This is a genomic window from Micromonospora psammae, from assembly GCF_036902725.1.
Lineage (GTDB): Bacteria > Actinomycetota > Actinomycetes > Mycobacteriales > Micromonosporaceae > Micromonospora.
Genome location: NZ_JBAKHM010000004.1, coordinates 229,746 through 285,092, shown reverse-complemented (window position 1 = coordinate 285,092; position 55,347 = coordinate 229,746). Strand labels below are relative to the sequence as shown.

The window sequence follows — 55,347 nt, the reverse complement described above, 5'->3', positions numbered from 1 at the left end:
GTGCTGCTGACCGGCACCTACCAACTGCCCGGCGAGGTCGACCGGCGACTGCTCGGCGCGTTGCCGCCGCTGCTGGCGGTCCGCGCCGACGAGTGGCACAGCCCCCTGGTCGGGCTGCTCGCCGACGAGATGGCGCGGGACCGTCCCGGCCAGGCGGCCGTCCTCGACCGGCTGCTCGACCTGCTGCTGATCGCCGTCCTGCGCAGCTGGTTCGACCGGCCGGGCGCCGCCCCCTCCTGGTACGCCGCGGCCGGCGACCCGGTGGTCGGCCCGGCCCTGCGGCTGCTCCAGGGCGATCCGGCCCGGTCGTGGACGGTGGCCTCCCTCGCCGCCGAGGTGGGGGTGTCCCGGGCGGCGCTGGCCCGGCGCTTCACCGAACTGGTCGGCGAACCACCGATGGCCTTCCTCACCGGCTGGCGGCTGAGCATCGCGGCGGACCTGCTGCGCGAACCGGACGTCACGCTCGGCGCGGTGGCCCGCCGGGTCGGCTACGGCAGCCCGTTCGCGCTGAGCACCGCCTTCCGCCGGGTCCGCGGGGTCAGTCCACGCGAGCACCGCGCCCGGGTCCTCGTCGGCTGACCGCGCCTGGGCCCTCAGCTGCCGGTGAAGGCGCGCAGCAGGGCGCGGACGGCGGCCCGCAGGTCCTCCCGGCTCTCCGGGGTGCCCGGGGTCGGGGCGCTCAACGCCCCGGCGCCGACCAGGCGGTCGAAGAGCAGGCCGTCGACGAACGCGACGAACTGGTCGCCCTGCCGGCGCGGGTCCGCGGCCCCGGCGCCGGCCAGCAGCGCGCGGGCCTGCTCCCGCAGCACGGTGCCGTGGGCGAGGATCCGCCGCAGCTCGGGGCGGTGCACGGCCTCCAGCAGGCAGGCGTAGCGGGCGAGGCTGCGGTCCCGGCCGGTGGTGAGCCAGCGGTCCAGCACCTCGGCGGTCCCGGCGGCGAGCCGGTCGAGGTCCGGCGCGGTGAGCCGGGGCGGCGGCCCCGGCGGCGGCGCCCCGGTGGGCAGCTCGCGCTCGGTCAGGTCGACCTGGTCCAGGTCGACCAGCCGCCGCACCACCGCCTCGATCAGCGCCTGCCGGGTACGCAGGTACGCCGAGGTGGTGCCGAGCGGCACGCCGGCACGGGCGTCCACGGCCCGGTGGGTCAGCGCCCGCATCCCGCCCTCGGCGAGCAGTGCGATCGCCGCGTCGGCCAGCGCGGTCACCCGGGCGGCCCGACCACTCATCCACGCCCCCTCGGTCCACCTTCTACGGATGTAGTATGAACTTCTACAGCTGTAGAAGGGCGGTCGGGATGGACGGACACGCGGTCGTGGTCGGCGGGGGGATCGGTGGGCTCGCCGCGGCGCTGGCCCTGCACCGGGCCGGTTGGCGCACCACCGTGCTGGAACAGGCCGCCGAGCCGCGCGAGCTGGGCACCGGCCTGACCCTGATGGCCAACGCGCTGCGCGGGCTCGACGCGCTCGGCGTCGGGGACGCCGTCCGGTCCCGCTCCGGGGCCGGGACCGCCGGCGGGCTCCGCGACCGCGGTGGACGCTGGCTGTCCCGGATCGACGCCGCCGAGCTGACCCGACAGCTCGGCACCGCCGCCTTCGGCGTACACCGGGCCACCCTGCACGGCATCCTCCGCAACGCCCTGCCGCCGGGCGCGCTGCGCACCGACGCCCGGGTGGTCGACGTGACGTCCGGCCCGGACGGCGCCCGGGTCCACCACCGGTGGCGCGGCGAGCCGAACGAGCTCACCGCCGACCTGGTGGTCGGCGCCGACGGCCTGCGCTCGGTGCTGCGCTCCCGGCTCTGGCCCGAGGTGCCGCCGCCGGTCTACGCCGGGGCGACCGCCTGGCGGGCGGCCATCCACTGGCCGGGCCCGCTGCCGGCCGCGGTGAGCTGGGGACCCGGCGCCGAGTTCGGCGTCGTCCCGCTCGACGAGGACCGGCTCTACTGGTACGCCGCGGTGGCCGCGCCGCCCGGCTGGCACGCCCGCGACGAGCTGGCCGCCGTCCGGGCGCGCTTCGGCGACTGGCACGACCCGATCCCGGCGCTGCTCGCCGCCACCCGACCCGAGGAGCTGCTGCGCCATGACCTCCACCACCTGGGCACACCGCTGCCGTCGTACGTGAAGGGGCGGGTGGCGCTGCTCGGCGACGCGGCGCACGCGATGACCCCGTACCTCGGCCAGGGGGCTGGCCAGGCCATCGAGGACGCGGTGACGCTCGGCGTGGCCTGCGCCGGCGGGCCGGCCCACCTCGACGCCGCGCTCGCCCGGTACGACCGGGAGCGCCGGCCCCGCAGCCAGCAGGTGGCCCGGGCGTCCGACCGCGTCGGCCGGTACGGCCAGCGGCTGCGCAACCCGGTCGCCGTCGCGCTCCGCGACACCCTGGTCCGGCTCACCCCGAGCCGCGCCGCGCTGCGCCAGGCCGCCCGGTACGCCGACTGGCACCCACCCCGCCACTGAGGTCGGGTGCCGGCTCGCAGGCGGCGGCGGATCACCTGGTAAGGGACGCAAGAGCCGCGTCGATGGCGTCGAGCAGCTTTTCTCGACGCTCGGGTTGGTCGACACCGTCCACATCGACACCGCACTCCAATTGCCGTGCACGGAGCAGATCCCGGTGGGAGTACTGCGAGAGGTCCACGGGGAAGGCGAAAGGGTCAAGGTCTCGTTCCAGGAGCACGCCGACTGGGTCGCGCTCCTCGTGCTCGCCGTCACCGACATGGAGCCCACTGTCGTACGGCGAGCGGACGTACACGTTTGCCGTGAACCCGTTGGTCCATTCGGTGGTCCCGGCCTCTGCGCGGACGGCGGCTGCACATGGGCCGGCTTCTGGCCGGGCTGGCGGCTGCGCGGCCTCGGCTGTCTCTCCCCACCCTTTGGAGCTGATGACGAAAACGAGTCGCCACCGCCGCCACCGCCGCCACCATCAGCCGGCCCGACAGCGGACCGTGGCGGGAACGAAGCCGTGATTCGTTTGTGCTATCAGCTCTAAAGGACTGCACCAGCAGGTGCGCTACCCGGGGCAGTCACCGGGCTCCGCCGACCGCGCCGGTCCCGAACGCGGGTAGCGCCGGGCAGCCTGATCAGACCGGGCCACGGCCGCGGTCGACCGAGGCGCGGCGGGCTCCGGGTGTCGACCTCGGCGACCTCGCCCGGTCGATCAGGGCCGCCCCGCCGTGCCGTACGCCCGGGCGCCCACGTCGGCCAACCACCGCCGGGGTCGCCGCATCGCAGAGCGCTCCCGCCAGTACGCCGCCGCCGGATCGACGCCGAGCCGGGACGCCAGCGCGTACTCGTCGGCCAGGGTGATGCCGAAGAGACCGATGCCGACCGCACCCCGACCGGCGAAGCGCGTCGCCACCCGGGCCGCCTCCTCGGCGCCGGCGACGTGCTGTCGGCCAACCTTCCAGAATATCGACCGCCCCTTTTTCCGGCGTCAGCCGAACGGAACGACGGCCGGTAAGATCGGTGACAGCGTTGTGACTGATCGCTGACTGCGGATGGTGAAGGCGATCACACACACTGTGCGCATGAATACGAGACTCAACCGCGGCAGGGCATTCCGCGTCGCGGTGTGTCTCTCCCTGGTGGCCATGCTCACCGGCTGCATGCAGCTCAACTTCGGTCTGACCGTCAACGCCGACGACACCGTCGACGGTCAACTGCTGCTCACCGCCCCGAAATCCCTGCTCACCTCCCGCAACCAGAACGTGGCGGTGGCCTTCGCCGAGCTCCGGCAGAACATCCCCACCCTGCCGCCGGGCGAGGAGACCGTCTATCAGGACGACCGCTTCTACGGCGCCCAGATCAGTTATCGGCGTACCCCGCTGAAGGATTTCACCAGTGAAAGTCTCAATCTGGTCCGGGACGGCGATCTCCACCGGTTCAGTCTGCCGCTCGACCCGTCGAAATACGGCGGAAAAGTGGCCGAGCAGAATCCGCGGAACCGGGAAGAGTTCATGCGGTTGATGTCGTTCGAGATTTCCGTGACCTTTCCCGGCCGGGTGATCGACAGCAACGGCACGGTCAACGGTCGTTCGGTCAGCTGGCAGGTAGCCGCCAACCGCACCAAGCCCGCCGAGCTGCGGGCGGTCGCCGAGGCGCCGGTGCGGCCCTCGCCCTCCGCGACCGCGGCGGCGCCGGACGAGGAGGGCTCATTCCCCTGGCTGGTGGTCGGCGCCGTCGTGGGCGTGCTGCTGCTCGCCGGCGTCGTACTCCTGGTCCTGTTGCTACGCCGTCGGGGACGGGCCACCGCCGCGGCCCCGGCGGGCCCCCCGGCGCCGCCGACGGACCGTGCGGAGCCGGTCTGACCCGCCGGGTCGGGCCACGTCACCACCTCACCACCACCACATCCCCGCCGACCACCACCCGAAGGGGGATCGCCGTGAACGATCTCTTCACCTGGGCCGCCCTCGGCAGCCTGACCGGGGCCAGCGCCGCCACGCTGCTCACCGCCAACGTCATCGGGGGGCTGATCGGCCCCGGCGGCGACAAGGCCCGCAAGTGGATCGCCCTGGGCATCGCCCTCGTGCTGTCCTACCTCACCGCGGCGTTCGCCACCGACGCCGGCGCCGAGAAGTGGGTCATCGCCTTCTTCAACGGGCTGGTCATCTTCTCCGCCGCGTTCGGCATCAACCAGCTGCCGCCCGGCAACCGGCAGGCGACCCAGGCGTCGCCGACCCAGCTCGCGCAGCAGCGCGAGCCCCGCTACATCCGCTCCTGGGTCTGAGAGGTGACCCCATGGTCCTCGCCATCATCAGCACGGTCGTCCACATCGCCTTCGGCGCCCTGCTCGGCGGCTTCTCGGGCGGCACCATCGGCCTGCTCGTCGGTGCCGTCGTCGGGCTGCTCGTCGGTGGGCCCTTCGGCTGGGCGATCGCCTCGGCCCGGGTGTACGGCCCGGACGCCCGCGGCATCCTGCTCTTCGTCGTCGACCACACGTGGAGCCTGCTGAACACGGTCGCCGGCGCGATCTACCTCACCGTGCACCTGATCTTCGGGCACCACCTCGACCGGCCCACCTCACAGCAGAGCTGCCGGGTCAACGTGGTCGAGGGCGTCTCCCCCCGGTACGCCACCACCATCGGCACGGTCTGCGCCGGCTCCAACAGCGGCATCCAGCGACACGAGGACGTGCACATCTTCCAGGCCCGGCTCCTCGGCCCGCTCTACCTCCCGCTGGTGGCGCTGAACTACGTGCTCTTCACCATCGCCCCGGTCTGGCTGCTCTGGCACGACCACACCAACGCGCCGATCAACCGCTTCACCCGGTACTTCGAGATCGGCGTCTACCCGCACGTCTGGAACGAGGCCATCGCGTACCGGATCCAGGGGACGCCGCCGCGATGACCGGCGACGGGCGAGGACCGATCGAGGCGGCCACCGCCGAGCTGACGGCGTGGCTGGCCGCGGCGGCGGGCGGGGACGTCCCGGTCGGCCCGCCCGTCGACCCGGGGTCGACCGGGCTGACCCTGTGGCCGCTGGAGCTGCGTCCGGCCCGGCAGACCCGGGGCACCGGCGCCCGCGAGCCGTACCGGTTCACGGTCCGCTACCTGCTCTGCGCCGCCGGTCCGGCCGGGCTGCCCCGGCTGGACCGGGTGCTCGCCACGGCCGCCGCGGAGGGCGAGCCGGAGGTGGTGCTGGAGGCCGGCGACCCGGGGCTGTGGCGGGCGTTCGGCGTGGCGCCCCGCCCGGCGCTGCTGATCGACGTGCCGGCGCAGGTGGCCCGCCCGGTGCCGGCGGCGCCGCCGGTGCTGCGCCCGCTGCGGCTGCGCCAACTGGCGATGCTCACCCTGGACGGCCGGGTGGTCGGCCCGGAGGAGCAGCCCCTCGCGGCGATGCGGGTCGAGCTGGTCGGCACGCCGTACGCGACGCACACCGACCCGGCCGGCCGGTTCCGGCTCACCGGCGTCCCGCACGACCCGGAGCAGCCCGGCCGGCCGGTCCGGCTGCGCCTGGTCGGCCGGGGACGCACGCTCACCGCCGACGTCGATCCCGCCGACGCCGACATCGTCATCGTCTGCGAAGCCCCGGCCCGCTGACCCGGACCGGCCCGCGCACCAGGAGGACCGATGCCCAACTACTTCTCCCCCGGCATCTACGTCGAGGAGGTGCCCAGCGGCGCCCGCCCGATCGGGCCGGTCGGCATGAGCACCGCCGGCTTCGTCGGGGTCGCCCCGGACCGCGGCGCGCACGTGGACCGGGCCGTGCCGGTGAACAGCTGGTCGGAGTTCCTGCGGCTCTACGCCTCGGGTGAGCGCCCGGAGAGCACTCCGCTGGCCCGGGCGGTTTTCGGCTTCCTGGACAACGGTGGCACCCGGTGCTGGGTGGTCAACGTCGGCGAGGGCGGCCAGATCACGGGGGGTGGTCAGCGCCGCGCCGGCCTGCAACTGCTGGAGGCGGTGGACGAGGTCTCCATCCTCGCCGCGCCCGGCTTCCACGACCCGGTCTCGCACGAGGCGCTGCTCAGCATGGCGGAGCGGATGCGCACCATGGTGGCCATCTGCGACCCGGCACCCGGCATCGAGGACGTGTCGGCGTTGACCCGGGTCGCCACGCCGGCCTCCGCCCGGACGTCCCGCACGAGCGACGGCAAGCCCCCCGAGGGTACGTCGAGACCGGCCGACGCCGACACCGACGCCGGGTCCGGCGCGACGGCGGCGTACCGCCCCCGGCAGTCGGAGTTCGGCACCTGCTACTTCCCCTGGCTGCGGGTGCGGGACCCGCTCAGCGGTGAGCTGGTGCTCACCCCGCCGAGTGGGCACATCGCCGGCATCTGGGCCCGCACCGACGCCCTGCGCGGGGTGCACAAGGCCCCCGCCAACGAGCCGGTACGCGGCGCCGTCGACCTGGAGTACCTGGTCACCCGCCCCGAGCACGACGTGCTGAATCCCAAGGGCGTCAACGTGATCCGGTACTTCGCCGGCGAGGGCATCCGGGTCTGGGGCGCCCGGACGCTCGCCGCGGAGGCCAGCGAGTGGCGTTACCTGAACGTGCGGCGGCTCTCCATTTCCATCGAGCAGGCGATCGCCAACGGCACGCGGTGGATGGTCTTCGAGCCGAACGACTTCTCGCTGTGGCGGTCGATCCGCCGGGACATCGGCGCCTTCCTCACCCGGGTGTGGCGGGACGGGGCGTTGCTGGGGCGGACGCCCGAGGAGGCGTTCTTCGTCAAGTGCGACGAGGAGACCAACCCGGCCGACGTCCGTGACGCCGGGATGGTGGTCGCGCACATCGGCATCGCGGTGGTCAAGCCCGCCGAGTTCGTGGTGTTCAAGCTGAGCCAGTGGGCCGGCGGCACCGAGACCGAGACGATTGGAGGCTGACATGCCGACCACGGCCACGCCGCAGCCGGGTGCCCCGGTCGACCCGTACCGGGCGTACAACTTCAAGCTGCTCATCAACGGCGTCACCAACGGCCACTTCACGGAGGTGAGCGGCCTGGAGATGAACATCGCCCGGCTGGCGTACCGGGAGGCGGGCAACGACCGGATCCGGGCCGTGCCGGGCCAGGTCGAGTACGAGCCGGTGACCCTCCACTTCGGCCTGACTCCGTCCCGGGAGATCTGGGACTGGGTGCACGCCATCGCGAAGGGGGCGATGAGCCGGCGCAACGTCTCGGTGGTGCTGCTCGACGCCGCCGGCACGACCGAGGTGCTGCGCTGGAACCTGATCAACGCGTGGCCGATGCGGTGGCGGGGCGCGCACCTGCACACCCTGGCGCAGGAGATCGCGATCGTCGCGGTGACCCTCGCGTACGAGGGTCTGGAGCTGGAGTGGGGCAGTGCCGCCGCGCCCACGACCGCGTAGCTGGCTGGCCCGGCGGTTGCGGGCCGCCGCCGACGCGGTCGACGGGCGGATGGTCGGCGGCGCTCCCCCACCGCCGAACGACCCGGTGGCGGGCCGGCCACGCAAGCCGGGCGAGCCACCGGAGCACTGGCTGCGGCTGGTGGCCGCGCACGCCCCCGGCCTGCTGCACGACCTGGATTTCCCCGACGCGGCGGACCCGGGCGGGCAGCGGCTCGCCGGGACGCCGGACGCCGGGCACCCCCACGGCGGGACGGCCGGCGGCCGGTCCCCGGCGGTGCCCCGCCCCGACCGGGGTGGCCGGTACTTCCCGTTCGGTCGCCGGACCCGGCGGGCGGTCGGTGGTGGTGGTGTCGGGCGCTTTGGAGCTGATGACGTAAACGACTCACTCACGGACGGGCGCGCGGTGGGCCCGTCCCGGCAGGGAAGCCCCGGCCACGGTGTGCCCGACCGCGCCGGGGACGGCGTCACCGGCTGGCCGGCGGACGGCGCGAACCGATGGCCGGCCGACAGCGCGGACCGGTGGCCGACGGACGGCGCGAACCAGTGGCCGGCCGACGGCTCGGACCGGTGGCCGGCGATGGGCGCTACCGGGGAGCCGGCTGCCCGGCTGGCCGGCTGGCCGGCGCACGGCCCTGGCGGGGCACCGACGGGCGACGCGGCCGGATGGGCGGCGACCGGTCACACCGGTACACCCACGGGCCGCGCGGCCGGCGGGCCGCCGACCGGCGCCACCGGGACACCCACGGGCCACGCGGCCGACTGGCCGGCCGGTGGGTCGGAAGGGGCGAGGCTTGACGAGGCGGGACGGCCGGTCGCCGGCGGTCCCGCGCCGGGATGGCCGACGAGCGGCGCGGCCGGGCCGTCGTCCGCCGGTGCGGTGGGCGCGCCCGGTGATCGGACGCCGGGGCGGCCGACGGCCGGCGCGACGGACCGGCGGTACGACGGGGCCTTCGGTCCGGCGGCCGGCACGACGGACGGGCCAGCGGGCCGGGCGACCGAGCGACGGACGGCCGGCGGAGCCGAGGGGCGCGGAGCCGGGTGGTCGGGGGCCGACGTGCCGGGCACCCGCGCGGGCCGGGCGGCCGGACCATCGACGGGCCGCCCGCCCGGTGCGCCGATCACCGGCGCGGACGAGCGGTCGACGGCGGGCGCGACCAGGCGACCGCCGACCGGAGAGCCGACAACCGGCACGGCCGGCTGGCCGACGACCGGCACGACCCCGCAGCCGACACCCGGCACGGCCGGCTGGCCGACGACCGGTACGAGCCCGCAGCCGACAACCGGCACGGCGCCGGCGACCGGTACGACCCGGCAGCCCACGGCGACTGGCTGGCCGGCGAGCGACACGACCCGGCCGCCGACAGCCGGCGCGGCGGGGCGGCCGCCGGCCGGTGCGCCCGCAACGCCGCCGACCGGCGCGGCCCGGCAGCCGACGGGTGCCGCCACCGAAGCCGGGACGGACCACACGGCCACAGCGGCGGACCACCCGCCTCCCGGAGTCGGGGACGAGAAGGTCGAACGGCCGGCCATCGGTGCCACCGGCGGGCAGCGGAACCACGCCGCCGGGTGGTCGGCCGCCGGTGGGCATCCGGACCTGGCCGACGGGCGGTCAACGGGCGGTGGGCATCCCGACCTCGCCGCCGAGCGGTCGGCGGACCTGCCGGGGTCAGGCGTTCGGACAATCGGCGCCCCGGCCGGCCGCCGCGTCGTCGGTGACGGGACCGGCGCGCGTCCGGGCGGCACCGACGGTGTGTTCCCCGCCGCCCGCATCGGCGACACCGCGAGCCCAACCATCGGCGCGCCCTGGTTCGCCGCCGGCCACACGCCGGGCACCGCGACCGCCAACCCCCTGCCCCGCATGGTGGCCGGGGCTCCGGGCGTACCCCGGACCGGGGCCGACCTCCGCGACCGGCCGGACCCCGGGGCGACGCCGCCGGTGGACCCGTGGCCGGCGCTGCCGGCCGAGCCGGGCCACGCGGGCGGCGTACCCCCGGCGGCGGGGACCACCACGCGGCCGGCGGCCGGACGGTGGGCCGCCGATCCCTGGCCGGCGCTGCCCGACGAACCGGTGTGGCGACGCCCCGCCGGGGCCGGCGGCGACGACGCCCACCGGCACCGCCTGGACGCCGAACAGCGGGGGGTGTGATGGAACGCGTCGCCTTCCTCGTCGACGAGACCGGCGTCCGGGTCGACTGCCTGCTCAACCCGGAGACCGTGCAGGTCACCCGGCTGGCCGGGGTACGCCCGCGCGGCCTCGCCGACGGGCAGCTCACCGGCGCCGGTCTCGCCGACGACCCGCTCGCCTTCACCGGCGGGGGCCGGACCGAGCTGGTGCTGGACCTGCTCTTCGACACCGACCTGGTGGAGGCGCAGACCCGCCCCGGGGACGTACGCACGCTGACCCGTCCGCTGTGGATGCTGGCGGAGAACTCGGCCGTCGAGCACGGCTGGCTCCGGCCGCCGCTGGTCCGGCTGGTCTGGGGCAAGACCTGGAACGTGCCCGGCGTGGTCGTCGCCATCGCCGAACGGTTCGACGCGTTCACCGGCACCGGCTCGCCCCGGCGGTCCTGGCTGCGGCTGAAGCTGGTGCGGATGGCGGAGTCCGCCGACCAGGCGCAGGAGGGCTTCGCCGACGAGCTGGCCGCCGCGACCACCCCCAGCGCGGCGCCCGGTACGGCCGTGGTGGCCGCCGGCGACGGCTCGGCCGTGCCCGGCTACTCGGGGGTCCGCTTCGACCTGCTCGCCCACGACGCGCTCGGCTCGCCGCTGCGCTGGCGGCTGCTCGCCGAGCACAACCGGATCACCGACCCGCTGACCGTGCCGGCCGGCACCGCCCTGGCGGTGCCACCGGTCACCGCCGCCGCGACGACCCCGGTGGGCGGTGGCACGCCGTGACCGCCTGGCCGACCGTGCTGCTCGACGGCGTACCGCTGGACGGGGCGACGGCCCGCCGGCTGCGGTCCGTGCGGGTCGCCGCCCGGCTGGACCAGCCGACCCAGTGCGAGGTGGTCCACGCCACCGGCGCCGGCCCGGCCGCGCTGGAGCTCGGGCCGGGCCCGGCGGTGCCGACCGGCGCCATGCTGGACGTCCGGCTCGGCGACGAGCCGCTCTTCACCGGCGAGGTCACCTGCGTCGAGGTGGAGTACGCCGCCGACGGCACCGCCCTGCTCCGGCTGCGCGGGTACGACCTGCTGCACCGGCTGCGCAAGCGGCAGCAACTGCGGGTCTTCGAGGCGGTCACCGTCGCCGACCTGGCCCGGGACCTCTGCGCCGAGGTGGGCCTCGACGTCGACGCCGAGACCGACGGCCCGCGCCTGGACCGGCTGCTCCAGCACCGGCACAGCGACCTGGAGCTGCTGGTGGAGGTGGCCGGCCGGGCCGGGCTGCACCTGGCCGCCGACGGCGACCGGGTGCGGCTGCTCACCCTCGACGGGTACGGCGAGCCGGTCCCGCTGACCCTCGGCCGGACGCTGCACCGGCTGCGCCTCGCCGCCAACCTCGACCGGGCCGCCGGGGAGAGCGCGGCGCTGGGCTGGCACCCGCAGCGGGCCGAGCCGATCAGCCAGCGGGCCGACTCGCCGCGCACCGGCCGGCGGATCCCCCTCACCCCCGACCCGGCCACGGTCGGCGCGGACGGCACCCGGACCGCGGTCGACCAGCCGGGCCGCAGCGCCGACGAGCTGGCCGCGATTGCCCAGGCCGGCCTGGACGCCCGGACGGCGGCGCTGGTCACCGCCGAGGGCGTCGCCGCCGGAAACCCGGGCCTGCGCCCCGGCGGCCGGATCGACCTTGCCGGCGTCGCCGACGAACTGGCCGGGGTGTACGTGCTCACCGAGGTGACGCACACCATCGACGGCGACGGGCACCTCACCCGGTTCTCCACCGTCCCGCCGCCCGCCCCGCCGCCCCCGCCGGTGTCGGCGGCGGTGGTCACGCTCGGCACGGTCACCGACGTGGACGACCCCGACCGGCTCGGCCGGGTCCGCCTCACCCTGCCCGCGTACGGGGACCTGGACGCCGGCTGGCTCGCCCTGCTCTGCCCGGGCGCCGGGCCGGGCAAGGGGATCGTCGCGCTGCCCGACCCGGACGACACCGTGCTGGTGGCCCTGCCCGGCGGTGAGCCGACCGCCGGGGTCGTGCTCGGTTCGCTCTTCGGCGCCGTCGAGCCGTACGACCCGGGCGTCGCCGACGGGCGGACCGGGCGCTGGTCGCTGCGGACCGGCAGCGGCCAGACCATCGTGGTGGACGACGCGGCCCGCAGCCTGCGACTGGCCACCGCCGCCGGCAGCCACCTGGAGATGGCACCCGGGCTGACCACCCTGCACGCCGCCGGCGACCTGGTGCTCTCCGCACCGGGGCGGGCGATGGTGGTGCGGGCCCGCAGCGTCGACTTCCTGCACGCCGACGCGACCGAGGACGCGACGACCGCCCGGGACCGGGCCGGGACGCTCGCCCGCGAACGTTCAGGAGGCGGCTGATGCGCTGGATCCACCTGCAGTCCGTGATCACCTGCGACCACGACGGCCGGGTCACCAACCGGGCGTCGCAGACCTGGGTGACCCTCACCGGCGTACCGGTGCTGGTCGACCACGACCCGGAGGGGCGCGAGATCGTGGCCTGCCCCAACTACGGGCCGACCATCAAACCGTGCGCGAGGACGCTGCCGGTGCGGGTCGGCTACAGCGACTGGCTACGGGTCGACGGCCACCGGATCGTGCTGTCGCACCTGGACGGCCTCACCGACGGCACGCCGCCCGGACTCGTCCACCACCGGGTCCGCGACCCGCGGCAGCGGCTGGTGGAGGCGGACCGATGAGGGCGTTCCGCTTCGTCGGCGCCGGCTTCGACGCCGGCCGCACCGGCGGCCTGGGGTTGACCGCGGCCGGCGGGCTCGCCATGACCGACGGCGACGAGACGGTACGCCAGGCGCTGTACCTGCTGCTCTCCACCACGCCGGGCGAGCGGCTGATGCGCCCCGGGTACGGCTCCCGGCTGCACCGGCTGGTCTTCGCGCCCAACGACGACACCACCGCCGGCCTGGCCATCCACTACGTGCGGCAGGCGATCCGGCGCTGGGAGCCCCGCGTCGAGGTGATCGACGTGGACGCCGGGCCCGACCCGGACGACCCGTGGCGGCTGGTGATCCGGCTCGACTACCGGGTCCGGGCCAGCCTCTCCCCCGGCCAACTGGTCTTCTCCGTGGACCTGCTGCCGGACGACGAACCGGACACCGGCGGGCCCGACGGCGCACCGGCGGAGCGCGACCACGCCGAGGGGGAACCGTCATGACGCTGCCCGTGCCGCACCTCGACGACCGGGGCTTCCTCGACCTCGTCACCGAGGCCCGGGAGCGGATCGCCCAGTCCTGCCCGGCCTGGACCGACCTGTCCGCGCACGACCCCGGCATCGCCCTGGTCGAGGCGTTCGCCCACCTCACCGAGGTCATGATCTACCGGCTGAACCAGTTGCCGGAGAAGGCGTACGTGCAGTTCCTGAACCTGCTCGGGGTGAGCCGGCACGCGCCCTCGGCGGCCTGGACGGACGTGCGGTTCACCCGGACCGGCGGTGACCGGCAGCCGGTGCGGATCCCCGCCGGCACCCGGGTGGCCGCCGCCCGGGGCGCCGACCCGAAGCCGGTCGTCTTCGTCACCACCGAACCGGCGCTGCTGCCGGCCGGGGAGGACGCGGTGACCGTCCGGATGCACCACTGCGAGCCGGTGGAGGCGGAGCTTCTCGGCACCGGCACCGGCCAGCCCGGGCAGGTGCTGCGCGCCGCGCGGGCCCCGCTGGCGCGGACCGCCGAACCGCTGGACCTGCTGCTCGGGGTGGAGGTGCCGCCCGGCTCGGTGGAGCTGGGCGCCGCGGCCCGGGAGCACGAGGGGCGCACGTACGAGATCTGGCGGCCGGTGGACAGCTTCGCCGGCCTGGGCCCGCAGGCCAAGGTCTTCCTGGTCGACCGCTGCTCCGGCGTGGTCGCCTTCGCCCCGGCGCTGGACCTGCGCGGACCCGGCGGTGGGCCCGACGGCGGGCCGGTGACGGTGGCGGCGGTGCCGCCGGCGGGCGCCCGGATCCGGCTCTGGTACCGGGCCGGCGGCGGGCGCACCGGCAACGTCGCCGCCGGCACGCTGACCGCCCTGCGCGACCCGTTGCCCGGGGTACGCGCCGACAACCCGGAGCCGGCGACCGGCGGGCGGGACATGGAGACGCTGGACTCGGCGCTGGTCCGCGGGCCGTACGAGTTCTTCGCCCAGCAGCGGGCGGTCACCGCGCGGGACTTCGAGATCCTGGCGGCCGGTTCGGGCGCGGTGGCCCGGGCCCGGGCCTTCACCCGGTCCGCGGTCTACAGCTTCGCCCGGCCCGGCGAGGTCGAGGTGGTGCTGGTGCCGTACGTGCCGGAGGAGGCCCGGCCCGGCGGGCGGTTGCCGGTGACGGTACTGCGCGAGCATGAGGTGGCGGAGGCCCGCCGCCGGGTGGAGGTGGACCTGGCGCAGCGGCGGGTGCTCGGCACCAGTTGCCGGGCCGGCTGGGCCCGCTACAAGGCGGTCTCCATCCGGGCCCGCGTGGTGGTGCGCCGGGAGGAGGACGCCGAGGCGGTCCGGCGGCGCATCCACGACCGGCTGCACCAGACGCTCAGCCCGCTGCCGACCCCGCTGAACCCGGCCGGCTGGGCGTTCGGCGAGCCGCTGCGCGCCTCCAACGTCTACCGGATGCTGGAGCACGCCGAGCCGGGTGTGCGCTACGTCGAGTCGGTCCGGTTCGTCGTCGACGAGGCCCCCGACGCGGAGGTGCGCACCCTCGCCGTCGACCAGTACCAGGCCGGCACCTGGTACGCCGGCCGCGGCCCGGTGCTGTTCCGCTCCACCAACGCGGGGGCGGGCTGGGAGCCGGCCGGCCGGTTCGACGCCGAGAGCGTCGTCCGGGTGGCCCCCGCCCCCGCCCCGGTACGCCCCGGGGTCGTCGCCCGCCCCGGCTCGGTGGCGGTGGTGACCACCCGGGCCGCCGGTGGTTCCCGGGTGCACCTGAGCACCGACCTGGGCGAGACCTGGGCCCTGCTCACCGACCTGGACTCGCGGATCTCCGACGTCGCCTGGATCGACCGGGACGGCGCGGGCGCGCTGCTGCTGGCCACCGACGCCGGCCTGTACGAGGTGTCCCTGCTGCCCGGCTCGGTGCCGTTGCAGATCCTGGTCGACCCGGCCGACGCCGACCGGGGCTTCTACGCGGTGCGGGCGTTCGTCTCCGAGCGGGGCGCGCCGGGCGTGGCGGTGGCCGCGCAGGCCGGGTTCGGGGTCTACCTCTCCACCGCCGCGGGCCGGCCGGGCAGCTTCGCCCACGTCGGGCTGGCCAACGTCGACAACCGGGTGCTGGCCGTGCAGTACGACGGGCCGGCCACCCTGCTCTGGGCCGGCGCCGGCGAGCCGGACCCGAAGAAGCCGGGGCAGGGCTGCCACCGGACCCGGCTGTTCGAGTCGGACGTGAAGTGGCAGCAGGTGCAGGCCGGCTGGGTCGGTGGCACCTGCCGCGACCTGGCCTTCGTCGGCACCCTCGCGGTGGCCGCCACGCAGAGCGGCGGGGTGGTGCGGCTGGACACCCTGGCCGCCCAGCCGCAGTGGCAGCCGGTGATGGTGAACTGCGGGCTGCCGCTGCGCGACCGGTCCCGGTTCGTGCCGGTCGACGGGATCGCCGCGACCGGCGGGGCGGACCGGCTGATCCTCGCCGCCGGCGACCGCGGCGTGTACCGCAGCGGCGACGCCGTCGACTGGACGGCCAGCGCCAACCAGGCCACCGCCGACGTGGTGACCGTCCCCGACACCTGGCTGCTCTGCTCCGGCGAGCACGACATCGAGGTGGTGCGGCAGGATGCGCCGAGCGGCGATTGAGCGGCTGCTGCCCGCCGCCTACCAACGGGCCAGCGTCCCCGGCAGCGTGCTGTTCGCGCTGCTGGAGGTGATGGAGGCGCTGCACGCGCCGGACGAGGCGGTGCTCGCCGACGTCGACGCGCTCTTCGCCCCGTACCGGACGCCGGACGGGCTGGTGGCGTACCTGACCCGGTGGGTGGCGATGGACCACGTGCTCGCCCCGCCCCGGCCGGACGCCCCGCTGCCGCTGCCGGTGGGCCGGCTGCGGGACCTGGTCGCGCACGGCGCGGAGCTGGCCCGGTGGCGGGGCACCCCGTACGGCATGCGGACCGCGCTGGAGCTGGCCACCGGGGTCACCGGGTTCGTGCTGGACGAGCCGGCCGACCGCCCGTTCCACCTGGTGGTCCGGGTGCCGCCGGCCGCCGCCGACCGGCTCGCCGTGATCACCCGGATCGTCGAGGCGGAGAAGCCGGCGGCGGTGACCGCCGAGGTGGTCGTCACCGACGCGCCCGACGCCGATCCCCCGCCGCTGCACCACCCCGGGCCGGCGATCGGCCGGGCCAGCGTCCCGACCCCACGCACCCCTCCCGCACCCGCACCGTCCGCAGAGGAGCCGTCATGACCACCGAATGGGCCGTCGTCGCCGCCGCCGAGCAGTTCACCCTGGACGCCGGCAACCGCGGCGAGCTCACCTTCACCGTCTCCAATCCCGGTCTGGCGCCGGACACCGTGGTCTTCGACGTCGCGCCCGGGGAGGGCAGCCAGCGCTCCTGGTTCACCGTCGCCGAGCCGCAGCGGGTGGTGCCCGGCCAGGGTTCGGTCTCGTTCCTGGTCCGCCTCGCCGTGCCGCCCGGCACCGCGCCCCGCCGCTACGACATGACCGGCTTCGCGTACTCGGCGAACACCGCGCCGGAGGAGAGTTCCCGCGCCAGCGGCCGGGTGACGTACGAGGTCCGCGCGGTCGCCCCGGCGAAGCGCACGCCGTGGCCCTGGATCGCGGCCGCGGTGGCGCTGGTGGTGCTGGTCGGCGCGGTGGTGGGGTGGCTGGTCTCCCGGCCGGAGGAGGTGGCCGCGCCCGGCGAGCCGAGGGTGCTCACCATCGAGGCGGAGAGCCTGGTGGCCGGCGCGACGGTGCAGTCGCCCGCCGGCAGCAAGGCCAGCGTGGTGGTGCAGGAGAACTGCTGCGGGGTGACCTGGTCGCAGGACCGGCAGCTCTTCTTCCAGGGCCTGGCGATCGGCGACCAGGTGACCATGACCGTGCAGATCCCCGCCGAGGCCACCTGGCGGTTCTCCGCCGCGCGCACCACCTCGTTCGACTACGCCAACACCATCTTCGCCATCGACGGCGTACAGGTCGGCGGGACCTTCCTCGGCTTCACCCCGAAGGTGGTGCGTACCGACTTCTCCGACGTCGGCACCGTGAAGCTGGGGCCGGGCCCGCACCAGCTCACCCTGGTCGCGGTGAGCAAGACGCAGGGCTTCGACCGGTACTTCGCCGGCATCGACCAGATCCGGTTCACCGAGGTGCGCGAGGCGGCGGCCCGGCGATGACCGGTCGGCAGAAGCTGCTGCTGGGCGCGGTGGGCGTACTCCTGGTGGTGCTCTTCGTGGTCGCGGTCGGCGCGGGCCGCGCCGACCGGGGCCGGCCGGGCGACGCCGACGCCGTCGGCTGGCTGGGCCGGCTCGCCGGTGGCGGCGCCACCGTGGACCCGACGACCGTACGGGCGGAGTGCGACCGCACCGGAGACGTGCTCACCGTGGCCGGCGACTGCGTGCTGCGGGTCGCCGATCCGGGCGGGCTGAAGACGCTGGTGCTGCGCGCGCCGGACGCCTTCACGGTCACCGCCCCGGCGCCCGGGGACGCCGACCTCACCGTCCGCGACGACGTCGAACCCGCCGACGACGGCACCGGGGCGGTCGCGAAGATCGCCGTCGACCGGGCCGCCGCGGTCGTGCTGAGCTGTCCGGGAGGTGCCGGGTGCACGGTCGCCATCAGCACGTCCTGACCCGCCGGCGCCCCGCCGCGCCGACGCGGGTACCCGGACCGACCGCGCCGCCGACCCGCGAGGAGGCCCGTCATGGGTGAGCTGCGCAAACCGTTCCTGCTGCTGGCGCTGCTGGCGATCGGGCTGGTGGTCGGCGTGGAGCTGGGCGCGTCGCTGCTCGTCGGCGGCGGCGACGCGGGCGGGGCGCTGGCCACCAGCGCCCGCGACCTCGACGTGGACCTCGGCGAGGTCGGCCGGGTCAGCGAACCCTCCGGGCGCGGCACCGGTCAGCTGGCGCTGATCGACGTGGTGGCGCTCTGGACGACCGGCCTGTTCTGCCTGAGCCTGGTCGTACCGGACCGGATCCAGGGTCGGGTGCAGGGCGTGGCGACGCTGGTCTTCGCGATCCTGCTGATCCTGGCGTCGCTGGTGCTGCTGGTGGTCACCTTCGTCGAGCTGACCGTGATGGTGTCGCTCTTCCTGGCGGTGCCCTTCGGCACGCTGGCGTACCTGGCGTTGTGGGGGTTCTTCCCGGTCGGCGAGGCGAGCCTGCTGCTCGGCCTGGTGCTGCTGCTCAAGCTGGTCTGGGCGGGGCTGCTGCTGCTCGCCCAGCCCCGGTTCCTGCAGAACAAGGGCCTGGTGCTGCTGGCGCTCACCACGCTGCTCTGCACGGTGCTGCTGGAGTTCCTGCACCGGCTGGCGCCGGTGGTCGTGGTCAGCATCCTCGACGACGTCGGCGCGTTGATCTTCGCGGTGGTCGCCGTCGTCTGGGGCCTGGTCCTGCTGATCGGCTCCATCCCCGCCATCGTCAAGGCCGTCCGGGTCACCGCCGCCCTCCCCACCCGCTGACCCACCCCCGTCGATCACGAGGTCGGCGACCCGGATGGGGATCATCGTCGCCGCCAACCTCGTGATCGACGTGGTGGGTGGGAGGTCAGAGGACGTGGGAGCGGTAGCCGGTCACGGCGGCGGCGAGGATGTCGGGGCCGGGGCGGGACCAGAGGTCGGCCTGGAAGACCTCCACCTCGATCGGGCCGGTGTAGCCGGCGGCGTCGACCGCCTCCCGCAGCCGGCGCAGCTCGACGCAGCCCTGGCCGGGCAGGGCCCGGCCGAGCAGCACGCCCTCGGGCAGCGGGGTGACCCAGTCGGCGACCTGGAACGCGGCGATCCGCCGCCCGGCGCGGGCGATCTGTGCGTACACCGTGTCGTCCCACCACACGTGGTACGTGTCGACCACCACCCCGACCACGGCCGGGTCGAACCGCTCGGCGATGTCGAGGGCCTGCCCGAGGGTGGCGATCACGCAGCGGTCGGCGCAGAACATCGGGTGCAGCGGTTCGATGGCGAGCCGCACCCCGGCGGCGGCGGCGTCCGGGGCGAGTTCGCCGATCGCGTCGGCGACCCGCTGCCGGGCGCCGTCGACGTCCCGGCTGCCCGCGGGGAGCCCGCCGGAGACCAGCACCAGTTCCGACGCGCCGAGGGCGGCGGCCTCCTCGACGGCCCGCCGGTTCTCGGTCCGCCAGTCGCCGTCGGTGAAGAAGCCGCCCCGGCAGAGCGAGGTGACGGTCAGCCCGGCGTCGCGGACCAGCCGGGCGGCCCGGGCCAGCCCGTACTCCTGGACCGGTTCCCGCCACAGCCCGATCCCGGGCACGCCGGCCGCCGCGCACCCGGCCACCACCTCGTCGAGAGGCCAGTGCTTGGCGGTGGCCTGGTTGAACGAGAACCGGGCCAGCCCGGCGGCCGGCACCACCCGCTGCGGCGCGGCGGCGCCGGACGTCGGGGCGGTCACTGCGCCACCCCCGCCACCGTGAAGTACGCCCGCGCCCGCGCGGCGGCCAGCTCCGCGTCGGGCAGCAGGCCGGCGGTGTCGGCCAGCACGAGCAGCCGGGCCAGGTGCGCCGGTGACCGGCCGGACTGCTGCCCGGCCAGCATGGTGAAGTGCTCCTGGTGCCCGGCGAGCCAGGCCAGGAAGACGATGCCGGTCTTGTAGAACCAGGTCGGCGTGGCGAAGAGGTGCCGGGCCAGCGGCAGGGTCGGGGCGAGGAGCGCGTCGTAGGCGTCGAGATCGCCGCGGTCGAGGGCGGCCAGCGCGGCGGCGGCGGCCGGGGCGATGGCGGCGAAGACGCCGAGCAGCGCGTCGGAGTGCCCCTGGTCGTCGCCGCGGATCAGCTCCGGGTAATGGAAGTCGTCGCCGGTGTAGAGGCGCACCCCGGCCGGCAACCGTCGGCGCAGCGCCACCTCGCGGTCGGCGTCGAGCAGCGACACCTTGATGCCGTCGACCCGGTGCTGGTGGTCCTTGACCAGGTGCAGCACGGTGTCGGTGGCCTCGTCGAGGTCGGTCGAGCCCCAGTAGCCGGCCAGGGCCGGGTCGAACATGTCGCCGAGCCAGTGCAGCACCACCGGCTGGTCGACGGCGCCGAGCAGCCGGTCGTACACCCGCAGGTAGTCCTCGGCGCCGCCGGCGGCGGCGGCCAGGTGGCGGCTGCACATCAGCACCGGGCGGGCGCCCGCGGCGACCACGTCGGCGAGCTGCGCGGTGTAGGCGTCGGCGACCTCGGCGAGGGTGGCCGGCCCGGGGGGCAGCTGGTCGGTGGCGACCCCGGCGACGATCCGCCCGCCGACCGCGCGCGCCTCGGCGGCGCTGCGCCGGATCAGTTCCCGGGTGGCGGCGTGGTCGAGTCCCGCGCCGCGCTGGGCGGTGTCCATCGCCTCGGCCACCCCCAGCCCGTACGACCAGAGGTGGTGCCGGAAGGCGAGGGTGCGGTCCCAGTCCACGGCGGACGGGGCGCCCGGCACGTTCTCCGCCGTCGGGTCGGCGACCACGTGCGCCGCCGCGTACGCCACCCGGCTGGCGGCGGGGCCGGCGGGCCGGTCGAAGCCGGCGCCCCCGCGCAGCCGGTACGGGCGCCCGCCGGGCAGCGCGACGGTCGCGGTCACCGGGTCAGCTCCGGCACCTCGACCCGGCACCCCTCGCGGGACGAGCGCAGCCCCAGCTCGGCGAGCTGCACCCCGCGCGCCCCGGCCAGGAAGTCCCAGGCGAACGGCTCCCCCGCGACGACGTGCCGCAGGAACGCTTCCCACTGCACCTTGAAGCCGTTGTCGAACTCCTCGTTGTCGGGCACCTCGGTCCACTGTGCCCGGAAGTCCTCGGTAGCCGGCAGGTCCGGGTTCCAGACCGGTTTCGGGGTGACCGCGCGGTGCTGGACCCGGCAGCGGCGCAGGCCGGCGACGGCGCTGCCCGCGGTGCCGTCGACGTGGAACTCGACCAGTTCGTCGCGGTGCACCCGAGTGCACCAGGAGGAGTTGAGCGCGGCGACGATCCCACCGTCGAGTTCGAAGATCCCGTACGCGGCGTCGTCGGCGGTGGCCGGGTAGCTCCGGCCGCCCTCGTCGACCCGCTGCGGGATGTGCGTGCTGGCGACGCAGGTGACCGCCCGGACCGGGGCGAAGAGCTCCTCCAGCACGTACTGCCAGTGCGGGAACATGTCCATCACGATGCCGCCGCCGTCCTCGGCGCGGTAGTTCCAGGAGGGGCGCTGGGCGGGCTGCCAGTCGCCCTCGAAGACCCAGTAGCCGAACTCGCCGCGGACGGAGAGGATGCGGCCGAAGAAGCCGCCGTCGATCAGCCGCTTGAGCTTGCGCAGGCCGGGAAGGAAGAGCTTGTCCTGCACGACGCCGGTGCGGATCCCGGCGGCGTCGGCGGCGCGGACCAGCTCCAGGGCGGCGGCGCTGGACTCGGCGAGCGGCTTCTCCGTGTAGATGTGCTTGCCGGCGTCGATGGCCTGCCGGATCGCCTTCTCCCGCTGCTGGGTGACCTGGGCGTCGAAGTAGATCTCGGCGTCGTCGCGGGCCAGCGCGGCGGCGAGGTCGGTGGTCCAGTCGGTGAGGCCGTGCCGCTCGGCCACCGCGCGCAGCCGGCCCTCGTCGCGGCCGACCAGGATGGGTTCGGGCCAGATCCGGGTGCCGTCGGGCAGCGCGAGGCCGCCCTGCTCCCGGACGGCCAGCAGGGACCGGACGAGGTGTTGGCGGTACCCCATCCGACCGGTGACGCCGTTGACGATGATGCCGATCGACCTTCGGGACATGGTCGTCCTTCCGTCCAGACAGCCCAGGCAAGCGCTTTCCTGAGGAGCGTAGGGTGCGTGCCGACCTCCGGGCAAGGGCTTTCCCGGCACCGTTGCGGTAACCTGTCGGCGACCACGGCCCGACGCCCGGGCCCGACAACACCGGGGGTGGCATTGGCGACGCTGGCCGACGTCGCCCGGCGCGCCGGAGTCTCCCCCGCCACCGCGTCCCGGGTCATCAACGGCAGCAGCAAGCCCGTCGCCGACGAGCTGCGCGAACGGGTGCTACGCGCCGTGGCCGACCTGCGGTACGTGCCCAACGCGCACGCCCAGCTGCTGGCCCGGCCACAGCGCAGCGTGGTCGGCGTGGTGGTGCACGACGTCTCCGACCCGTACTTCGCCGAGGTGACCCGGGGGCTGCAACGGGTCGCCACCGACCGGGGCCGGCTGGTCATCATCTGCAACAGCTACCGCAACCCCGAACGCGAGCTGGAGTACGTGGAGATGCTCCGCGGCCAGCAGGTGGCCGCGATCGTGCTGGCCGGCTCCGGCTACCACGACGCCGACTTCACCGCCCTGCTCGCCGAGAAGCTGGCCGCGTACGAGGCGACCGGCGGCCGGGTGGCGGTGATCGGCCGGCACGAGCACCCCGGCGACGCGGTGATGCCGGCCAACGAGCCCGGTGGTCGACTGCTCGGCGCGGAGCTGTGCCGGCTGGGCCATCGGCGGATCGGGGTGATCGCCGGTCCGCGCGTGCTGACCACCATCACCGACCGCCTCGGCGGGCTGCGCGCCGCGCTGGCCGACGGTGGCGTCCCCCTGCCCGACGAGCGGATCCGCTACGCCGACTTCGACCGCGACGGCGGCGCCCGGGCCGCCGCCGAACTGCTCGACGCCGTGCCGGGGCTGACCGCGCTGGTGGCGCTCAACGATTCGATGGCCGTTGGCGCGCTGACGCTGCTGCGCTCCCGCGGCATCCGGATCCCCGAGGAGATCTCGGTGGCCGGCTTCGACGACATGCCGGTGGCCGCCGACGTCACCCCGGCGCTGACCACCGTCCGGCTGCCCCTGGTCGAGCTGGGCGCGCGGGCGATGACCCTCGCGCTCGACCCGGCCACCGACCGGCGCCGGGTCGAGGTGCTCCCCGCCGCACTGGTCCGCCGCGCGAGCCTCGGCCCCGCTGCCGGCTGACCGCCCGCCCGAGCCACGGCGGCGCGCACGCCCGGCTGACCGCCATGAGATGCGGCTCGGGCAGCGCCGCGCCCCACGTCACACCGGGGCGAGGTTCGAACCGGCGCCCGAGTGGGGACAATGAGGCCCGCGGGCGACGGCACGACCACCCTCCCCCGCCTGAGCAGGGACGGGAGGTGGTCGCGGTGACCGACGGGCCCGGCGCCGACGTGGCCGACCTGGCGACGAACCTCTTCCCGGGCACCGACCCGACCAGCGCCGCGCACCGGGCGACCGACTGGTGCGCGCTGGACCGGCCCCTGGTCCGCCAGCTCTGCGGCGCGCTGGCGCAGGCACTGGTCCGGGCCCGCGCCTACGAGACCCAGCGGGCGGTGGCGCTGGCCATGCAGCGGGCGATGCTCGGCCCGGTGAAGCTGCCGGCCGGCTTCGCGGTGCGCTACGAGCCGGCGGTGCGGCCGTTGGAGGTGGGCGGCGACTGGTACGACGTGGTGCAGCTCCCTGATGATTTGGTCGCCGTGCTGGTCGGCGACTGCGTCGGGCGGGGGCTGCCCGCCGCCACCGTGATGGGTCAGCTGCGCAACGCCTGCCGGGCGCTGCTGTTGCAGGCGAAGAGCCCGGCCGAGGTGCTCGCCGCCCTGGACGACTTCGCCCGCCAGGTGCCCGGCGGGGGCTGCACCACGGTGTTCTGCGCGATCATCGACCGGTCGCTGGGCGTGCTGCGCTACTCCTCGGCGGGGCACCCGCCGGCCGTGCTGATGCACCCGGACGGCTCGTCCCAGCTGCTGGACGGGGCCGGTTCGGTGCCGTTGGCGAGCGTCGCGGTGCACGGCCGGCCGGAGGCGGGGGCGCAGCTGCGGGACGGGTCGACGCTGCTGCTCTACACCGACGGGTTGGTGGAGCGGCGACGGGAGCTGATCGACGCGGGCATCGCCCGGGCGGTGGACAGCCTCGCCGACGGTCGGGAGCTGCCGGAGGGCGAGCTGGTCGACAACCTGGTCCGGGACCTGGTCCCCGGTGTCCGCGCCGACGACGTCGCGGTGCTCGTCTACCGGCACCGGGAGCCGGTGGTGTTCCACGCGGAGCTGGCGGCCGACCCGGCGCAGCTCTCCCCCGTCCGGGAGGCGCTGCGGACCTGGCTGATCGGGGTCGGGGCCGGCGAGCCGGACGTCGAGACGGTGCTGATCGCCGCCGGCGAGGCGTGCGCCAACGCCATCGAGCACGGCTGCCGGTTCGCCCCGGGGACGACCGCCGCGGTCCGCGGCCGGTTGCGGGCCGACCGGCTGGAGATCGAGGTGACCGACGCCGGCGGCTGGCGGGAGGCCGGCTCGGAGGGGCTGAGCGGGGCCGAGGGCGGTTGATCATGGCCCGGCTGATGGACGAGGCGACGATCGACGGCACCCCGCAGGGGACCACCGTCCGGTTGGTCAAGCGGCTCTCGGGCACCGCGTGACGCGTCGGGTGCCCGACGGCCGGGGCTCGCGGGTAGTGAAGATCGGCTATAAGTGACCCATGGACTTCCCGCCGTACCTGGCCACCATGCCGATGCACGCGATCACCGAGATCCACGGCGAACCGGGCCTGCTGGAACGGTTCCGGCTGGAGATCGCGGCCTTCGACGAGGTCGCGCGGGACCGGCTCACCGCCGCCCTCGACCTCGCGGCCGAGCTGCACGGCGACGACCGGCGGGTCCGTGAGCCGTACCTCAACCACCTGCTCCGGGTGGCGATCCGGATGATGCACCACTACCAGGTGCGCGACGTGGACGTCATCGTCGCCGGCCTGCTGCACGACGCGGTGGAGGACCACCCCGACGAGCTGGCCGGCGTCGGGGCCGCCGACCCGACGGCGGCGGCGCTGGCCACCCTCGCCGCCCGGTTCGGCTCGCGGGTGGCCCGCCTGGTCGGCGCGGTCACCAACCCGGAGTACGACCCGGCGCGCGACCGCAACGCCCAGTACCGCGAGCACGTGGCGGCCAGCCTGGACCGGGAGCCGTGGGCGCGGGTCATCAAGGTCTCCGACTTCACCGACAACGGGGTGGGTGTCGTCTACACCATCGGGCCGAAGGTGGCCCGGTCGGCGGCGAAGTACCGGCCGCTGGTGCCGGTGTTCCGCGACCTGATCGCCCGGCCGGACACGCCGCTGTCGGCGCCGGTGAAGCGGCACATCTTCGCCCAGCTCGACCTGGCCGAGGAGCGGTTCAGCGCGATCCTCGACCGGCCCAACTGACTGCCGAGCCGGCGTCCTCACCCCGGGTGGCCACGCCATCGGCGTGCGCCGGCTGCCCGCCACGGTCCGCCGCCGCTTCGAGTAGCGATCGCCGGGGCGGTGCAGCCCGGATGGCACCATGTCCACCATGGATTGGATGCCGCTGCTGAGCACCGGGGCCGGCGCGCTCATCGCGCTGTCGGGCACTTTCCTGGTCGACCTGCGGCGGGAGCGGGACACCCGCTCCCGCGACCGGGACCTCGATCGGTGGCGCACCTGCGTGGACTTCGCGCTCGCCCTGGCCACCGCGCACGGCATGCTGCGGTCGTCGGCCGCCGAGGACCGGGAGGCGTCCGCCCGCGCGATGACGGAATCCGGCGTCTACCAGGCCCGCGAGCGGCTGCTGATGTCCGGCACGCCGGAGCTGGTGACGGCGGGCGAGGACGTCTTCCACCGGCTGGTCCGGATGCGGCGGCTCGTCCGCGACGGCGGAGACCTGCGTTCCGCCGAGGGGCACGAGGCGTACCACGAGTTCGCCGAGGCGCTGTGGCACTTCCGGATGGCGGTGCGCCGGCAGTTCGGCCACCGGGCGATGGACCCGGCGACGTTGGACCGGGTCGACTGGTCGGAGCGGCACGAGTGCCCGTACTGCGCCGCCGGGTCGTAGCCCGGCGGGGCTTCGGTTCCCACCTGCCCGTACGTGAGCCGCTGTCCGATTGCCGTCATTGACGCCGGCCCGGATCGTGCTGAGACTTCCGGTACCCGAGAAGCTCCTCCCGGCGCTGCCGACTGCGGCTTCTCGGCCGACGGGAGGTCTGCCGTGCTGCGGATAATGCTCTGCGGCGCGCACGACACCGAGCGCTACCGCGAGGACTTCGTCGAGGTCGCGTCGGGCTTCGACGCGGAGGTGTGGCACTACCTGTCCGGCGACATCCTGCACATCAACCACGCCCAGGCGAGCTGGGTGACCAACTCCCGCGACACCGTACGGAACGCCCATGTCTGCGTCTTCGTGATCGTGGAATCGTTCGGGTCGATCACGTGGCAGACGGAGCTGCGCGAGGCCCTCGCCGTCGGGAAGCCGATCCTGGTGCTCTGCCTGGACAAGACGTACCAGGCGTACAAGACGCTGACCCGGGACGTGGCACTCTCCGCGGTGACCGACCCTGACCGGCGGAAGCTGATCGAGATCATCCACGAGGTGGGGTCGGAACGGCAGCTGACGATCGTCCCGTTCTCCTACGGGAAGTTCAAGGAAAAGCTCAAGAGCCAGTTGTCCCGGCTGTTCGAGCAGGCGTTGGGTCAGATGGAGGTCCGCAACAGGCGGGCGGCCGTGGCGCGGATCTTGAGTGAGGCGTCCCGGCTGAGTCGCTCCGAGCTCCTGCTCAGCGCGGAGATCGCGGTCGACGAGTTCGAGAACAAAATCTCCCGCAAGCAGGCCATCCGCGCGCTCGCGGCCCACCGCGCCGCCGACGAGGAGACCATCCTGACCCTGCTCTCCAGCATGGAGCAGGGCGTGCAACGGCTCACCGTCGAACTGCTCCCGCAGTTGTACGCCGAGCGCCCGGCCGATCCGGAGTTCTTCGCGCACTGCATCGCCGTGGCTAACCGGTCGGCCGACGTCGGTGTGGCGCGCCGCCTCATCCCGGCCCTGCTCGACATCGACCTGCCCACCGCCGTCCGCGCGATGGCCACCTTGCAGTTGGTGGAGTCCGGCGCGCGGCGGCGGCTGGCCGAGACGCTGGAGACGTACGAGCCGCACCTCGTCGACCCCGAGGTGGTGCAAGGGGTGTGCGCCCTGCTCGATCGCTGCCTGACCAGCGAGTCCGAGGCGGACTGGAAGGCGCGCTGCCGGGCGTTCCACGAGCGGCTGACCGCGGACCAGCGGCGGGACGGCGACGACCAGCCGTCGTAGGTCGCCCGTCCGGGCTACGGCCCCCGCTGCTGAGCACCGGAGCCGGTGCCGTCATCGCCGAACCGATCAGGCAGCCTTGAAGACGGTGTCGAGGTGCCACTCCAGGAATTCGCTGTGGGGTCGGTCCGCGCGCCGCTCCGGCACGGTGATCTCAGTGCCGGCCCTGGCGTAGAACTGGTCCCCGTTGCCGAATTCGCTCCGCAGCCGAGGGCTGACCAGCAGTCGGTGCTTCGGGTCCACACCCAGGTAACCCCGGTCGAAGAGGATGTGCACGTCGGACTTGAGCAGAAGGCCGTTGTCCAAGCGGTGTTCCCCGCCCTTCGGCAGCGGTCGGATGTGCGCCGCCTGGAGCACGGGTTGCACCTTGTTGCCGGTGATGGCGCAGCGCCGGCCGTAGGCTCCGAGCACCACCGCCTTGAACGACTGCTGACCGAGGCGTTGCGGCACCAGTCTCGGATCGCCGTAGACCGGGCCCGGACGGTGCCACGGCTCGCTCAGGTCCAACTCGACGTCGGTACCGATCAGACGGTGGATCAGCAGGTCGAAGTAGCCGGCCACTGCTTCGTCCGCGAGGTCGTAGGTCTTTCCCTGTACGACATTTGACGCGAAGGCGGGCGGTGGGTCGACGGTGGAATCGTCCGGGAAGAAGACCGTGTCCCGCACGAAGATGCAGCCGATGACGGGGTCTTCCTCGGGTCCGATCGGCTCCCGGCGGTACCGACCGACGCTACCGCGCATCTCGTCGAGACTGGCCACCCCGTTCGCCTCGCCGAACAGTTCCCACGCCTCGGAGATCCTGAGCTGGGTGAAGCCGCTGAAGAAGCCGCCGCCAACGACGCGGTTCAGCGGGTAGTGCGCCTTGAAGATGAACGGCTCGCCGGGAGTCAACGCCCGGAAGCCCCCTCCGGAGGGCCGCCAGAAGTTGACCTCGGTGAGGTCGGGACGCGCCGCCAGGAAGCGGTACCACTTCGCGTCGGTGACTCCCACGAAGGCTTTCACCTTGCCAGCATGCATCACGGTTGATCTTCACGCCACTGTCCGATCCGGCAGTGGTCGAGGTTTGCGCATCCATACATCGGCCCGCCCAGGCAGGGCTCATTGAGCGGATCCCAGCCCTGCCTGAGGCATCGCACCCCAACTGCGACCGGCCTCCGAGGTGGTCTCCGAACTGGGCCGGAAAGGGCCCAGTTCGAAGCACCTGTCGTAACGTCGAGCGAAGTCAGCGGCTGGTGTAGCCCGCATCCACGGGGATGGTCACGCCGGTGACATAAGAGGACGCGTCGGAGGCCAGCCACAGGCTCGCCTGTGCGATTTCGCGGCCATGCCCCAGCCGGTTGAAGACGCTCATCGTGGGAGCGAACTCCTCGATCGTCATACCCCTTGCTCCGAGGGACGACCGGAGCATCGCGGTGTCGATGGCACCCGGCGCAACCGCGTTGACCCGGATCCCGTGCTGCCCGTTCTCGACCGCCGCGACCTTCGTCATGCCCACGACGGCGGCCTTGGCCGACACGTAGGCAACGTCACCGCCCTGCGGCCGGAATGCGCTGACTGACGCGATGTTGACGATCGACCCGCCCCCACCCTGCTTGACCATCTGCTGCAGTTCATACTTGAGGGTGAGTGCCGTGCCCTTCAGGTCGATCGACATGAGCCGGTCCCAGTAGTTCTCGTCGAAATCTTCGACCAGCGCGTTGTCCGGGGAGATCGCGGCGTTGTTGACCGCCACGTCCAGGCGACCGTAATGCGCGACGGTCTGGTCGATCAGCGCCTGCACCTGTCGCGAGTCCGAGATATCGACCTTGATGTAGAGGGCCTCGCCCCCGGACTGCTCGATCGCGGCGGCCACGGCACGGCCCTTCTCCTCATTGAAGTCGGCAACCACCACCCGAGCGCCGGCTTCGGCGAAGAGCTTGGCGGTTTCCTCCCCCATCCCCATGGCCGCGCCCGTCACGATAGCGACCTTGTCGGCCAGTACCGGAAATGTCATCGCTCGCTCCTTGAATGCTTCACCGTCGCCATGGACGGAGTTGCTCGGCACGCCGGTCGCAGGCGGCGTCGGTCTGCGACCGGCTCGTGAATCAACCATTGTTTGCTTGACAAGGCAACAACTTTCCGGGTGCCCGCCGTCATAGGTCATCGCGGAGTGCGCGGCGGTCACTTGTTCGCAAGCCGCGGCGTGCGGACCTTGGTTACTGCGTAGCGTCGGGAAACTGGTGCGGCGTCGAACCGGATGGCCCGGACATCACCATCCAGCGATCACGTGGCGCCCTGGTCGGGACGGCGTGAGCTCAGCGACAGGTGGTCCACCCCGCGTCGACCACGACCGCCTGCCCGGTGATGTAGCGACCCGCGTTTGAACCCGATGATGTCGGCACGCCCTTCGGCGAACCGCACCGCATCCGACCTGCCGTGACCCCGGGCGATCCCGGAGATGAGTGCCACGTTGTTTTCAAGCCGACCCATTGCCAGCTCCTCCCTTGCCGCCCCTCCGCGCACCTGCCGTACGGGCTGACGCGACAGCTGATCCTCCGCAAAGCTACCATCCACTTGCTTTGTCAAGCAAGTACTTGCCTCCGAGGTCGGATGGCGACAACCGCGCCTCGGATGGGAGCGGACGCAAGGAACCTCGCCGGGCCCGCTCGGCGACTCCCTGGTCGCGGCCGTACGGCAACACCTGTGCGGACCGTCGGCGTCTTCAACCGTCAATTGTCGGAGAACATGAACGGCATGCCCTCGTACCCGCGCGGCTGCCGGCAGATCCCCCGCAACCTTGTTAGCTTCGGATCATCAGCGGGTCACCGACGACACGTTGAGGCTGGTGAGCGCCGCCGCGCGACACCCCTCGACCAGCCACCCTTGTGCGAACCAACGCACTGAAGCGCCCGGCTCCGCCCGGAAACCGGAGCGGAGCGGTTCGGCGATGCGGGAGGGGTGACGTGACCGACGCTTCGAGCGGGAGCCCGAGCCCAAAGGGGCCCGAGCGACGGCGGGTCGACCGCGGACGGGGTCGCGCGCAGGAGGTCGGCAGGAATGTCCTGACCGGGCTGAACACCCTCTGGAAGCAGGCCTTTCCGGCGCTGGAGGAACTGGAACCCGCGGCCGCGACAGAACGGTCCTCTCCACCGCCCGACGAACCCGTCGAGCGACGGGACGTGGTCGGGCCGATCGTGCTTCCCGCGCAAGGCTACGTGTTCGGCTTCACGGTCCGCGCCTCCCTCACCTGGTCGTGCAAGGGCGTAGGCCCGGACGTGCTCCACTGGTACGCGCACCACTTCAGGCCAGATGTGATCCAGCGGGTGAAGCGAATCGCCGCCGGGCAGGCCCGCAGGTTGCCCCCACACCGGGCTGGGGAGCTGGAGACCGCTCTGCAGCGGGCACTCACCGAGGAGGACCCGCCCCCGTGGACCTACCAGCGCGGGGACCTGGTGTTCGAGTGCCTCCCGGAGATGTCGGTACGGCTCGAAGATCGGGTCAGGCAGGTCCTTCAGCCGCACTGGGAACGCCTGATCGAGTTGGAGTTGCAGAACGAGCTCTACACGCGACGGGCGCGGTACGCCGAGCGGCTGAACCGGCGCTGGGTGGCGATGATGAACGAATTCGTCGGCCATCCCACTGCCGGCGAGGCGGCGGAGACGTTCAAGGAGGAGCTCGACCGCGCCAGGCAACACATGATGGCAGAGCAGGAGGCCGCCGCTCAGTGGAGCAGGGACCTGTTACGCGACCGGCAGCGACATGAAGGCATCTTCGAGCCCTTCACCTCGATCGAGGTCATCCAGCGGCGACCGCAGGGCCAGGCACACGAGACGTCCCGGCCGTCGGGCGAGACGACGTCAACAGCGGAGGCCCCGCCGGACTCCAGTTGACGCACTCACGCCCCGCCGTCACGCCGCCCGACTACCCCGCTGCTCCCAATCTGCTCGCAGCCGGTCTGCCAACTCGCGGACCGCCGCGGTGTATCGATCGTCCGATTCATTTGGCATGTGCCCCTTCACCTGCGGCGGGGCGCTCTCCCCCGGCTGAGCCAGCAGGTTTTCGGGGTCACGAAGGCGGCGGTCCACCAACGCGGCGGGCGGAGGGCGCACTGGCGGGTCCCCGGGCCGATGCTCGGAGAAAATCCATCCGCCGATGGGGTCGGTGTAACTCCACAGGTTCAGCCAGCGCCACCCGATCCGGTCGCCGACCTCGTGCAGCACGGGCTCGCCGAAGTACGCGGGGTGGAGCTGGCCGTAGAGTCGCGTGAGGGGGGAGGCGTAGGTGAGCAGCGCGACTCGTCGCCGCACCTCCGCGGGCAGTCGCAGCACGGTTGCGGCCAGGATGACCGACCCGTGGCTGTGCCCGCTGAGCACCACCCCGTCGTAGCGCCCCGCCAGCCGGCAGATCCGCTCTGTCAGCTCGGGCACCGCCCGGTCCGTGTAGCAGGGCGGCGCGAACGGGTGGGCCGCGCGGGGCCAGAAGGTGCCGACGTCCCACAGCACCCCGACGTAGCGGCGAAACCCCGCCGTCTCGTGCGTGAACAGCCCGCCCACCAGAAGCCCGCCGACGACCGCGAGGATCATGTAGCTGCCGATGGCCATCACCACGCTCAGCACCCCGGTCGGCACGCCGAGGTGGCCCTGCGCCAGCGGGCCGGGCTCCAGGCCCACGAGAGCCAGCACTCCGGCCGCGAGCCCGATCACGGTCAGGCACGCGTAGGCGATGCCGAGTGAACCAAGTTGCTCGGTGAAAGACGCCCGGATCACCGCTTTGCGCACTCGTTGCACCTGGGAGGTCGCTTCCGAAGGAGCGTCTGGGTAGTCCCGGGCCACGATGGCGGCGGCGGCCCGCCGACGGTCCCCGCGAGCCGACAGGGTGATGACGGCCCACGCCGCTCCGCCGGCGATCGTGGTCAGGAAGAAGGCGAGGATCGCCCACCGGTACGCCGGCGCGGGCACCGCCGGGTCGTTGGGCCCCAGCACGAACGTCGGCCCGCTGAGCAGGGACGCCGTACGGTAGGCCAACTCGCCGGAGAGGGCCCCGGCCAGGCCCGCCGCGACTGTGGCGACGACGACGGCGCCCAACCCGTGCAGCAGCGCCGGCCGGCGGTCCCGGCCACCGGGACGCCACAGCACCAGTACGGCGAGCGCGACGAGCAGCGCCATCTGAGCGACGAAGACGATGGCGACAATGCCGTCGAAGTTGGGCAGCCCGTTCGACCGCGGCCAGCGGACCGGCTCCGTGGCGACGGCCCCGAGCGTCGCCACCGTCAGGCCGCCGGCTACGACGTGCAGCACCACCGGCATCCGGTCCGTGGTGCCGGCGGTCGACGTCGGCTCCAGTAGGTTCGGTACGCAGAGCAGCACCACACACGCGGCCAGCAGCGCTCCGGCGAGCGCGGACAGCCCGACCACCGCCACGGACCGCCCGGCGGCGGCGCGTGCGGCGAGCAGCACGAGGTCCAGCGCGACGAAAGCAGCGGCGACGTGGACCGCGCGAAGCCGCTTCGCCGTCGGCCCGACATCCCACCGGTCCAACGCCGTGAGGCGGTCATCCTGCGGATCCGCCGCCGGCGACCGGAAGGCTCCGTACGAGCGAGCCTGTCGTGCGCTGAGCAACCACACCAGTGCCACCGCGGCCAACGGCACCAGGGCCAGCAGCGCCAGGCGCAGACCGACCGGTCGGCCGGCCAGCCAGGACAGCCAGCCCCGCCCGGCGAGACAGCGGGGCGAGCCCAGGCACGTCCATCCCACGAGGTCGAGGGCGACCCCGGCCGCCGTCAGCGCGTACAGCAGCGTCAGGGTGAGCGCGAGGAGCCGGCACAGCGCCGTGACGCCGGACTGCAGGCCCCCGGCCGCTGGACGCATCCAGAAGGTCATGTTGCTCAACATGAACGGCAGGAGAAAGACCAGGGACAGCGTCCGCCCCGCGGTGCCCGAGGGCAGCTTGCTCCACTGGTACGCCTCCAGCACGGTCCCGTCCGGACCGGAGGTGTGCCGGGGTTGCGCTCGGGGACGGTAGAAACCGGCGCGGCGGTCGCCGGCCACCTGATCGACGTCCCGGCAACCGAGCATCTGACCGGCCCCGACACCTGCCACCCCGTGGACCCTCAGCTCCACGATCTCCCCGTGCATCAGTCGGCGACCCCCAAGCGCGGCGGCCAGCAGACAGTGATCGGCCGCGACCACGATCGCGGTGGTCGCTGCCGGGGCTGGCGCTGATGTCTACCCGCGCCGGCGCCCGACAACCACCCGGCGGCCGTCTGCGCCGATTGTCACTCTTCGTCCTGCTTGTCCATCCCGCCGGTCGCCTCGTAATGCCATCCGTCATCGGCGGGGCGGGCCCTGCGGTACTCCACGTACCAGGTGCCATCACGGGTTTCATGGGTGAACTCGACGAGTTCGTCGGTGGCACCACCCAGTTGCCGGTCCACCCCGTCGAGTGGTCCGCCGTGCAGATGCGCAACCAGTCGATCCATGCCTGCCGCCTACCCGCGCCCTTGCCGGGATATGCCGCCACCGGCAGCGCTACTCGCGCGGTCTGGCCCCTACCTGGCCCATTTCGACCGACAGCTCGCCAGCTACGGCTCCCGCATCCAGGTCTTCGGGTCGGTGACGAACACGCCCTTGCCCTGCTGCCGTCGAATCACGCGAAGCGCTTCGAGGCGGACGTAAGCCAATTGCACGGTTCCGTAGCTGACGCCGTAGTCGGCGCGCGTCTCGGTGATCGACGGCAGCCGGTCACCGGGCTTCAGCTTCCCCGACCTCACGTCGGCCATCACGTCGTCGGCGATACGCAGATATTCGGCTGATTCGGGCATGTCACTCCTCGCGTGGCAACCCGAATTCGATCACAGCTCGACTCACTAAACAACGTGCTTTGACTTCCCTGTGTTCCCTAGTTATGTTTGTCCCGAGCCGGTCCTCGCGTGGCAACGAGTTCGGCTCATCCCCTGGTCGGGGCGGGTGTGGGTGCCCGTCCCGACCCGTCGGACTGCTCTGCTGTCGTACCGCTGAATCGAGCTGCGGCGGCCGAGCGGGCGGGTCGTCCGCGGCCCCCGCGCGGACGGCCCGCCCTTCCACCCCCCTGCCGGGAGCCGCCGCGCTCCCGCCTGCCCGCAGAGAGGATCGTCGTGGCTCAGGTGTATCGAGGTGGCCAGCCCTACCCGGCCGGTCACCCGGACCGGTTGACGCCGCACGAGGTGCGAACCCGCGAGTTCGCCGCCCGCCGGCGCGGCGTCGACCCCGATCAGGTACGCGAGTTCCAGGCCCGGGTGGCCGACGAGCTGGCCATGCTCAACGAGACGGTACGGCTGCTCAGCCAGGAGAACGATCGGATCAAGCGGGCGCTGCGCGACTGGCAGACCCTGCACGCGCGGGAGTGCCGGCCGCCGAACTCCGGTCACTGGTGACCGTGCGGCCCTCCCCCGGCGACCTGCTCACCATCGACGGCCGGGCCTCGGTGCAGTTCGCCGGGGACCGCGCCCTGACCTTCCGCGTCGTATCGGTCGCCGACCAGCCGACGTACCACGGCTGGATCTGGCTGACCGGCTACGTGCTCAACCGCGCCGGCCGAGCAACCGCGAGGCGCGAGGTATACGTCCAGCTCGCCGGCCTCGGCCGCGCCCCCGGAGGCCAAGGCCCCAGGACGGGGCTCGGGACACCGCGCGCCGCGTCGGCCAGCTCGTAGAACCGCTCCATCGCCCGTACCGCGCCAGCACCGCCGCGCGCGCAGCAGCACCGGCCAGGCCTCAGCCGACAGCGCGGCCGCCGGCACGGCCAGTTGCCAGGCCCGCTCGACCTACTCGCCGCTGGTGTTCGGGGACGGGCCCGGTGCCGCGGCGAATGATCACAGGGCCGTGATCAGACCTGAGTCAGTCGCAGTAGCCGCAGGCACCACTGACCGGCAGTTGGATGCCGCACCGCGGCAGGTGGGGAGCAGGGGTGGCGGTGTGTTCCGCCGTACGGCCTGTTGGAGCCTCAGCGCGAGGGCAGGCTTGCCGCCGTCCGCTGGCAACCCGACGCCTCGAAGTAGCGGTAGCAGTCCAGCCTCGCCGACGCGGCGTGCCGCTCGCGTTCCATCTCGTCCTCGACCGGCGGCTGCCCGGCCACCTGCAACACCTCGGCGTATCCGACGCCGACCTTGCCGTCGTCCTTGTGTACGACCAGGGCCGTCAGCGGTGGGTGCCCCTGGCGGTGCGCACGACGAACCACCCGGCCCAGGACGGGGTTCACTCGTGGTCGGCGCGCTCCGGGTGCGCCTGCCGGGCCCGGAGGAACTCCCCCAGCCCCTGCCCGTCGTCCCTGGCCAGGAACGCGCCCCGCGCGTTGAGCAGGGCCTCGTCGGCGTGGGCCATGCAGCCCCACACCGTGTCGCCCCACGAGTCGGCCAGCTTGACCTCGGCCGGCGCCGGGCAGGCTTCGCCCCGTGGGGCGCCGATCTGGCAGCGGGCCGGTGCGCCACCGCGCCGGCTGACCGCCTCGGCCGCCTCGCGGATCAGCGAGAACCGGTCCTCGGTGCCGGACTGCGGGACCCGCGCCTGTGCCGGTACGGCCCGCCGCTGCCCGAAGAGCACCACGTTGCCGTCCGGGTCGGTGGTGCGGCACTCGCCCCCGGGGGCGTGTTCGGGATGGCCGGCCCGCTCGACGGTGAGCCCGGCGGCGGTGAGGCGCTCGACGGTCGCCGCCAGGTCCTCGACGTACAGGTAGATCAGCAGCGGCAGCTCGACGGTGACCAGCCGGGGCGTGACCGCGGCCAGCAGCAGGGTCAGCTCCCCGCACTGGAGGTACGACCAGCGCGATTCGCCGTCGCCGCCGGTGCGGATCTCGGAGTAGCCGAACAGCTCGTAGAACCGCCGGGCGCTGTCGGCGTCCGCGACGTACAGCACCGGCACCTGCGCCTGCACTCCACTCTGCACCGCGCCACTCTACCCACGGAGGACGGGCGACTCGCGGTTCGGATCTCGGGTATTTCGCAGCGGCGGTTCGACGTGTCAGGCAGCCAGGGTGGCGTAGCGGCCCTGGCGCGCGAGCAGCGTCTCGTGGGTGCCGGACTCGACGATCCGACCGTGGTCGACCACGGCGATCTGGTCGGCGTGGCGGACGGTGGAGAGCCGGTGCGCGATGGTGATCACGGTACGGCCCTCCGCCAGCGCGTCGAAGGCCCGCTGGACCGCCCGCTCGGTCTCGGTGTCCAGTGCGCTGGTGGCCTCGTCGAGCACCAGGATGCGCGGGTCGCGTAGCAGGGTGCGGGCGATCGCGAGGCGCTGTTTCTCCCCGCCGGAGAAGCGGTGGCCGCGGGAGCCGACCATCGTGTCGTACCCGTCGGGAAGGGCGGCGATGAGGTCGTGGATCTGCGCGGCGCGGGCCGCGTCCTCGATCTCGGTGTCGGTGGCGTCGGGGCGCGCGTACCGGAGGTTCTCCCGCACGGTGGTGTGCAGCAGGTAGGTCTCCTGGCTGACCACGCCCACGACGGCGGCCAGGTCGGTCAGCCGCAGGTCACGCAGGTCGACGCCGTCGATGGTGATCCGGCCGCTGTCCGGGTCGTGCAGCCGGCTGACCAGGGCGGCCAGGGTGCTCTTGCCGGAGCCGGTCTCGCCCACCAGGGCGAGGCTGGTGCCGGCCGGCACGTCGAGGGTGACCCCGGCGACGGCGGCGGTGTCGCTGCCCGGGTAGCTGAAGGTGACGTCCGCCAGGCGCAGGTGGCCGCGGACCCGGGCCGGGTCGATCCGCACCGGGTGCGCCGGGTCGTCCACCTCGACCGGGAGGTCGAGGTATTCGAAGATGCGGGCGAAGAGCGCCAGCGAGGCGGTGAGCGTGACGCCGACGTTGAGCAGCCCCATCAGCGGCCGGAACAGCCCGCCCTGCAGGGCGGTGAAGGCGACCAGGGTGCCGATGCTCAGCGTGCCGGCGGTGCCGGGCAGCCCCGCGCCGAGGTAGATGACCGCCGGAATCGCGGCGAAGATGACGGTCATCGAGGCCATCCGCCAGCGGCCGGCCAGTTCGGAGCGGAGCTCCAGGTCGACCAGGCGGGCCGAGGAGGCGGCGAAGCGGTCGGTGAGCGCGGCCCCGGCGCCGAGGGTCTTGCTGAGCTGCACGCCGCTGATCGACAGCCCCTCCTCGATGGTGACGTTGAGGTCGGCCAGCTCGCGCTGGCGCCGGGCGGTGATCTCCCGGCGCATCCGGGCCACCTTGCGGGTCAGGTGGATCGCCGGGGGCAGCACCACCAGCGACACCAGCGAGAGTCGCCAGGAGAGCGCCACCATCGCCACGGCGGTGGCCACCACGGTGGTCAGGTTCGACGCGATGGAGGTGGCGGTGGAGGTGACGACGCTCTGCATGCCGCCGATGTCGTTGGTGATGCGGGACTGCACCTCGCCGGTGCGGGTGCGGGTGAAGAAGCCGATCGACTGCCGGTGCAGGTGGGTGAAGACGTCGGTGCGCAGCCGGTGCATCACCTGCTGCCCGACCCGGGTGGAGATCCAGGTCTGCACCACGCCGAGCACGGCGGTCACGGCCGCGACCGCGACCATGCCGACGACCAGCCAGGCCAGCAGGGTGAGGTCGCGCGCAGGCAGCGCGCGGTCGATCACGGCGCGCAGCAGGAACGGCGAGGCCATCGCGACCACCGAGGAGACCACGATGATCGCGGTGACGGCGGCCAACTGCCAGCGGTACGCGGTGAAGAGCCGGCCGATGCGCCGCAGCGACACGTCGCGGGCCTGAGCCTTCTCGGCGGCGGTGACGGTGCGGGGGGCGCCGCCGCCGCGGCCCTCCCGACGAATAGGGGTGGTGTCCAAGTGGACCTCCAAGTTGCTGAGGTTACCTCATTATGAGGTAGCAACAGCACGGACTGCTACCGTATTCCGGTGACCGCCGAGCACCCCGATACGCCCGAGGAGAGCCTGCCGGAGCTGTTCTGGGCGGTGGCCCGACGCCTGCGCCACCAGTCCCGACGCACCCTCGAACCGTGGGAGATCAACCCCGGCCACGCCCGGGCCCTCGGCGTCCTCACCCGGCACGGCGCCCAGCGGCTCAGCGCGCTCGCCGACCACCTGCACATCGCCCCCCGCTCGGCCACCGAGGTGGTCGACGGCCTGGAGGAGCGCGGGCTCGTCGAGCGCCGGCCCGACCCGGCGGACCGGCGCGCGACCCTGGTCGCGCCGACCGACGAGGGTACGCGCGTCGGCACCGCCATCCGGGCGGCCCGCGACGCCGAGGCGGGACGCTTCTTCGGCCACCTCTCCCCCACCGACCGGGACCACCTGACCCGCCTGCTCCGCACCCTGCTCGACTGACCGCCCCGGTCAGGCGATCGTGAGGTCGGCGACCACCCCGAAGTGGTCGCTGGCCCAGACGCCCCGTCCCTTGTCCACCCGCCCCTCATCCCGCTCGTCACCCTGCTCGGGCGGCTCGATCCGCTCGCGAGGCTCGGACGGCTCGGACGGCTCGGACGGTTGGGCGAAGGCGAGGCGGCAGTCGGCCACCCGCAGCGTCGGCCCGTGGTCGAGGCAACGGACCAGGATGTAGTCGATCCGGCGGCCCAGCTCCAACGGCATCTCCCCACCCCGGACCAGCGGATTGCGGGGCGTGAAGGTGTGCCCGGCCTCGTCGGGGTGGATCGCCTCCCACGCGTCGCGGTACATCACGCTGGTCCCCGCCAGCGACTGCCGGCCGGTCCAGAACCGCATGCTCGCGGCGTCAGGCACCGCGTCGAAGTCCCCGGCGACGACCACGTGGACCGCCTCGCCCGACACCAGCCGCTCGATCTCCCGGGCGGTGCGGACGGCCTGTTGTTCGCGTTCGTACTCGAACCCGTACTGCCAGGTGGGCTTGTGGTTGACGAAGACCAGCGGGCCGAAGGGTGCCGGCGCGGCGACGCGCGCCACGAGGGCGGCGGCGGGGAACCGGGCGGCTCGCTCGTTGACCCGCAGGTCGATCTCGGTCAGCTCCTCGACGGGCCAGCGGCTGGCGATGGAGATGCCCACCCCGTCGGCCTGCCGCGGCTGCTGGTGCCGGATGACGTAGTCGGGGCTGAGCAGGTCCGCCACCTGGTCGTGGTCGGCGGTCACCACGGTCTCCTCCAGCGCGAGCAGGTCCGGGTCCAGGGCTCGCAGACCCGCCCGGAGCACCTCCCGTCGGCGCTCCCACTCCGCCAGGTGGTTGAAGAGGTTGAGTTGCAGCACCCGCAGCCTGGACGGGCCGTCGCCGGTCATGGGTACTCCCTACCCCGTCCACGGTCACCGTCACTTCCGTCTGCGCCGCGCCCGCCCGCGCTGCCAACCGGACGGCGTCACGGGCCGGGACGGCGGGTGGCCAGGATCGCCAGCACCTCGCGACGTACCTCGTCGACCTCGTGGACCAGGCGGCGGTGGGCGAAGCGCACCACGAGGATGCCGGCGGTGGCGAGCAGCGCGTCCCGGCGCAGGTCGATCTCGCGTTGGCGCGGGTCGGCGTGCGTACTCGCGCCGTCGAGTTCGAAGTCGACCCGTTCCCGCTCGGCCCAGACGTCCAGGTACATCGTCCGGCCACCGACGACGATCCGCGTCTGCCGCTGGAACGGCGGCATTCCCGGGCCGGTGAAGACGCGGTCTTGGCCCCAGATCTCCAGCGGGCTCCGACAGCCGATCTGGAGCAGGTCGAGCAGGGTCCGCAGCTCGGCTCGGGCCGCGAGTTTCGGCACGGTCTTCAGCGCGGCGAAGACCCGCTGCGGTGTCGTGAGCCGGTCGTTGACCGCGCGGATCACCGGTGCGGGGCGGTCCACGGCGGGCAGCAGCGGCCAGGCGTCGACCAACGCCTGCTCCAGCCGGACCACCGGAACGCCCGACCGGCTCACCACCTGCGGCGGCCCCATCACGAATCCCTGGCGGTGATGCACGGCGAGATGAGCTCGGGGCCGAAGGCCTGAACCGCGCGGCGCGTCCAGGTGCACCGGCTCGCCCGCGGGTTGGCGGCGCAGGCCCCACACGTCGAGAGCGGTGACGCGGCTCAGGGCCGCCCGCCCGTCGGCGTAGGCGAGGGCCGCCCGCCTCCTCGTCGGCGGTTCGAGCCGCAGGAAGGCGGAAGCGTCGAGCGGATCACGAGCGGCTGCGCCGCTCAGGCCAGCCGGGGCCGGTGAGAGCCTCCGACTCCTCTCCTCCGCCGAGCTGCCCCGCTCGCCGCGGGCCAGAGCCGCATCGACGTAGACGCCGGGCAGCACGCGCAGCAGCCAACCGCCCTGGCAGGCGTCCCACAACACCCACTCCGGCACCACCTCGACCACCGCCCGCCGAGTCACCACTCCCTCGCCCCGCTCAACCAGAGCCCGCAACACCGGATGCACCCCAAAAGGCTCCCGCCCACCCCACCCCGCCCGCTCCCCCACCGCCTTCCCCTGTGGACACCACCCCCGCCTGTGGAAAACCCCCGCCCCGCCCCCTCATCTGCTAAGGACACTCATGATCGGGTCGCAGGATCCGAGGGGTTGATCGGCGTGTCGGCTCGGAAAGACGTACCGGATCAAGGAAGCGCGGCGAGCTGGGCGCGGAGGTAGGCGCGCTCAGCGAGGTTGGCGGTGCACGTCAGGGCGGCGCCGTAGGCGGCGCGGGCCTCCGCCGACCGGCCCAGGCGGCGGAGGAGGTCGGCGCGGACGGCGTGGTAGACGTGGTAGCGCGGCAGGTCCAGGTCGTCGACGAGGGCGAGGGCGAGCGCCGGCCCGTGCACCTCGGCGACGGCCACCGCCCGGTTCAGCGCGACGACCGGGCCGGGCGCGAGCGTCTGGAGCTGGTCGTAGAGCTGGAGGACCTGGGTCCAGTCGGTCGGGGGGTCGCTGTGCACGGCGTTGATGGCGGCCTGGAGCTGGTACGGGCCGGGGCGGTTGCGGCGCAGGCAGCGGCGCACCAGGGCCTGCCCCTCGGCGATCAGGGCGGCGTCCCAGCGGGTGCGGTCCTGTTCGGCGAGCGGGACCAGCGTGCCGTCGGCGGCGACCCGGGCGGGGCGGCGTGCCTCGGTGAACAGCATCAGGGCGAGCAGGCCCAGCGCCTCCGGCTCGTCGGGCATCAGGTCGACCAGCAGCCGGCCCAGGCGCAGCGCCTCGACGCAGAGTTCGGCGCGGACCAGCCGGTCCCCCGCGCTGGCGGTGTACCCCTCGTTGAAGATCAGGTAGACGACCGTGAGCACGGCTCGCAGACGGTCGGGCAGGTCCGCGTCGCGGGGCACCCGGTACGGGATACCGGCGTCGCGGATCTTGGCCTTGGCGCGGACCAGGCGTTGCGCCATGGTGGCTTCGGGGACGAGGAAGGCCCGCGCGATCTCGGCGGTGCTCAGGCCCCCGAGCAGGCGCAGGGTGAGGGCGACCCGGGCGGCCGGGGCGAGCGCCGGGTGGCAGCAGGTGAAGATCAGGCGGAGCCGGTCGTCGCGCACGGGTCCCTCCTCGGCCGGTGGCTCCTGGGCGTACAGCAACGCGGCCTGGGCGTGCCGGTCCGCTCGGGTCGCCTCCCGGCGGAGACGGTCGATGGCGCGACGGCGGGCGGTGGTGATGATCCAGCCGGCCGGGCTGGGCGGCGGCCCGGTCTCCGGCCACCGCCGCACCGCCTCGGTGAAGGCGTCCTGGACCGCCTCCTCGGCGAGGTCGATGTCGCCGAGGACGCGGACCAGCACGGCGACTGCCCGGCCGTACTCGGCCCGGAAGGTCGCTTCGACGTCGACCGTCACCCGTCGCCCTGGAAGGGGCGCACCTCGACCGGCAACGTGGTGGCGAGGGCGTAGCGGCGACCCCAGTCCAGGGCGGCGTCGAGGTCGGCGGCGCGGATGATGGTGAAGCCGCCCAGGTGCTCCTTGCCCTCGACGAAGGGGCCGTCGGTGATCAGCACCTCGCCGTCCTTCGGGCGCAGCACCGTGGCGGTCTCCGGGGCGTGCAGCCCCTGCCCGAAGACCCACGATCCGGTCGCCTCCAGCTCCTCGCGGATGGCGCCCAGCTCCCGCATCACCCCGGCCAGGAACTCCGGGTCCGGCGTCCCGCCCTGCGGGTGGTACATGCTCAACAGGTACTGCTTCATGTCGTCCTCCTGGTGTGGATCGGCTTCCACCCTCCACACGATCGGCGGGCGGGCGGATCGACACTCCGGCGACGGGATTTTTTCAGGCGCGGTAGCCGGCGGCCAGGATCCGCTGCGCGGACATCGCGTACGCCCGGGGGTCGTCCGGGGTGGCCGCGCCGAGCCCGTCGACGTAGCGGTTGTACATGCTGAAGGCGGCGGCGATCAGCACGGTGTCGTGGACCTCCCGATCGGTGGCGCCGTGGGCACGGGCGGCGTCGACGACAGCGCCGGTGACCGCGCGCCCGTCCTCGCGGACGGTGTCGGCGAGCCGGAGCAGGGCGCGCAGCTTCTCCGGCACCGGGGCGGTGGACAGGTCCGCCAGGACCCGGTCGACGAGGTCGGGGCCGTCGTCGAGCTGGGCACCCGCGGTGGCGGAGTGCGAGGCGCGGCAGAAGTCGCACCCGTTGCGGGCCGAGACGTACGCGGCGATCAGTTCGCGCTCACCGCGGCTGAGGCTGCTCGGCCCGCGCAGCAGCACCTCGGCCAGCTCCATCAGCGGCCCGGCGGTCTCCGGCCGGTACCGCAGCAGACCGACGATGCCGGGCTCGCGTCGCTCGTCCACGCCGAGGTCGATGTGCGCCATGCGGTCACCCTTTCCGTTGGCCGTGCCTGCCGGGCCCGGCAGCCGGCACCGCCATTCTGGCGGGTACGTCGACGCCGATCCATGGCCGGACGGTCAGGTGTGGCCGGGGCGGACCGCGTACCCGGGCGCGGCGCCTGCTGGCCGCGACCGCCGACTGAATCCCATAGATAATCTTGACTCGCCATATTGAAAACTATCTACGCCGCATGACCTAATACTGACAGTTCCTTTCGCCACTCCCGCCGCCCGGTGCGGCATCCCCCAGGGAGGAAAGATGAACCGTCTCCGCGCGGTCACCGCCGCGCTCCTGGCGACCGTCACCGCGGTCGTCGCCGTCGGCCTCGGCACCACCGCCGCCGGCGCCGCCCCCGCCGGCCTGCCCGGCATGGACGTCTCCAGCTACCAGGGCAACGTCAACTGGTCGGCCGCCTGGAACAACGGCGCCCGGTTCGCGTACGTCAAGGCCACCGAGGGCACGTACTACACCAACCCGTACTTCGCCCAGCAGTACAACGGCTCCTACAACGTCGGGATGATCCGGGGCTCGTACCACTTCGCCCGCCCGGACACCAGCAGCGGCGCCACCCAGGCCAACTACTTCGTCGACCACGGTGGCGGCTGGTCCAGGGACGGCAGGACACTGCCCGGCGCGCTCGACATCGAGTACAACCCGTACGGCGCGACCTGCTACGGGCTGAGCCAGAGCGCCATGCGCAGCTGGATCGCCTCGTTCGTCAACCAGTACCACGCGCGCACCGGCCGGTGGGCCACGATCTACACCACCACAGACTGGTGGACCACCTGCACCGGCAACACCTCCCAGTTCGCCGCCAACAACCCACTCTGGATCGCCCGGTACGCCAGCACGGTCGGCGCCCTGCCCGCGGGCTGGCCGACGTACTCCTTCTGGCAGTGGTCGTCCTCGGGCGTCTTCCCCGGCGACCAGAACGTCTGGAACGGCACCCTGGACCGGCTCCGGGTGCTGGCGTGCAACGGACCCTGCTGACCGCCACCGGCGGCGGACCGCCCGGTCCGTCGCCGACCCCACCGAAGGAGGGCCCCATGTCCGTACCCGTGTCCCGCCGGGCCGCGCTGCGCGGCGCGGTCCTGCTCGGCGCCGTCGCCGGCGCCTCCGCCCTGACCCAGCTCGGCGGGGGCAGCGGCGCCCGCGCCGTAGCCACCCGGGTCGACCAGCCCGTGATCGCCAACTGCGCCACCTGGGGCGCCCGACCCCCGTCGTCCCCGGTCAGCGTGGTGCAGAGCCGACCCAACAAGATCATCGTGCACCACACGGCGTTCCCGAACACCACCGACTACAGCCTGGCCAAGGCGTACGCGAACTCCCGCGACATCCAGAACCTGCACATGGACGGCAACGGCTGGCTCGACTCGGGGCAGCACTTCACCAACAGCCGGGGCGGGCACCTCACCGAGGGCCGGCACGGCAGCCTCTACGCGCTGCTGCACGGGCGGACCATGGTGCAGGGCGCGCACTGCGTCGGGCAGAACAGCCAGGCGATCGGCATCGAGAACGACGGCACCTACCTCACCGTGCAGCCGCCGGCGGCCCTCTGGAACAGCCTGATCACCTTCTGCGCCTTCACCTGCCAGCAGTACGGGATCGCGCCCACCGAGATCTACGGGCACAAGGACTTCAACAACACCCAGTGCCCGGGCCTGCTGCACGGCCGGCTGCCCGAGCTGCGCGCCGCGGTGGCCGCGCGACTGGGCTGATTGCTTATATAAGCCTCGGCTGATAGAAAGGGTCCGTGCACGCCTTCGACGTCCTCGGCGACCCGGTGCGCCGCCGCATCCTCGAGCTGCTCGCCGACGGCGAGCTCAGCGCCGGGGAGGTCTGCGCGGTGATCCAGCGCGAGTACGGCATCTCGCAGCCCGCCGTCTCGCAGCACCTGCGGGTGCTGCGGGACAACGGCTTCGCGACCGTCCGGCCGCAGGGCGCCCGCCGTCTCTACGCCGTCGACCCGCGCCCGCTGCGGGAGGTCGACCAGTGGCTGGCCGGCTTCCGCCGGTTCTGGGCGCCGGCCCTGGACGCCCTCGCCACCGAGTTGGCGCGCGGCAGACGCGAACGACGTGTGCGCCCACCGCAGGACCCGACCGAGGAGAAACCCTGATGACCGACGTCACGCACCAGATCAGCGCCGTGCGGCGCACCGTGGGCAGCCGGACCCTGGAGGCCGGCGAGGCCCGGGTGATGACCATCAGCCAGACGTACGACGCGCCGCTGGAGGACCTCTGGGACGCGTGCACCAACCCCGAACGCATTCCCCGGTGGTTCCTGCCGGTCTCCGGCGAGCTGCGGCTGCACGGCCGTTACCAGCTCGAGGGCAACGCGGGCGGCACCGTCCAGCGCTGCGACCCGCCCAAGAGCTTCGGCGCCACCTGGGAGTACGGCGACGAGGTGAGCTGGATCGAGGTCCGGCTGACCCCGGAGGGCGACGGGCGCACCCGGTTCGAGCTGGAGCACGTCGCGCACGTCGACGACGAGCGCTGGACCGAGTTCGGTCCGGGCGCGGTCGGTGTGGGCTGGGATCTGGGCCTGCTCGGCCTCGCCTCCCACCTGGCCGCCGACGGCGGCGGTATCGCGCCCGAGCAGGCCGAGGCGTGGATGGGCTCCGAGGAGGGTCGGCGGTTCGTCACCCTGAGCAGCGAGAGCTGGGGCGAGGCCAGCGTCGCCGCCGGCACCGACCCGGAGGCCGCGCGGGCCGCGACGGCGCGCACCACCGCCTTCTACACCGGCGCGCCGGCCGCCTGACCGCACACCCCGCCGGGGTACGCCGGGCCGCATGCGCGCGGCCCGGCGCGGCGGTCAGTCGGCGGCGGCCGGGCGGTCGTCAGTCGGCGGCGGCCGGGGCGGCCCCGAAGGAGTGCACGACCTCGATCCGGCCGACGATGTGCCGGTTGAACTCGGGCAGCTCCTCGGCCGGCACCCACAGCTCGAGGATGTCCCGGCCGCCGACCTGCTGGACGGGGTAGCGGGCGGCGAACTCGCGGTCCACCTCGAACCGGGTGACGAAGCCCGCGCCGGAGGCGGGGACGTTCCAGTCCCGGGCGATCATGACGGCGTACTGCTCGTTGAGGACCGGGTAGAAGATCGGCTGGTCGGGCAGGCGCGGTGGCCACGCCGTCCAACCGGACGCCTCGACCAGCGCCAGCTCCTGCGGCCCGGTCGGCCGCCACAACGTCGTCGTCCCGCGCACGGTCCCCACCTCGTTCCGGTTCGGCGGAGGCTACCGAGCGGCCGGCCGACGCGGCGAGCCGGTTTCGGAGTCAGCAGAAAACCCGGAGGCGGGCTGTCGGTGCCCGGGCGAGACTGTCGCGCATGCCGCCGCCGCGCACCGTTGCCGACCTCACCGCCCTGCTCGCTCAGGGGCGGCGCGTGAAGTACCTCTGCTTCTGGGGGCACCAGCCCCGCCGCGACGGCACCATCGGCCACGGCTGCCTGAGCCAGTGGTGGCCGGCGCCCTTCACCGTCGACGGCCGCCGTTTCATCACCGCCGAGCACTGGATGATGTGGCACAAGGCCGCGCTCTTCGGCGACGAGGAGATGGCCGAGCAGATCCTCGCCGCGTCCCATCCGCACCGGGCCAAGACTCTCGGCCGCCAGGTTCGCGGCTTCGACGAGGCGGTGTGGGAGGCCCGGCGCTACGACATCGTGGTCGCCGGCAGCGTCGCCAAGTTCGGCCAGCACGACGACCTGCGCGCGTACCTGTTGGGCACCGGTGAGCGGGTGCTGGTGGAGGCCAGCCCGGTGGACCGGGTGTGGGGCGTCGGACTGGCCGCCGACGACCCGCGCGCGGAGGACCCGGCCCGCTGGCGGGGGCTCAACCTGCTCGGCTTCGCCCTGATGCAGGCGCGTGACGAGCTGCGGGGCCGCTGATCGACTCCGTTCGCACGAGGTGGCGGTGTCCGGGCCGCCGGACACCGCGACATGCCGCACCTGGCGTGCATCCGGCGGGCGACCGGAGGACCGGGCGCGGGGCGGCCCGGGGCGGTAACGTGCGGCGACATGACCGGCTCTCCGTACTCGCACTGCTCCTTCTGCGGCGCCGCCTACCCGGCGGACGCCGGCTGGCCCCGCGTCTGCGTGGCCTGCGGCGAGACGGTGTGGCGCAACCCGCTGCCGGTCGCGGTGGCGCTGCTGCCGGTCCGCACCGACGCCGGGGTGGGCCTGGTGGTGGTCCGCCGCGACATCGAGCCGGCCCGCGGCCTGCTCGCGCTCCCTGGCGGCTTCATCGAGTACGGCGAGGAGTGGTCCGACGCGCTGGTCCGGGAGCTTCGGGAGGAGACCGGGCTGATCGGGGCGGCCGACGAGGCGCGGCTCTTCGCGGTGCACGGCGCTCCGGCCGGCGGCACCATGATGGTCTTCGGCGAGCTGCCGGAGCGGCCGGCCGATGAGCTGCCGTCGTCGGCACCCACCGAGGAGGCCACCGAGTGGCTGGTGCTCACCGAGCCGGTCGAGCTGGCCTTCTCCACCCACACCCGGGCGATGGCCGACTTCTTCGCGCGCCGGCGCTGATCGCCGCCGGCCGGCTCCGTCGCGCCGCCAGGGGCGGCGCCGCCGGCAGGCCACCCGCCTTCGTGGGTCACGCGTCCAACGCGTAGGACCGGTCGACCAGGTCCTTCATCGCCTGGTGGAATTCGCGGCGCTGCCGCTCGCTCCAGCCTTCCGCCAGCCGGTCGAAGACCTGCTCCTGCCAGTCATGAGCTTGTTCCAGCATGGTGTGGCCGGAGGGGGTGACCGTCGCCTGCCGTCGGCGACCGTCCGTTTCCGGTGCCCGCATGGTCAGGTATCCGGCCGCTGTCGCGCTTTTGACCAGTCGCGATGCTCCGCTCTGGTCGATGCCGATCTCGTGGGCGACGGCATTGACCGTTGCCGGGATCCCCCGCTGAGTCAGCGAATGGACAGCCTCGGTGACGAGCACGAGCCGGCCCTGCTCGGCAACCTCGTGGTCGCTGGCCGATGCCCTACGCGACCAGTGCCGGACGAACGCGAACAGGGCCTGTCCCGGCCCTGAGCTGCTCATTCGGTGGCCGCCATCTCGCGGCAGAGGTAGGCGAGCTCCAGCGCTGACTCCAGATCAGGCAGTCGGAGAGCGGCGGTGACCTTCTCTCCGGCTACCCGGAACACCGTCGCCACCCGAGTCGGGGCCTCGCTCTCAGGCCAGGTGGCGTCCTCCTCCACGACCATCAGGCGCTCACTGACCGGATGCCACGACCGCGGGATCAGCTTGATCCCCGAGCGTTCCACCCACTCTGCGAACTGCTCGGGCGTGATCGGGCCAGCGCCCTTCGGGCCCATCACGACGATCGGATCACCGACCGCCCTCGCTGACCGCTGCAGGTCGCCGTCGTTCACGCTCACGTGCCACTCGTTGATGGCTGCTTCCAGTGCTGACTCCATGGGCAAAGTCTATGCGAAACGCATACATACCTGGGAGCCGGGGCTGTCGACAACCTCCTGCCCCGCAGCACCTAGTCCGGCGTGCCGGCCAGGTAGCCGCTGGCCTGGAGGTCGAACAGCTCCCGGTAGAGCCCGCCGGCGGCCATCAGCTCGTCGTGGGTGCCCTGCTGGACGAGCCGGCCGTGGTCCATCACGAAGATCTGGTCGGCGTGCCGGACGTTGGCCAGCCGGTGGGTGATCAGCACGACCGTGCGGTCGGGGCGGCGGCGCAGGTGCTGGAAGAGGGCGTGTTCGGCCCGGGCGTCGAGGGCGGCGGAGGGCTCGTCGCAGATCAGCAGGGGCGCGTCCCGGTAGAGGCCCCGCGCGGCGACCAGCCGCTGCCACTGGCCGCCGGAGAGGTCGTGGCCGTTCTTGAACTCCCGGTCGAGCAGGGTGTCGTACCCGAACGGCAGCCCGGCGATCATGTCGTGCGCGGCGGCGGCCCGGGCGGCGTCCTCGACGGTCGGGCCGCCCTGGTCGGCGGGGCGGTCGTGCCGGCCGATGCGGATGTTCTGGCCGGCGGTGAAGGGGAACTTCCACCACTCCTGGGTCATCACCGCCACCTGGGCGGCGATCTCCGCCGGGTCCAGCTCGGCGGCGTCGACGCCGTCCCAGCGGATCACCCCGCCGGTGGGGCGGTAGAGGCCGGCGATCAGCTTGGCCAGCGTGGTCTTGCCGGAGCCGTTCTCGCCGACCAGGGCGACCACCTCGCCCCGGCGGACGGTCAGGGTGACCTCGTCCACCGCCGGGGTGTCGGTGTCCGGGTAGCGGAGGCTCACCCCGTCGAGCGCGATGGTGTCGAACCCGGGCGCCGGGCGGCCCTGCCCCGCCGCGATCCGCCCCCGCGCCCGGTCGAGGAAGTCCCGGTAGTCCTGGTAGTAGAGGGCGTCCTCGTAGAGGTTGTTGGTGGCGAAGACGGCGATGCCGAGGCTGGACCGGGCGGACTGGAGCGCCAGCAGGGCGGTCGCCGCGGCGGCCAACGCGACCACCCCGGTGAGCAGCAGCCCGCCGAGCACGGCGTACAGGCCGAAGGCGGCGGTGCCGGCGGCGGACATGCCGAACGCCCGGGTGGCGCTCTGCGCCCGGGCCAGGCGCAGCTCGGCCCGGGTCTCCACGGTCATCATCCGGCGGAACTCGGCGAGCAGGAAGTCGCGCATCTGGTAGGCCCGGACCTCGACGGCGGTGCGCCGGTTGGCCATCAGGTGCGCCAGCATCCACATCCGGCGGCGGCGGGTGATCCGGGCCAGCATGGCGAGGTACTGGCGGCGGGCCATCCGCACCGCGGTGACCGCCTGCGGCACCGCGGCGAGCAGCAGGCACGGCAGCAGCACGGGCTGGATCACGGTCACCGCCACGGCGGTGGCCAGCACGCCGACCACCCCGGTGATCAGGTTGACCGTGTGGTCGACGATGGACGCCGCCTCGGCCATTCCCCGGTCCCGGACCCGGTCCATCTCCTCGGCGAAGCCGGCGTCGTCGAAGGCGGCCAGCTCCACCGCCGTGGTGGCCTCGAAGAGCCGCAGCTCCACCTCGTAGTTGATCTGCGGGATCAGCCGGGCCTGCGCCCAGCCGGCGGCCACGGTGAGCGCACCCCGGGCGCTCACCGCCAGCGCGGCCAGGACCAGCGACGGCAGCGCGGCGCGGACCCGGTCGGGGGTCGGACCGCCGGCGAAGAGTTCCCGCAGCACGCCGGTGGTGGCGAGCAGCCCGAGGGTGGTCATCACCCCGGCGGCGAGGTTCAGGCCGATCGCCGCCAGGGTGTCCCGCCGGCTGGTGGCCCAGGCCAGCGCGACCGCCTCCCGGACCAGGTGGGGCAGCCGCCGGGCGACGGACCGGAAGCTGGTGTGCGCGAACTCGGTCGCGCGGTGCATCCAGTGGCCGTCCTCCAGCTCCGGCAGGTCCAGCTCGTCGGCGTCGTCGGACGGAGCGTCCCGTCCGGACGAGCGGCGGGGGCCGATCACCGTCGCCATGGGTCCTCCCGGGCCGAGGTGGCAGGGCAGAGCGAGCCTACTGTCGGCTACGACGCGGTGTCTCCGCGTGAGCGGCGTGTCGTACAGGTGTCGCAGCGGCGTGTCGTCGGCCACCCCCGGCGGGGCGGGTCTGCCGCGTCACGTCGCGCCGGCCCGCCCCGGGTGGCAGGCTGGACGGCGAGCCGGCGGCGGGTGCGACGAGGGCCGCCGGCGAACCGTCGTGAAGGAGAAGATCGACCCGATGGCTGCGAGTGTGACCACCACCGACGAATGGCAGGCGCTGCGCAAGCACGCCGAGACGATCCGCGGCACCCACCTGCGGGAGCTGTTCGCGGCCGACCCGCAGCGGGGTGAGCGGCTCACCGGCGAGGTCGCCGACCTGCACGTCGACTACAGCAAGAACCTGGTCACCGACGAGACGCTGGGCCTGCTCACCGCCTTGGCCGAGCGGGTCCGGCTGACCGACCGGATCTGCGCGATGTTCGCCGGGCGGCACATCAACTCCACCGAGGACCGGGCGGTGCTGCACACCGCGCTGCGGCTGCCCCGGGACGCCACCCTGATCGCCGACGGCCAGGACGTGGTCGCCGACGTGCACCGGGTGCTGGACCGGATGGCGGCGTTCGCCGAGCGGGTCCGCTCCGGCCAGTGGCGCGGGCACACCGGCGAGCGGATCAGCACCGTGGTCAACATCGGCATCGGCGGGTCGGACCTCGGGCCGGTGATGGCGTACGAGGCGCTCAAGGCGTACCGGGACGCGGGGATCACCTGCCGGTTCGTGTCGAACATCGACCCGACCGACATCCACGACAAGACCCACGACCTGGACCCGGCCACCACGCTCTTCGTGGTGGTGTCGAAGACGTTCTCCACCCAGGAGACCCTCGCGAACGCCGACCAGGCGCGGACGTGGCTGCTGTCCGGGCTGGACGCCGAGGACGACGCGGCGATCGCGAAGCACTTCGTCGCGGTGAGCACCAACGAGCAGCGGGTCCGCGACTTCGGCATCGACCCGGAGAACATGTTCGGCTTCTGGGACTGGGTGGGTGGCCGGTACTCGCTGCCCTCGGCGGTCGGCCTGTCGGTGATGCTGGCCGTCGGGCCGGACCGGTTCCGCGAACTGCTGGCCGGCTACCACGCCGTGGACGAGCACTTCCGGGCCACGCCGGTGGAGCGCAACCTCCCGGCCCTGCTCGGCCTGCTCAACATCTGGTACGTCGACTTCCTGGGCGCGCAGACCCACGCCGTGCTGCCGTACTCGCAGTACCTGCACCGGTTCCCGGCGTACCTGCAGCAGTTGACCATGGAGAGCAACGGCAAGTCGGTGACCCTGGACGGCGCCCCGGTGGATTACGCGACCGGCGAGATCTTCTGGGGCGAGCCGGGCACCAACGGTCAGCACGCCTTCTACCAGCTGATCCACCAGGGCACGCTGCTGATCCCGGCCGACTTCATCGCGTTCAGCCAGCCCAACCACGACCTCGGCGAGATGCACGACCTGTTCATGTCGAACTTCTTCGCGCAGACCGCCGCCCTGGCGTTCGGGCGGACGAAGGAGCAGGTCGAGGCGGAGGGCACGAAGGCGGGCGTGGTGCCGCACCGGGTGATGCCGGGCAACCACCCGACCACCTCGATCATCGCGCCGAAGCTGACCCCGGGCACCCTCGGTCAGCTGATCGCCCTCTACGAGCACATCGTCTTCACCCAGGGCGCGATCTGGGACATCAACCCGTTCGACCAGTGGGGTGTGGAGCTGGGCAAGGTGATGGCCAACCAGCTCGCGCCGAAGCTGACCGGCGACGCTCCGGACCTCTCCGACGTGGACTCCTCCACCGCCGGGCTGATCCGCCGCTACCGGCGGGAGCGCGGCCGGGCCTGAGTTCGACGCGACGGCGGCCGGGTGGGACCACCCGGCCGCCGTCGTTTTTCGGGTACGCGAACTGGTCCAACCTGTTGACGGGTTGATGTGCCCGGGGTCACACTTCTGGCGTGGCCTTCGTACCCGTCCCCCGCAGCTCGGTCGCCGACCACGTCTTCGGCCAGCTCCGCGACGCCATCGTCAGCGGTCGCTACCGCCCCGACGACCCGCTGCCCGGCGAGCGGGAACTGGCCGCCGCGTTCGCGGTCAACCGGCACGCCGTCCGCGAGGCGCTGCGCCGGCTGCAACAGCTCGGCCTGCTCCGGGTCAGCCAGGGCGGCGCGACCCGGGTGCTCGACTGGCGGGTGCACGCCGGTCTCGACCTGGCCCTCTCCCTCGTGCAGTCCGGCGACGTGCTCCCGGTCGAGACGCTGGTACGGGACATGCTGGAGATGCGGGCCTGCGTCGGCGTGGACGCCGCCCGGCTCTGCGCCGAGCGGGCCGACCCCGAGCTGAAGCGCAGCGTCACCCGCGACGTCGAGGCGTACGCGGCGCTCGCCCCGGACCTGCACGCCATGCACCAGGCCAACATCCTGCTCTGGCGGCACATCATCGACGGCTCCGGCAACACCGCCTACCTGCTGGCCTTCAACAGCCTGGTCGCCGGGGCGGTCGCCGTCGGCGAGGTACCGCCCGAGCGCCGCGCCGCCGAGCTGCTGGACGTCACCGGCCACCGCCGGCTGGCCGAGGCGATCGCCGACGGGCGCGGCGCCGATGCCGCCGCGCAGGCCCACGCGCTGCTCACCGCGGCGCTCACCTCCCCCACCCCACCAGGAAGGGAATGCCGGGCATGATCCCCGCCGTGCTCTACGCCGTACCCGCGTTCCTGCTGCTCGTCGTCGTGGAAGCGCTGTCGTACCGGTTCGCCCCCGACGACGACGAACGCGGCTACGAGCTGCGCGACACCACCACCAGCCTCACCATGGGCGTCGGGAGCGTGCTCATCGGCGCCCCCTGGCGGCTGCTCACCGTCGGCCTCTACGTGGGGCTGTGGACCCTCGCCCCGGTGCAGCTCTCCCCCACCAGCGTCTGGACCTGGGTGCTGCTCTTCTTCGCCGACGACCTGGCCTACTACTGGTTCCACCGCACCCACCACGAGGTGCGCCTCTTCTGGGCCGCCCACGTGGTGCACCACTCCAGCACGTTCTACAACCTCTCCACCGCGCTGCGGCAGGGCTGGACGACGCCGATGACCTCGCTGCCGTTCTGGCTGGCGCTGGCGCTGCTCGGCATCCCGCCGTGGATGATCTTCCTCCAGCAGTCGATCAACCTGCTGTACCAGTTCTTCCTGCACACCGAGCGGATCGACGTGCTGCCCCGGCCGATCGAATGGATCTTCAATACCCCGTCGCACCACCGGGTCCACCACGGCGCCAACACCGAGTACCTCGACCGCAACTACGGCGGCATCCTGATCGTCTGGGACCGCCTCTTCGGCAGCTTCGAGCCCGAACGCGCCGCCGTCCGCTACGGCCTGACCAAGAACATCGACACCTACAACCCGCTGCGGGTGGCCACCCACGAGTACGCGGCGATCTGGGCGGATTTGCGCTCGGCCACCTGCTGGCGGCATCGGCTGGGCTACCTGCTCGGCCGGCCCGGCTGGCAGCCCGCCCGATGAGGCGGCTCTGGCCCGGGCTGTACGGGCTGGTCGCCACGATCGACGCTTGATCCACCCGCTTCGCGGCGGGTCGGGGTGTCAGCGGGCTCGGACACCCCGACACGCCGCGAAGCGTGGGCCAACCCGGGGACGGGGGCCGTCAGGGGTTCATCTCGTACGCGTCGGAGAGTGCCTCCACCTGGGACCAGACCCGGGCGGTGCGCCGCGGGTCGGGCACCGGGCGGCGGACCTGGGTCAGCGCCCAGGCGGCCTGTTCCTCGGTGGCGGTCGGCTTGCCGTGCAGCTCGGTGGCGTAGCCGGAGAAGTCGCGGACGAGGATGTCGAAGATCTCGTCCAGCAGGTCGCGGTCCAGGTCGGTCGCCTCGGCCTGCTCCAGGATCAGCTGGCCGTAGACGACCAGCGCGAAGAGCTGCCCGAGGGCGAGCAGGAAGTCCAGGTCGCGCTGCTGCTCCTCGCTCGGGGCGTGCGCGGCCAGCAGCGCGCAGAGCCCGTCGGCCTGCTCCCGGAACCGGGCGACGTTCGGCACGTCGGCGTGCGCGTCGTACGCGGCCCGCCAGTCGTGGAACCGGATCGCGCCGAGCCCCCGGGCCGGGCCCTGCCGGAACAGGAACTCGTCGTCGGCCGGGTCGTGCCGGGTGGGCACCGGCGGGAACTCGGCCGGCTGGAACAGGTAGTTGGCCATGAACTTCAGGATCAGCGCCAGGTTGACGTGCACGGTGCCCTCGAGCTTGGGCAGGCCGCGGATGTCCCGGGCCGCCTTGTCGAAGTAGGTGTCCGCCTCGAAGCCCTTGGCGGCGATGACGTCCCAGAGCAGGTCGATCACCTTCTCGCCCTCGGTGGTCACCTTCATCTTGGTCATCGGGTTGAACAGCAGGTAGCGCCGGTCGTCCGGACCGGCCGAGCGGAAGTAGTCCACCGCCCGGTCGCTGAACAGCTTCATCGCCACCAGGCGGGCGTACGCGTCGGTCAGCTCCCGGCGCACGTGCGGAAAGTCGGTGACGCGCCGGCCGTACAGCACCCGGTTATGGGCGTGGGTGACCGCCTCGTACATGGCGTGCTCGCAGATGCCGATCGAGGCGGTGCAGAGGTTGAACTTGCCGACGTTGACCGTGTTGAGCGCGGCGTCGAAGGCGGCCTTGCCGGTGTGCAGCACGTCCTCGGCGCGCACCGGGTAGTCCTCCAACCGGAACTCGCTGACGTACATCTGCGCGTTCACCACGTTGCGTACCAGCCGGTACGCGGGGTGCCGGCTGTCGGCGGCGAAGAAGACGTACCCCTCGGGGCCCTCGACGTCGGCGCGGCGGCCGAAGACGGAGACCAGGCCGGCGACGTTGCCGTTGCCGATGTAGTACTTCCCACCGGTGGCCCGGAAGCCGCCGTCGCCGTCCGGGGTGAGCAGCATGTCGGTGGAGTAGATGTCCGCGCCGTGGCCGCGCTCGGAGAGGCCGAAGGCCATCACGTGCCCGGCGTCGAGCAGCTCGGCGGCACGGGCCCGGGCGGCGGCGTTGTCGCTCTGCCAGACCGGACCGAGGCCGAGGACGGTCACCTGCCAGGTGTACCAGTAGCCCAGGCCGTAGAAGCCGAGCACCTCGCTGAGCGCGGCGTTGCGGGCGGTGTCCCAACGCTTGGCCGGGTCGCCGCCGCCGTCCGCGGCCGGGGTGCAGAAGGTCGCGAAGAGCCGTTCCTTGGCGGCGAACTCCAGGAAGTCGCCGTACCAGGAGTGGT

At 73.4% G+C, this 55,347-nt stretch carries 59 protein-coding genes (2 of these 59 running past the window's edge); 36 read left to right on the top strand and 23 right to left on the bottom strand.

Annotated features, from left to right (window positions below; all coding sequences use genetic code 11):
• Nucleotides 1–579, top strand: partial view of an AraC family transcriptional regulator gene (locus V6U79_RS09800; protein ID WP_334614359.1) — the 3' portion only. The gene continues 360 nt to the left of window position 1, outside the view; 579 of the gene's 939 nt are visible here — the last part of the coding sequence; the start codon falls outside the window, past its left edge; it ends in the stop codon at nt 577–579.
• A gap of 14 nt (nt 580–593) precedes the next feature.
• Here V6U79_RS09800 and V6U79_RS09795 read toward each other — a convergent pair whose 3' ends face one another.
• Nucleotides 594–1,223: a TetR/AcrR family transcriptional regulator gene (locus V6U79_RS09795; RefSeq protein ID WP_334614358.1), complete on the bottom strand. Its 630-nt coding sequence runs from the start codon at nt 1,221–1,223 to the stop codon at nt 594–596.
• Nucleotides 1,224–1,258: 35 nt separating this feature from the next.
• Between V6U79_RS09795 and V6U79_RS09790 the strand changes: the two genes are divergently transcribed.
• Nucleotides 1,259–2,452: an FAD-dependent monooxygenase gene (locus V6U79_RS09790; RefSeq protein WP_334614357.1), complete on the top strand. Its 1,194-nt coding sequence runs from the start codon at nt 1,259–1,261 to the stop codon at nt 2,450–2,452.
• Nucleotides 2,453–3,149: 697 nt separating this feature from the next.
• Here the strand turns inward: V6U79_RS09790 and V6U79_RS09785 are convergent.
• Nucleotides 3,150–3,350, bottom strand: coding sequence for a hypothetical protein (locus V6U79_RS09785; RefSeq protein WP_334614356.1), 201 nt, complete (start codon nt 3,348–3,350; stop codon nt 3,150–3,152).
• A 139-nt stretch (nt 3,351–3,489) separates the two neighbouring features.
• Between V6U79_RS09785 and V6U79_RS09780 the strand changes: the two genes are divergently transcribed.
• The 16 genes from V6U79_RS09780 to V6U79_RS09705 all read left to right on the top strand — a co-directional run bounded on the left by V6U79_RS09780 (nt 3,490) and on the right by V6U79_RS09705 (nt 18,491).
• Nucleotides 3,490–4,299, top strand: coding sequence for an LppM family (lipo)protein (locus V6U79_RS09780; RefSeq protein WP_334614355.1), 810 nt, complete (start codon nt 3,490–3,492; stop codon nt 4,297–4,299).
• A gap of 74 nt (nt 4,300–4,373) precedes the next feature.
• Complete coding sequence (locus V6U79_RS09775; protein WP_334614353.1) at nt 4,374–4,718, top strand: hypothetical protein; 345 nt, start codon at nt 4,374–4,376, stop codon at nt 4,716–4,718.
• Between the two features lie 11 nt (nt 4,719–4,729).
• A complete protein-coding gene (locus tag V6U79_RS09770) occupies nt 4,730–5,338 on the top strand; it encodes a glycine zipper family protein (RefSeq protein WP_334614352.1) in 609 nt (202 codons plus the stop codon).
• A complete protein-coding gene (locus tag V6U79_RS09765; protein WP_334614351.1) occupies nt 5,335–6,030 on the top strand; it encodes a carboxypeptidase-like regulatory domain-containing protein in 696 nt (231 codons plus the stop codon). Before V6U79_RS09770 ends, V6U79_RS09765 begins: the two co-directional genes overlap by 4 nt.
• A 30-nt stretch (nt 6,031–6,060) precedes the next feature.
• Nucleotides 6,061–7,314: a phage tail sheath family protein gene (locus V6U79_RS09760; protein ID WP_334522240.1), complete on the top strand. Its 1,254-nt coding sequence runs from the start codon at nt 6,061–6,063 to the stop codon at nt 7,312–7,314.
• A gap of 1 nt (nt 7,315) precedes the next feature.
• The gene (locus tag V6U79_RS09755; protein WP_334522243.1) at nt 7,316–7,798 is read left to right on the top strand and encodes a phage tail protein; all 483 of its coding nucleotides are present in this window, start codon (nt 7,316–7,318) and stop codon (nt 7,796–7,798) included.
• Between the two features lie 1,750 nt (nt 7,799–9,548).
• The gene (locus tag V6U79_RS09750; protein WP_334614350.1) at nt 9,549–9,944 is read left to right on the top strand and encodes a hypothetical protein; all 396 of its coding nucleotides are present in this window, start codon (nt 9,549–9,551) and stop codon (nt 9,942–9,944) included.
• On the top strand, nt 9,944–10,693 hold the full coding sequence (locus tag V6U79_RS09745; RefSeq protein WP_334614349.1) for a CIS tube protein: 750 nt from the start codon (nt 9,944–9,946) through the stop codon (nt 10,691–10,693). Before V6U79_RS09750 ends, V6U79_RS09745 begins: the two co-directional genes overlap by 1 nt.
• A complete protein-coding gene (locus V6U79_RS09740) occupies nt 10,690–12,276 on the top strand; it encodes a phage baseplate assembly protein V (RefSeq protein WP_334614348.1) in 1,587 nt (528 codons plus the stop codon). Before V6U79_RS09745 ends, V6U79_RS09740 begins: the two co-directional genes overlap by 4 nt.
• Entirely contained in the window at nt 12,276–12,614 is a 339-nt protein-coding gene (locus V6U79_RS09735) for a hypothetical protein (RefSeq protein WP_334522253.1), read from the top strand. Before V6U79_RS09740 ends, V6U79_RS09735 begins: the two co-directional genes overlap by 1 nt.
• Nucleotides 12,611–13,087, top strand: coding sequence for a GPW/gp25 family protein (locus V6U79_RS09730; RefSeq protein WP_334522256.1), 477 nt, complete (start codon nt 12,611–12,613; stop codon nt 13,085–13,087). The genes V6U79_RS09735 and V6U79_RS09730 overlap by 4 nt, the downstream gene beginning before the upstream one ends.
• Complete coding sequence (locus tag V6U79_RS09725; RefSeq protein WP_334614346.1) at nt 13,084–15,678, top strand: putative baseplate assembly protein; 2,595 nt, start codon at nt 13,084–13,086, stop codon at nt 15,676–15,678. Before V6U79_RS09730 ends, V6U79_RS09725 begins: the two co-directional genes overlap by 4 nt.
• Complete coding sequence (locus V6U79_RS09720; protein WP_334614344.1) at nt 15,659–16,279, top strand: phage tail protein; 621 nt, start codon at nt 15,659–15,661, stop codon at nt 16,277–16,279. Before V6U79_RS09725 ends, V6U79_RS09720 begins: the two co-directional genes overlap by 20 nt.
• Entirely contained in the window at nt 16,276–17,208 is a 933-nt protein-coding gene (locus tag V6U79_RS09715; RefSeq protein ID WP_334522265.1) for a hypothetical protein, read from the top strand. The genes V6U79_RS09720 and V6U79_RS09715 overlap by 4 nt, the downstream gene beginning before the upstream one ends.
• On the top strand, nt 17,205–17,663 hold the full coding sequence (locus V6U79_RS09710) for a hypothetical protein (protein ID WP_334614343.1): 459 nt from the start codon (nt 17,205–17,207) through the stop codon (nt 17,661–17,663). Before V6U79_RS09715 ends, V6U79_RS09710 begins: the two co-directional genes overlap by 4 nt.
• 72 nt (nt 17,664–17,735) lie before the next feature.
• Nucleotides 17,736–18,491 carry a hypothetical protein gene (locus V6U79_RS09705; protein ID WP_334522271.1) on the top strand — a complete coding sequence of 252 codons (756 nt, stop codon included), beginning with the start codon at nt 17,736–17,738 and terminating at the stop codon, nt 18,489–18,491.
• A gap of 85 nt (nt 18,492–18,576) precedes the next feature.
• On the opposite strand, the gene V6U79_RS09700 is transcribed toward V6U79_RS09705, so the two are convergent.
• Genes V6U79_RS09700 through V6U79_RS09690 form a run of 3 tightly spaced genes read right to left on the bottom strand, consistent with a single transcriptional unit; the run spans nt 18,577 to nt 21,727 of the window.
• Nucleotides 18,577–19,374, bottom strand: coding sequence for a sugar phosphate isomerase/epimerase family protein (locus tag V6U79_RS09700; protein ID WP_442933283.1), 798 nt, complete (start codon nt 19,372–19,374; stop codon nt 18,577–18,579).
• Between the two features lie 53 nt (nt 19,375–19,427).
• Nucleotides 19,428–20,579, bottom strand: coding sequence for a dihydrodipicolinate synthase family protein (locus V6U79_RS09695; RefSeq protein WP_334614342.1), 1,152 nt, complete (start codon nt 20,577–20,579; stop codon nt 19,428–19,430).
• Entirely contained in the window at nt 20,576–21,727 is a 1,152-nt protein-coding gene (locus V6U79_RS09690; protein WP_334522279.1) for a Gfo/Idh/MocA family protein, read from the bottom strand. Before V6U79_RS09690 ends, V6U79_RS09695 begins: the two co-directional genes overlap by 4 nt.
• 153 nt (nt 21,728–21,880) lie before the next feature.
• Between V6U79_RS09690 and V6U79_RS09685 the strand changes: the two genes are divergently transcribed.
• The 5 genes from V6U79_RS09685 to V6U79_RS09665 all read left to right on the top strand — a co-directional run bounded on the left by V6U79_RS09685 (nt 21,881) and on the right by V6U79_RS09665 (nt 27,017).
• Entirely contained in the window at nt 21,881–22,897 is a 1,017-nt protein-coding gene (locus tag V6U79_RS09685) for a LacI family DNA-binding transcriptional regulator (protein WP_334614405.1), read from the top strand.
• A gap of 185 nt (nt 22,898–23,082) precedes the next feature.
• Nucleotides 23,083–24,255 (top strand): ATP-binding SpoIIE family protein phosphatase, encoded by a 1,173-nt coding sequence (locus tag V6U79_RS09680; RefSeq protein ID WP_334614340.1) that lies wholly within the window; start codon nt 23,083–23,085, stop codon nt 24,253–24,255.
• A 151-nt stretch (nt 24,256–24,406) separates the two neighbouring features.
• A complete protein-coding gene (locus V6U79_RS09675; protein WP_334614339.1) occupies nt 24,407–25,123 on the top strand; it encodes an HD domain-containing protein in 717 nt (238 codons plus the stop codon).
• Nucleotides 25,124–25,241: 118 nt separating this feature from the next.
• A complete protein-coding gene (locus tag V6U79_RS09670; RefSeq protein WP_334614338.1) occupies nt 25,242–25,769 on the top strand; it encodes a hypothetical protein in 528 nt (175 codons plus the stop codon).
• 153 nt (nt 25,770–25,922) lie between these two features.
• Nucleotides 25,923–27,017: a hypothetical protein gene (locus V6U79_RS09665; RefSeq protein WP_334614337.1), complete on the top strand. Its 1,095-nt coding sequence runs from the start codon at nt 25,923–25,925 to the stop codon at nt 27,015–27,017.
• Between the two features lie 66 nt (nt 27,018–27,083).
• Here V6U79_RS09665 and V6U79_RS09660 read toward each other — a convergent pair whose 3' ends face one another.
• Nucleotides 27,084–28,016, bottom strand: coding sequence for an HNH endonuclease (locus V6U79_RS09660; protein WP_334614336.1), 933 nt, complete (start codon nt 28,014–28,016; stop codon nt 27,084–27,086).
• A gap of 220 nt (nt 28,017–28,236) precedes the next feature.
• Nucleotides 28,237–29,007 carry an SDR family NAD(P)-dependent oxidoreductase gene (locus V6U79_RS09655; RefSeq protein ID WP_334614335.1) on the bottom strand — a complete coding sequence of 257 codons (771 nt, stop codon included), beginning with the start codon at nt 29,005–29,007 and terminating at the stop codon, nt 28,237–28,239.
• A gap of 949 nt (nt 29,008–29,956) precedes the next feature.
• On the opposite strand from V6U79_RS09655, the gene V6U79_RS09650 reads away from it, so the two are divergent.
• The gene (locus V6U79_RS09650; protein ID WP_334614334.1) at nt 29,957–30,883 is read left to right on the top strand and encodes a hypothetical protein; all 927 of its coding nucleotides are present in this window, start codon (nt 29,957–29,959) and stop codon (nt 30,881–30,883) included.
• A gap of 18 nt (nt 30,884–30,901) precedes the next feature.
• Here V6U79_RS09650 and V6U79_RS09645 read toward each other — a convergent pair whose 3' ends face one another.
• The 3 genes from V6U79_RS09645 to V6U79_RS09635 form a co-directional block, all read right to left on the bottom strand.
• Complete coding sequence (locus tag V6U79_RS09645; protein WP_334614332.1) at nt 30,902–33,091, bottom strand: hypothetical protein; 2,190 nt, start codon at nt 33,089–33,091, stop codon at nt 30,902–30,904.
• A 176-nt stretch (nt 33,092–33,267) separates the two neighbouring features.
• Complete coding sequence (locus V6U79_RS09640) at nt 33,268–33,471, bottom strand: hypothetical protein (RefSeq protein WP_334522300.1); 204 nt, start codon at nt 33,469–33,471, stop codon at nt 33,268–33,270.
• A gap of 102 nt (nt 33,472–33,573) precedes the next feature.
• Nucleotides 33,574–33,813, bottom strand: coding sequence for a winged helix-turn-helix domain-containing protein (locus V6U79_RS09635; protein ID WP_091558877.1), 240 nt, complete (start codon nt 33,811–33,813; stop codon nt 33,574–33,576).
• Nucleotides 33,814–34,125: 312 nt separating this feature from the next.
• On the opposite strand from V6U79_RS09635, the gene V6U79_RS09630 reads away from it, so the two are divergent.
• Together V6U79_RS09630 and V6U79_RS09625 are read left to right on the top strand one after the other, a co-directional pair.
• Entirely contained in the window at nt 34,126–34,404 is a 279-nt protein-coding gene (locus V6U79_RS09630; protein ID WP_334522304.1) for a DivIVA domain-containing protein, read from the top strand.
• Nucleotides 34,401–34,682, top strand: coding sequence for a hypothetical protein (locus V6U79_RS09625; protein WP_334614330.1), 282 nt, complete (start codon nt 34,401–34,403; stop codon nt 34,680–34,682). The genes V6U79_RS09630 and V6U79_RS09625 overlap by 4 nt, the downstream gene beginning before the upstream one ends.
• A 290-nt stretch (nt 34,683–34,972) precedes the next feature.
• On the opposite strand, the gene V6U79_RS09620 is transcribed toward V6U79_RS09625, so the two are convergent.
• The 3 genes from V6U79_RS09620 to V6U79_RS09610 all read right to left on the bottom strand — a co-directional run bounded on the left by V6U79_RS09620 (nt 34,973) and on the right by V6U79_RS09610 (nt 37,791).
• The gene (locus V6U79_RS09620; protein WP_334614328.1) at nt 34,973–35,206 is read right to left on the bottom strand and encodes a hypothetical protein; all 234 of its coding nucleotides are present in this window, start codon (nt 35,204–35,206) and stop codon (nt 34,973–34,975) included.
• Between the two features lie 17 nt (nt 35,207–35,223).
• Nucleotides 35,224–35,910 (bottom strand): VOC family protein, encoded by a 687-nt coding sequence (locus tag V6U79_RS09615; protein ID WP_334614326.1) that lies wholly within the window; start codon nt 35,908–35,910, stop codon nt 35,224–35,226.
• Nucleotides 35,911–35,985: 75 nt separating this feature from the next.
• Nucleotides 35,986–37,791: an ABC transporter ATP-binding protein gene (locus tag V6U79_RS09610; protein ID WP_334614403.1), complete on the bottom strand. Its 1,806-nt coding sequence runs from the start codon at nt 37,789–37,791 to the stop codon at nt 35,986–35,988.
• Nucleotides 37,792–37,860: 69 nt separating this feature from the next.
• Between V6U79_RS09610 and V6U79_RS09605 the strand changes: the two genes are divergently transcribed.
• Entirely contained in the window at nt 37,861–38,289 is a 429-nt protein-coding gene (locus V6U79_RS09605; protein WP_334614324.1) for a MarR family winged helix-turn-helix transcriptional regulator, read from the top strand.
• Between the two features lie 9 nt (nt 38,290–38,298).
• On the opposite strand, the gene V6U79_RS09600 is transcribed toward V6U79_RS09605, so the two are convergent.
• From V6U79_RS09600 to V6U79_RS09580, 5 genes are all read right to left on the bottom strand, one after another.
• Entirely contained in the window at nt 38,299–39,207 is a 909-nt protein-coding gene (locus tag V6U79_RS09600) for an endonuclease/exonuclease/phosphatase family protein (RefSeq protein ID WP_334614322.1), read from the bottom strand.
• 77 nt (nt 39,208–39,284) lie between these two features.
• Nucleotides 39,285–40,304: a DUF559 domain-containing protein gene (locus V6U79_RS09595; RefSeq protein WP_334614320.1), complete on the bottom strand. Its 1,020-nt coding sequence runs from the start codon at nt 40,302–40,304 to the stop codon at nt 39,285–39,287.
• Between the two features lie 185 nt (nt 40,305–40,489).
• Nucleotides 40,490–41,683 (bottom strand): RNA polymerase sigma factor, encoded by a 1,194-nt coding sequence (locus tag V6U79_RS09590; RefSeq protein WP_334614318.1) that lies wholly within the window; start codon nt 41,681–41,683, stop codon nt 40,490–40,492.
• On the bottom strand, nt 41,680–42,057 hold the full coding sequence (locus V6U79_RS09585) for a YciI family protein (RefSeq protein ID WP_442933758.1): 378 nt from the start codon (nt 42,055–42,057) through the stop codon (nt 41,680–41,682). Before V6U79_RS09585 ends, V6U79_RS09590 begins: the two co-directional genes overlap by 4 nt.
• A 52-nt stretch (nt 42,058–42,109) precedes the next feature.
• Nucleotides 42,110–42,652: a carboxymuconolactone decarboxylase family protein gene (locus V6U79_RS09580; protein ID WP_334614317.1), complete on the bottom strand. Its 543-nt coding sequence runs from the start codon at nt 42,650–42,652 to the stop codon at nt 42,110–42,112.
• Between the two features lie 274 nt (nt 42,653–42,926).
• Here V6U79_RS09580 and V6U79_RS09575 point away from each other — a divergent pair, with 274 nt between their 5' ends.
• The 4 genes from V6U79_RS09575 to V6U79_RS09560 are packed head-to-tail and all read left to right on the top strand — an operon-like array spanning nt 42,927 to nt 45,425.
• Nucleotides 42,927–43,658 carry a lysozyme gene (locus V6U79_RS09575; protein ID WP_334614315.1) on the top strand — a complete coding sequence of 244 codons (732 nt, stop codon included), beginning with the start codon at nt 42,927–42,929 and terminating at the stop codon, nt 43,656–43,658.
• Between the two features lie 56 nt (nt 43,659–43,714).
• The gene (locus V6U79_RS09570) at nt 43,715–44,386 is read left to right on the top strand and encodes a peptidoglycan recognition protein family protein (RefSeq protein WP_334522336.1); all 672 of its coding nucleotides are present in this window, start codon (nt 43,715–43,717) and stop codon (nt 44,384–44,386) included.
• A 35-nt stretch (nt 44,387–44,421) separates the two neighbouring features.
• Nucleotides 44,422–44,784, top strand: a complete 363-nt coding sequence (locus tag V6U79_RS09565; protein ID WP_334522338.1) for an ArsR/SmtB family transcription factor — start codon at nt 44,422–44,424, stop codon at nt 44,782–44,784.
• Nucleotides 44,784–45,425 carry an SRPBCC family protein gene (locus tag V6U79_RS09560; protein ID WP_334522340.1) on the top strand — a complete coding sequence of 214 codons (642 nt, stop codon included), beginning with the start codon at nt 44,784–44,786 and terminating at the stop codon, nt 45,423–45,425. Before V6U79_RS09565 ends, V6U79_RS09560 begins: the two co-directional genes overlap by 1 nt.
• A gap of 79 nt (nt 45,426–45,504) precedes the next feature.
• Here V6U79_RS09560 and V6U79_RS09555 read toward each other — a convergent pair whose 3' ends face one another.
• Entirely contained in the window at nt 45,505–45,870 is a 366-nt protein-coding gene (locus V6U79_RS09555; RefSeq protein WP_334614313.1) for an ADP-ribosylation/crystallin J1, read from the bottom strand.
• Nucleotides 45,871–45,992: 122 nt separating this feature from the next.
• Between V6U79_RS09555 and ybiA the strand changes: the two genes are divergently transcribed.
• Both ybiA and V6U79_RS09545 read left to right on the top strand, forming a co-directional pair.
• The gene (gene ybiA / locus V6U79_RS09550; RefSeq protein ID WP_334614312.1) at nt 45,993–46,550 is read left to right on the top strand and encodes a riboflavin biosynthesis intermediates N-glycosidase; all 558 of its coding nucleotides are present in this window, start codon (nt 45,993–45,995) and stop codon (nt 46,548–46,550) included.
• Between the two features lie 129 nt (nt 46,551–46,679).
• Nucleotides 46,680–47,189, top strand: coding sequence for an NUDIX domain-containing protein (locus tag V6U79_RS09545; RefSeq protein ID WP_334614311.1), 510 nt, complete (start codon nt 46,680–46,682; stop codon nt 47,187–47,189).
• Nucleotides 47,190–47,256: 67 nt separating this feature from the next.
• On the opposite strand, the gene V6U79_RS09540 is transcribed toward V6U79_RS09545, so the two are convergent.
• The 3 genes from V6U79_RS09540 to V6U79_RS09530 form a co-directional block, all read right to left on the bottom strand.
• The gene (locus V6U79_RS09540; RefSeq protein WP_334614310.1) at nt 47,257–47,697 is read right to left on the bottom strand and encodes a MarR family winged helix-turn-helix transcriptional regulator; all 441 of its coding nucleotides are present in this window, start codon (nt 47,695–47,697) and stop codon (nt 47,257–47,259) included.
• Nucleotides 47,694–48,074 (bottom strand): hypothetical protein, encoded by a 381-nt coding sequence (locus tag V6U79_RS09535; protein ID WP_334614307.1) that lies wholly within the window; start codon nt 48,072–48,074, stop codon nt 47,694–47,696. Before V6U79_RS09535 ends, V6U79_RS09540 begins: the two co-directional genes overlap by 4 nt.
• A 71-nt stretch (nt 48,075–48,145) precedes the next feature.
• Nucleotides 48,146–50,083, bottom strand: a complete 1,938-nt coding sequence (locus V6U79_RS09530) for an ABC transporter ATP-binding protein (RefSeq protein ID WP_334614304.1) — start codon at nt 50,081–50,083, stop codon at nt 48,146–48,148.
• A 241-nt stretch (nt 50,084–50,324) separates the two neighbouring features.
• Here V6U79_RS09530 and pgi point away from each other — a divergent pair, with 241 nt between their 5' ends.
• The 3 genes from pgi (at nt 50,325) to V6U79_RS09515 (ending at nt 53,622) form a co-directional block, all read left to right on the top strand.
• Entirely contained in the window at nt 50,325–51,962 is a 1,638-nt protein-coding gene (gene pgi / locus V6U79_RS09525) for a glucose-6-phosphate isomerase (protein ID WP_334614302.1), read from the top strand.
• A gap of 110 nt (nt 51,963–52,072) precedes the next feature.
• Nucleotides 52,073–52,795 (top strand): FadR/GntR family transcriptional regulator, encoded by a 723-nt coding sequence (locus V6U79_RS09520; protein WP_334522365.1) that lies wholly within the window; start codon nt 52,073–52,075, stop codon nt 52,793–52,795.
• Nucleotides 52,792–53,622, top strand: coding sequence for a sterol desaturase family protein (locus V6U79_RS09515; protein ID WP_334614299.1), 831 nt, complete (start codon nt 52,792–52,794; stop codon nt 53,620–53,622). The genes V6U79_RS09520 and V6U79_RS09515 overlap by 4 nt, the downstream gene beginning before the upstream one ends.
• 139 nt (nt 53,623–53,761) lie before the next feature.
• Here V6U79_RS09515 and V6U79_RS09510 read toward each other — a convergent pair whose 3' ends face one another.
• A protein-coding gene (locus tag V6U79_RS09510) for an acyl-CoA dehydrogenase family protein (RefSeq protein WP_334614297.1) crosses the window boundary here: on the bottom strand, nt 53,762–55,347 show its 3' portion. It continues 133 nt past the right edge of the window; 1,586 of the gene's 1,719 nt are visible here — the last part of the coding sequence; its start codon lies off the right edge, out of view; its stop codon occupies nt 53,762–53,764.

Excerpts from the sequence above, each read along its gene's own strand:
- V6U79_RS09735 (WP_334522253.1), top strand. The coding sequence starts at position 12,276 with ATGCGCTGGATCCACCTGCAGTCCGTGATCACCTGCGACCACGACGGC.
- V6U79_RS09725 (WP_334614346.1), top strand. The coding sequence starts at position 13,084 with ATGACGCTGCCCGTGCCGCACCTCGACGACCGGGGCTTCCTCGACCTC.
- V6U79_RS09790 (WP_334614357.1), top strand. The coding sequence starts at position 1,259 with ATGAACTTCTACAGCTGTAGAAGGGCGGTCGGGATGGACGGACACGCG.
- pgi (WP_334614302.1), top strand. The coding sequence starts at position 50,325 with ATGGCTGCGAGTGTGACCACCACCGACGAATGGCAGGCGCTGCGCAAG.
- V6U79_RS09730 (WP_334522256.1), top strand. The coding sequence starts at position 12,611 with ATGAGGGCGTTCCGCTTCGTCGGCGCCGGCTTCGACGCCGGCCGCACC.
- V6U79_RS09655 (WP_334614335.1), bottom strand. The coding sequence starts at position 29,007 with ATGACATTTCCGGTACTGGCCGACAAGGTCGCTATCGTGACGGGCGCG.
- V6U79_RS09755 (WP_334522243.1), top strand. The coding sequence starts at position 7,316 with ATGCCGACCACGGCCACGCCGCAGCCGGGTGCCCCGGTCGACCCGTAC.
- V6U79_RS09635 (WP_091558877.1), bottom strand. The coding sequence starts at position 33,813 with ATGCCCGAATCAGCCGAATATCTGCGTATCGCCGACGACGTGATGGCC.
- V6U79_RS09760 (WP_334522240.1), top strand. The coding sequence starts at position 6,061 with ATGCCCAACTACTTCTCCCCCGGCATCTACGTCGAGGAGGTGCCCAGC.
- V6U79_RS09570 (WP_334522336.1), top strand. The coding sequence starts at position 43,715 with ATGTCCGTACCCGTGTCCCGCCGGGCCGCGCTGCGCGGCGCGGTCCTG.
- V6U79_RS09640 (WP_334522300.1), bottom strand. The coding sequence starts at position 33,471 with ATGGATCGACTGGTTGCGCATCTGCACGGCGGACCACTCGACGGGGTG.
- V6U79_RS09780 (WP_334614355.1), top strand. The coding sequence starts at position 3,490 with ATGGTGAAGGCGATCACACACACTGTGCGCATGAATACGAGACTCAAC.
- V6U79_RS09560 (WP_334522340.1), top strand. The coding sequence starts at position 44,784 with ATGACCGACGTCACGCACCAGATCAGCGCCGTGCGGCGCACCGTGGGC.
- V6U79_RS09770 (WP_334614352.1), top strand. The coding sequence starts at position 4,730 with ATGGTCCTCGCCATCATCAGCACGGTCGTCCACATCGCCTTCGGCGCC.
- V6U79_RS09690 (WP_334522279.1), bottom strand. The coding sequence starts at position 21,727 with ATGTCCCGAAGGTCGATCGGCATCATCGTCAACGGCGTCACCGGTCGG.
- V6U79_RS09600 (WP_334614322.1), bottom strand. The coding sequence starts at position 39,207 with ATGACCGGCGACGGCCCGTCCAGGCTGCGGGTGCTGCAACTCAACCTC.
- V6U79_RS09515 (WP_334614299.1), top strand. The coding sequence starts at position 52,792 with ATGATCCCCGCCGTGCTCTACGCCGTACCCGCGTTCCTGCTGCTCGTC.
- V6U79_RS09670 (WP_334614338.1), top strand. The coding sequence starts at position 25,242 with ATGTCCACCATGGATTGGATGCCGCTGCTGAGCACCGGGGCCGGCGCG.
- V6U79_RS09715 (WP_334522265.1), top strand. The coding sequence starts at position 16,276 with ATGACCACCGAATGGGCCGTCGTCGCCGCCGCCGAGCAGTTCACCCTG.
- V6U79_RS09580 (WP_334614317.1), bottom strand. The coding sequence starts at position 42,652 with ATGGCGCACATCGACCTCGGCGTGGACGAGCGACGCGAGCCCGGCATC.
- V6U79_RS09705 (WP_334522271.1), top strand. The coding sequence starts at position 17,736 with ATGGGTGAGCTGCGCAAACCGTTCCTGCTGCTGGCGCTGCTGGCGATC.
- V6U79_RS09745 (WP_334614349.1), top strand. The coding sequence starts at position 9,944 with ATGGAACGCGTCGCCTTCCTCGTCGACGAGACCGGCGTCCGGGTCGAC.
- V6U79_RS09765 (WP_334614351.1), top strand. The coding sequence starts at position 5,335 with ATGACCGGCGACGGGCGAGGACCGATCGAGGCGGCCACCGCCGAGCTG.
- V6U79_RS09710 (WP_334614343.1), top strand. The coding sequence starts at position 17,205 with ATGACCGGTCGGCAGAAGCTGCTGCTGGGCGCGGTGGGCGTACTCCTG.
- V6U79_RS09720 (WP_334614344.1), top strand. The coding sequence starts at position 15,659 with ATGCGCCGAGCGGCGATTGAGCGGCTGCTGCCCGCCGCCTACCAACGG.
- V6U79_RS09795 (WP_334614358.1), bottom strand. The coding sequence starts at position 1,223 with ATGAGTGGTCGGGCCGCCCGGGTGACCGCGCTGGCCGACGCGGCGATC.
- V6U79_RS09675 (WP_334614339.1), top strand. The coding sequence starts at position 24,407 with ATGGACTTCCCGCCGTACCTGGCCACCATGCCGATGCACGCGATCACC.
- V6U79_RS09530 (WP_334614304.1), bottom strand. The coding sequence starts at position 50,083 with ATGGCGACGGTGATCGGCCCCCGCCGCTCGTCCGGACGGGACGCTCCG.
- V6U79_RS09575 (WP_334614315.1), top strand. The coding sequence starts at position 42,927 with ATGAACCGTCTCCGCGCGGTCACCGCCGCGCTCCTGGCGACCGTCACC.
- V6U79_RS09545 (WP_334614311.1), top strand. The coding sequence starts at position 46,680 with ATGACCGGCTCTCCGTACTCGCACTGCTCCTTCTGCGGCGCCGCCTAC.
- V6U79_RS09535 (WP_334614307.1), bottom strand. The coding sequence starts at position 48,074 with ATGGAGTCAGCACTGGAAGCAGCCATCAACGAGTGGCACGTGAGCGTG.
- V6U79_RS09540 (WP_334614310.1), bottom strand. The coding sequence starts at position 47,697 with ATGAGCAGCTCAGGGCCGGGACAGGCCCTGTTCGCGTTCGTCCGGCAC.
- ybiA (WP_334614312.1), top strand. The coding sequence starts at position 45,993 with ATGCCGCCGCCGCGCACCGTTGCCGACCTCACCGCCCTGCTCGCTCAG.